This is a genomic window from Paramagnetospirillum kuznetsovii, from assembly GCF_003284725.1.
GTDB classification, from domain to species: Bacteria; Pseudomonadota; Alphaproteobacteria; order Rhodospirillales; family Magnetospirillaceae; genus Phaeospirillum; species Phaeospirillum kuznetsovii.
In genome coordinates this window covers 114,437-171,337 of sequence record NZ_PGTO01000003.1, presented here as the reverse complement: position 1 = coordinate 171,337, position 56,901 = coordinate 114,437, and the positions used below count along the sequence as shown (strand labels likewise).

Here is a 56,901-nt window from a genome sequence, read left to right as displayed (position 1 = left end):
TCGCCACGCCTACCACGCCGGTAACTTCGCCGATGTGATGAAGCATGCCGTGATCACCCTGGTGGTGGATGCCTTGCTGCGAAAGGACAAGCCGTTCTTTGCGCTCGATACCCATGCCGGGTTGGGTGCCTATGACCTGGAATCGGTGGCGGCCGGCAAGACCGGCGAGTATCTGGGCGGCATCGCCAAGGTCTTGGCCGCCCCTGTGGCCCCCGTGCAGTTGGCCCACTATGGGGAGATCATCCGCAGGTTTAATCCCGAGGGCGGCTTGCGTTGGTATCCGGGCTCGCCGGAGATCATTCGGAGCATGATGCGGCCCGATGACCGCATGGCGCTGGTGGAGCTGCATCCGGAGGACGTGGGGGAACTCAGGCGCTGCTTCGCGGGTGACGGGCGCGTAGGGGTTCATCACATGGACGGTTACGTGGCGGCCAAGGGGCTGCTGCCGCCGGTCGAGCGGCGCGGCCTGGTGCTGATCGATCCCCCCTTCGAGGTCAAGGACGAGATGGACCGCTTGCTTGCCTCGTTGCGGCGGATACGCCGTCTGTGGCCGACCGGGGTGGTGATGGTGTGGTATCCCGTCAAAGGGCGCGAGCCATTGCGCCGCTTCCATCAGGCCATCCGGGACGAGGGCGGCCCGAAGGCGCTGGCGGCGGAACTGCTGATCCATCCCGACGACGATCCGTTCCGGCTGAACGGCAGCGGTCTGCTGATCATCAATCCACCCTGGCGGTTGGACGAAGACTTGGCCGCGCTATTGCCCTGGCTGGCCGAGGTGTTGGCGCCGGACCGTGGCGGCTGGAGGCTGGACTGGCTGATCGAGGAAGAGGCGGGAGAGGCCAAGGCGAAGGGATAGGTCACTACTACTCATGGTGCTATCCATTTCCCCACCTGCAATGTGGACTTCCAATAGGGCAAATTGGCGGCGAGCAGAAGGTGAGGAGTCCGCCATGATCGCAATTTGGGACAATCGACTGTCGGTCGGAGATGCGGCAATCGACGCCGAGCACCGTCTCGTCCTCAATCTGCTCAACGAACTCGATGTTGCTTTCGCGGTCAATGCGCCTCCCGTGGTGGTCGAAAAGGCGCTGGAAGCCCTGGTGAGGGCGGTCGATCGTCATTTCGCGCGCGACGCGGACGAACCGGTGGGGCCGGTTGGACGCCATCTGGCCTTCGCGACCAAGGTCGCCCGTCTCCTCGACAACTGGCGACAAGGCGACCACCGCGCCATCGACCGCCGCTCTCTGCTGGATCTGGGGCGGCGATGGATCGATCACATGGGCTATCGCGAATCGCCCGGCGTTCCCGCCCGGTCAAGGGGAATGGACATGGAACAGCGCTTGGCGGGCTGATCAGGCCTTCGGCAAGTCCAAGGTCACCGTCGTTCGCTCCCCCTTGACGCTGAAGACCGTCAGGTTGCCGCCGTGCAATTCGGCCAGTCGTTTGGCCAATGGCAGCCCCAGGCCGGTGCCGGCCTCGCTTCTCGCAATGTCCGAGACATTCTGGCCGAACGGGGTCAGCGCGGTTTCGACCTCGCTTTCGCTCATGCCGATTCCGTTGTCGGAAACCGCCAGATGGAAGGCGTCGGCGGACTCGGTCAGCGTCAGCGTGATCGATCCGCCATCGGGTGTGAACTTGATGGCGTTGGAGAGCAGGTTGAGGATGATCTGACGAATTCGGCGGGGATCGGCAAAAGCCGGTGACTGGGATCGGATGTCGAGGGTCAGCCGCAAATCCTTCTCGTCGGCCTTGGGGTTGACGATGGCGACGCAGTTCCCCGCCAATGCCCCAAGGTCCACTTCCGCGCGCTCCAAATCCGCCTTGCCCACCTCGATCTTCGACAGATCCAGGATATCATTGACGAGGCTTAGCATGTGCAGTCCCGAAGATTGCACATGGCCGAGATAGTCGTGGCAGCAGTCTTGGCAAGAGTGTCCGGGAAAGCCGGTCATCAGGGCATCGGAGAAGCCCAGGATGGCGTTGAGCGGGGTGCGGAATTCGTGGCTCATATTGGCGAGGAAAGCCGACTTGGCCTGATTGGCCGTGTCGGCGGCTTGTCGCGCCCTGGCCAATTGGTCGAAGGATTGCTCCACCAAGGCCAATTGGCGAAGCAGACGGGTCAGCAGCGCGATCACCATGATGTTTACCACGATGCCCGCCATTGCCAGCGCCGCGCTTTGGGTGCGCCAGTCGGCGAGAACGTCGTCGTGATCCCGCGACACCACTGAAATCAGCGGAAAGTCGCTGCCCCGGGTTGACCCGAACAGTCTGACCCGGCCATCCAGCGGCGAAACGATGATGCCGTCGCCATGCTCCTTGTCCCGACCTTCCAGGAAGGCGGGAAGGGTGGCGATGGAATGACCGACGAATTGCTGGTGATCCGGGGATCGCGCCAGGATGGTGCCTTCAAGATCGACCAGCGCCACCGAGCCGAGGCGGCCGGGCGACGCGGTGGCCGTGACCTTGGCCAATTGTCGCAGATCAATGGTGGCGGCGATCACGCCGGCAAAGGATCCGTCCGGCGCTTCCAGCCGACGGCTCAAGGCAACGATCCAGCTACCATCGTTGCGGCTTCGGATCGGGGTGCTGAGATAGGGCTTTTGCGACCTGTCCGTCATATGATGGCTGATATAGGGGCGATCCGACAGGTCCACCGGTCCAAACGGTTCGGAAAGATTTGTCCCATAGAAGGTCTTGCCGTCGGCTCCGATCACTAAAATGGCTCTTGCTCCGGGCACCAGTTCGACCTGGCGCTTGAGAAAGGCGAGAATGGCCCCATTCCCACGCCTTCGCTCCTCGCGTTGGAACGAGATCAACTCGGCGGCGCCGATCAGCACCTTGTCGATGGCACCCAATTGCGCCTCAACCGCCGACGACAGCAGGCGGCTGGTGTTGACGGCGCTTGTCGTGGCGATCCTCAGGGCTTCCGCCCGTTCGGTGCCGATCCAGACAGCGGCACCGACGTCGAGCGCCGCCAGGACGATGACCACCAAAATGATCATGCGTCGCCGAAGGGTGGCGGAATCGGAATTACGGCTCGCCCTGTCCAGGGTCATCGTTCCAGCAGTTCGAGCAATGGCCGCCATTCCAAGGCATAGGACTGGGCCCGGCGATCCTTGGCGTCGAGCACCGTGGACCCCTGGGCGGCAAGGCTGGGATAGATCTGACTGTCGCGCAGCCGTGCCACCACCGGAAAGCCCAGCCCGCCGAAGAAGCCGTCCAGATGGTCGCTGGTGCGGGTTCCCGGCCGCAGGCGATTGCCCACCACCGCGACCACGCGCTTGTTCTTGCGCACGGCCTTGACCTTGGCGAGGCGCTCCAGGAAGTGGGCGGTGGCGTCCTCGTCGAAGGCGCCGGGCAGCACCGGCACCACCACGATGTCGCTGATGCCGATGAGGGATTCCACGTCCTTGTGATGCATGGCGGCGGGGGCGTCGATCACCAGCATGGCCAGACCCTTGGGTGGTGTTCCCACATCCTTGGACCAGTCGAGTCCGGTGATGGGCGGCAGGCTTTCGGGCCTGCGCCGCAGCCAGTTCAGGCTGGACCGCTGGCGATCGCAGTCGCCGATGGCGGTGGCGAGGCCCTTGGCGGCGAAGGCGCCGGCAATATGGGTGGCCAATGTGGTCTTGCCGCAGCCGCCCTTGATATTGCCCACCAGAACCGTCCGCATCCCGCTTCTCCTTACCCGCATGCGGCAGGGATCGTAGCATCTCAAAGGGGCAGTCGCACCCTGACTCTCAAGCCCCCCAGCGGCGAATCCTCCAGCAGCGCGTCGCCGCCATGGGTCCGGATGATGTCGCGGGCGATGGTCAGGCCAAGACCGACGCCGCCGGTGCCCACATTGCGCGACTGCTCCAGGCGGGTGAAGGGCTTGAACACGTCCTCGCGGTTGGCCGCGGGAATGCCGGGGCCGTCGTCGTCGATCAACACCTCGGCGGCGTCGCCACGACAGCCGACCCGGACCCAGACATGGCCGCCATAGCGGATGGCGTTGCCGATCAGATTGCCCAGCGCGCGGGCCATGGCGTCGGGACGCAAGGCCATGACCACATGGCCTTCGCTGTGCAGGTCGATGGTGCTGCCCTGGCGGCGGAACCGCCCCACCACCTCGTCCACCAGATCGGGCAACGAGGTGGGAAGCGGCTTTTCGCTGCCCTCGCCACGGGCGAAAGCCAGATAGCCTTCCACCATGCGCTCCATCTCGGCCACATCTTCTTCCAGGTCGGCGCGGCCTTCCTGGTCGTCCATCATGGCCAATTGCAGCTTCATGCGGGTCAGCGGCGTCCGCAGATCGTGGGAGACGCCCGCCAGCATCTCGGTGCGCTGCTGGATCTGACGTTGGATGCGGCTGCGCATCAGGTTGAAGGCCTGGGCCGCCTGGCGGACCTCGCTGGCGCCCTCGGGCTTGAAATTGGCGACGTCGAGGCCCTTGCCGAACCGGTCGGCGGCAATGGCCAGCTTGCGGACGCTGCGCACCTGGTTGCGCATGAAGACGGTGGCGACGCCGAACAGCAGCATGGCGGTCCCCAGCATCCACAAGATGAAGACGGTGGTGGTCGAGCTGAACAGCCGCTTCTTGGGGGCGTAGACCTCCATCAGCCCTTCGGGCAACTGGATGCGAATCACGACTTCGCGCTCGAAGGTGTCGGCATCCAGGCGATAGGGGCGCTGGACCCGCTCATCCATGGCCTCGGCCATGGCGCGCTCGAGAAACGATGACGGCTTTTGCTGCGGCAGGTTGGGCAGAATGCCGCCGGGGACAAAGCGGATGTCCAGTTCCATCTTGGCCGCCGCGATGGCCAAAATCATCAACTGTTGTTCGGGTTCGGGAAACGCGCGGGTTGCCTCGATCACCGTGCCGATATCGCCTGCGATGCCCTTGGCCAGCCGTTTGGCGACGGTCTCCCAGTGGGCGCCGTAGAACACATAGATCGAGACCATCTGCAGGACCACCAGCGGCATGATGATGATCAGCAGCGAGCGCCCCAGCAAACCCTGGGGCAGCAGCCGCTTCAGCCAGAGGCTCGGTCGGATCATGATTGTTCCCGTCGCGTGTTGGGCGCGGCCATTATCCCCGTCGTCATTCCCGCGAAAGCGGGAATCCATGGCGCGGACGCGACGACGTGACATATCAGGCGCATGGTTCGGTCCCATCATGGACCCCCGCCTGCGCGGGGGTGACGAGAAAAACAGCAAGCAATGGCGGCGACGACTAATCCGGCCGCAGCATATAGCCGGTGCCGCGCACCGTCTGAAGATAGCGCGGCAGCTTGGGATCGTCCTCGATCTTCTTTCGCAGGCGGGTGACCTGGACGTCGATGGTGCGGGGATTGGCCGAATTGCCGGTCCGCGACGCCAGATCGTCGCGGGATACGCCCTGTCCGGCGGCATCGGCCAGGATGGCCAGCAGGTCGCGCTCGGCCTGGGTCAAATGAATCGGTTGGTCGCCCTGGCGCAATTCCGAGCGCGCCATGTCCCAGATGAACGATCCCAGCCCCAGTTCCCGGCTGGGCTTCGGATCATCGCGGGGAGCCCGGCGCAGGATGGAACCCAGCCGCAGCAGCAATTCCCGCGGTTCGAACGGCTTGGACAGATAGTCGTCGGCCCCGGCCTCCAGGCCGGTGATGCGGTCGTCCACCTCGCCCCGCGCCGTCAGCAGCAAGATGGGCACAGGGTTGCCGTCGGCCCGCAGGGACCGCGTCAATTGGGTGCCGTCCTCGCCGGGCATCATGACGTCCAGAACGATCAGGTCGAAGGACAGCCCCGCCATGCGCGAGCGCGCCTCGGCGGCGTCGGCGGCGGTCGCCACCAGATAGCCCGCGTCGGTCAGGTATTTGCGCAGCAGTTCGCGCAGACGCCTGTCATCGTCCACCACCAGGATGTGGGCGTCGTCCACGGCGTTATCTCCTGTGTGGCTGGCGCGACGGGAAGCGGGAGCGGTCTGCCTCCTCCACCAGTCCCAGCAGAACCTTGCGGAAGCCGTCCACCGCCTCGGCGCCCGCATCGCGGTAGGCCCGCGCGATGCGGCCGCGCTGACGCTCGGTCAATTGGCGTTCCAGCTCGATCCCCTTTTCCGTCAGCTCCAGAAGCCTTTGGCGGCGGTCGCGAAGACCGGGGCGCTGGGTGATGAATTTTTCGCGCACCAATTGGCCGAGAACCCGCGACAGGCTCTGCTTGGTGATGCGCAGAATCTCCAGCAGGTCGCTCACCGTGATGCCGGGATGGCGTCCGACGAAATAGATGACGCGGTGGTGGGCGCGGCCGAAACCGTAGTCGGCCAGGATGGCGTCGGGCTCCGCCGTGAAGTCGCGATAGGCGAAGAACAGCAGCTCGATGCCCTGGCGAAGCTCCTCCTCGCGGAGGAAGAGGGGGTTGAAACCGGTTTTTATGTCAGTCATATTGACATATATGACCTAAAAATGTTACGCCGTGCAAGCGTAAATGCTAATTTTCGGTCGCGACAGTTCGCAGCCCGACTTCACGCCACCCTTTTCCTGGACGGACATTCCCATGGCAGTTCTCCCCTTCGACGACCGTGACGGCTATATCTGGTTCGACGGCAAGCTGGTTGACTGGCGCGATGCCGGCATCCACGTCCTGACCCATGGCTTGCATTACGGCTCGTGCGTATTCGAAGGAGAGCGGGTCTATAACGGCAAGGCGTTCAAGTTGCGCGAACATTCGCAGCGGCTGATCGAGTCCGGGCGTATCCTGGGTTTCGAGATTCCCTACACGGCCGAGCAGCTGGACGAGGCCACCATGGCCACCGTCAAGGCCAACAATATCGTCGACGGCTATGTCCGGCCGGTGGCGTGGCGCGGCAGCGAGATGATGGGGGTCGCCGCCCAAAGCAGCCGCATCCGCGTCGCCATCGCAACCTGGACATGGCCCAGCTATTGGAGCCCCGAGGCCCGCATGAAGGGCATCCGCCTCAACATGGCGCAATGGAAGCGGCCCCACCCGGAAACCGCGCCCACCCAGTCCAAGGCGGCGGGGCTGTATATGATCGCGACCATGAACAAGCATAAGGCCGAGAGCGATGGCTATGAGGATTCTCTAATGCTCGATTGGCGCGGCCAAGTCGCCGAGGCCACCGGCGCCAATATCTTTTTCGTCTTCGGCAACGAGTTGCATACACCGACGCCCGACTGCTTCTTGAACGGAATCACCCGTCAAACAGTCATCGATCTGGCGAAGAAGCGCGGCATCAAGCTGGTGGAACGCGCCATTCTTCCCGAGGAAATGGCGAAGGCGACCGAATGCTTCCTGACCGGCACCGCCGCCGAGGTGACGCCGGTGCGCGAAATCGGTACCTTCAGTTTCACCCCCGGCGAGATCACCAAGCAGCTGATCAGCGACTATGACTCCTTGGTAAGGCTCTAATTTGCTGGATTGACGCCCCGGTTGATTTTCATCGCAAGACTGAATGGTCGGTGTTTTCTTTTGCGGCCATTCATAATAGTCTCTGTATGGGGATTGACTGGGGCGCCGCGACCGGACTGGACCGGCCGCATCAGCAAGTGGAGTATTCGTGTCGCACGCATGGCGCAATTTGCGGCTTTCCAGCCGCTTCATGGTCATAGTTGGTCTCGGCGTCGTTGCCCTTATTGCCAGTGTCGTGACGACCATCGCCCGGTTCGAACGGGCCGAGATGGAACGTCAATTGCTGCAATTGTCGGCCAACGAGATGACCTCCCTGCACGCCCTGATCCAGAACGTCATGGCAAAGCGGCCCGAGGATGGCGACAACGTCGGCATCGCCGTATTCAACAACTGGTTCGACAGCCGCAACATCCATTATCCCGGCAAGGTCTGGAGCGCGTGGGGCACCCATGTGGTGGCCCATATGAAGGACGTGGAGCCCGACCGGGCGCCCAAGCTGCCCAAGGATGACATCGACCGCGAGGCCATGGCCGCCAAGGTTCCGGTCAGCCGCTTCATGGATGGCTATTTCCGCTATTCCCTGCCCATCGTGCTGGGCGTGACCGAGGGCGCCAAGAGCGAGGTCTGTTTCGCCTGCCATGGCGGCATGGGCATGCAAGAGGGCGATGTCATCGCCGTTCTGTCCTCATCGCTGTCCACCGAAGAGTCCGAGGCGCGGCTGAACAAGGTTCTGACTTGGCTGACCCTGGGCGGCATCGCCGCGACCATTCTCGCCGTCTTGGGGGTGCGCTGGATTCTCAAGGGCATCATCGCCGATCCCATCGAGGACATGACTGTCCGCATGAACCAGTTGGCCGGTGGCGACACCTCCATCATGGTGCCCGCGCTGGACCGCCAGGACGAGGTCGGCGACATCGCCCGCGCCGTCCAAGTGTTCAAGGACAACACCATCGCCAAGCAGCAGATGGAGGGCGAGGCCCGCGCGGCGGCTGCCGCCCGCGAGGCGCGCATGCGGCGGCTCGAGGATCTGATCGCCAATTTCGACCGCACCGTCACCGCCGTTCTCGATTCCGTGGGGGCGTCGTCGCAGCACATGACGCTGACCGCCCGCAGCATGGTGGAATCCGCCGATCAGGCGCTGGAGAAGGCTAATTCCGCCGCCGGTCAGGCCCGTGACGCCAACGAGAACGTCCGCATGGTGGCCGCCGCCGCCGAGGAACTGACCTCGTCCATCAACGAGATCGCCCAGCAGGTGGGCATGTCCAACGAGGTGGCCGCCTCGGCCACCAAGGAAGCCAATTCCGTCAACAGCCGCGTCCAGGGACTGGCCGGGGCGGCGGAAAAGATCGGCGAGATCATCGAGATGATCACCGGTATCGCCGAGCAGACCAACCTGCTGGCGCTGAATGCCACGGTGGAAGCGGCCCGCGCGGGCGAGGCCGGCAAGGGCTTCGCCGTGGTGGCCTCGGAGGTGAAGAATCTGGCGCGCCAGACCGTCGGCGCCACCGAGCAGATCTCCAATCAGGTCAACACCATCCAGGATGAGACCGGCAAGACCGTGCGCGCCATCCGGGGCATCGGCACCACCATCTCCTCCATGGACGGCATCACCACCACCATCGCCGCCGCCATCGAGGAGCAAGGCGCCGCCACCCAGGAAATCGCCCGCAACATCGACCATGCCGCCTCGGGGACCAATTACGTCTTCGAGAACATCACCGGCGTGTCCCAGACCATCCACGAGACCGACCGGGCGGCCAAGGACGTGCTGGGCGCCGTCGAGGCGCTTCAACAGCAGGCCGCCACCCTGCGCACCGAGGTCGATCGCTTCCTCGGCAGCATTCGGGAGGCTTAGCCCAAAGCGGGCGGGACGCCCGCGCTCCAGGCGGGCCCGCGCTCCGGAAAGTGGGGCGCGGGCGTTCCGCCCGCCTACAGCCCCTCGTCCTCGCCCGTATCCTCGATCACCGAGCCGCCCAGCGCCAGCAGGGCGTCGGCGCCCAGTTCGGGAATGGCCTCCACCGAGCGAAGCTGGCGGTCGATGGCGCGTTTGCGGACCGCCACGTCGTCGATGGTCTTGGAGGCTTCCTGCAGCTTCTTCTGCACCTTGTCCAGCACGTCGCCGTATTTGCCGAACTCGGTCTTGACGGCGCCCAGGATTTCCCAGACCTCGGAAGACCGCTTCTCGATGGCCATGGTCTTGAAGCCCATCTGCACTGCGTTGAGGATGGCGCCAAGGGTGGTCGGCCCCGCCGCCACCACCTTGTAGTCGCGCTGGATCATGTCCATCAGGCCGGGACGTCGCAGCACCTCGGCATACAGGCCCTCGGTGGGCAGGAACAGGATGGCGAAGTCGGTGGTGGTGGGCGGATTGATGTATTTGTCGCGGATGTCGCGGGCGAATTGCTTGACGCGGGTTTCCAGCGCCTTGGCGGCGGCTTCCACCGCTTCTGGGTCTGCGCGCTCCACCGCCATTTGCAGCCGTTCGTAATCCTCGTTGGGGAATTTGGAATCGATGGGCAGCAGCACCTCGGGCTCATGGTCGCCCTTGCCCGGCAGGCGGATGGCGTAATCCACCCGCTCCAGGCTGCCCTTCTTGCAATTGGCCTCCCGCATGTACTGGTCGGGGCGGAAGATCTGGTCGAGCAGATTGCCCAGTTGCACCTCGCCCCAGGTGCCACGGGTCTTCACATTGGTCAGCACCCGCTTCAGGTCGCCGACACCGTTGGCGAGGCTTTGCATCTCGCCCAATCCCTTGTGCACCTGTTCCAGCCGGTCGCTGACCAGCTTGAAGGATTCGCCCAGGCGCTTTTCCAGGGTGCCTTGCAGCTTCTCGTCCACGGTCTGGCGCATCTGTTCCAGCTTGGCGGTGTTCTCGCCGCGCAGCTTTTCCAGATGCTCGGCCACCACGCGGGTCTGTTCCGCCACCGTCTTGGCGACGGTTTCCAATCTTTCCTTCAGGGTGTTGGTCAGCGATTCGCCCTGGGTCTTCAGGCCGCCCGCGACCTCTTCGCGCAGATTGCGGCCCTGGGTGGCCTGATCGGCGCGGAACTCGGCCAGCTTCTGCTCGACAAGGATGCGCAGCTCGGCGTGATTCTTTTCCGACAGGGCCAGGGCGCCGTCTTGGAAGGCGCGGATCAGGGCGTTGATCTCCTCGCGGCCCAGCCTGGCCTGCGACGCGGCTTCATCGCGTCCCCGGGCAGCCTCGTCGCGCAGCGCCCGTTCAAGGCGCTCCAACTGGCCGGACAGATCCTCGCCGCGACGCATCAGCAAGACGGCGACACCCACCAGGGCCAGGGCCGACAGCGCGATGGAGATATAGGAATAGATCATGACACACCCCTAGAGAACAAAGCGAATACACCACACCTTGGCGGGGATTGCAACGGCCGGTATAAATGACGACGGCGGGCCGGGTGGTCCGGTCCGCCGTCAAGGAGGAAAGTGCATGGTCAAGATGCCCTTTCTCCTGGTGCTCAAGTTTCGCATCTGGCGGATTCGCATCCACCTGATGGTCACGAGGGCCTAGGAGTGGTCGGCGTCGGGCTGCAACCCGATGCCGACTTCCTCCGTATGCTAGCCGTATTCACGCTGTTTTTCCAGTCCATACCAGGAACACCAGCCGGGCGGCGCCCCGCTCGCGCTCATCCGCGACTTCGAAGCCCTGGGGCGGCGTGAAGGCTTCGTCCACCGCGACCTCGACCACCGCCAATGCTTGATCGGCCAGCCAGCCCCGGGCGGCGAGGCCTTCCAGGCAGGGGGTGGCGAGACCGGACTGATAGGGCGGGTCGAGAAAGGCCAGCGTGCAGGACCGCGTCGCGGCCGGAGGCTTGGCGGCGTCGGCGCGGGTCACCGTGGTGCGGCCGTCCTCTTTCAGCGCCTTGATATTGGCGTAGATGGCGGCCAGCGATTGGGCGTCCAGTTCGAGAAAGCTGGCATGGGCGGCCCCGCGCGAAAGGGCTTCCAGGCCCAGCGCCCCGGACCCGGCGAAGGCGTCCACCACCACGGCGCCGTCCAGCTCCACCAGATCGCTATGGGCGAGGATGTCGAACAGGGCTTGGCGCACCCGGTCGGCGGTGGGCCGGGCGATGCGACCGGGCGGCGCTTCCAGGCGGCGGCCCTTATGGAGTCCGGCGATGACGCGCATTGGGCTTGGTCTTCGGCCCAGCGGCCAGTTCGGTTCGGGTGCCGTCGGGGGCGTAGTAATAGGGCTTCTTCTTGGCCTCGGCCAAACGCTTGTCCTCGGCCAGTTTCGCCTTGCGGGCCTTGGCGACGACGCGCTGTTCCTTCTCGCGCTCACCCGCCGACTTGGTTTCGGGCTTGGCATGCAGCACCGCCTTGCCCTCGCCCATCTGCTCGCGCAGAACCTTGCCGGGAACCTCCTCGGTGGCGCCCTCGGCCAGGGTGCCCAGTTGGAACGGCCCATAGGCGATGCGGATCAGCCGGGTCACCGGCCAGCCGAGAAACTCCATCACCCGTCGGATTTCGCGGTTCTTGCCTTCGCGCAGGCTGACGGTCAGCCAGGCATTGGCGCCCTGCTGACGATCCAGGGTGGCGGTGATGGAGTCATAGGCGACTCCCTCGACGGTGATGCCCTTGGCCAGCCTTTCGAGCACGTCTTCCTTGACCTCGCCATGGACGCGCACCCGGTAGCGCCGCACCCAGGCGTTGGACGGCAGTTCCAGCTTGCGGGCCAGTTCGCCGTCATTGGTCAGCAGCAGCAAGCCCTCGGAATTGAGATCCAGGCGCCCCACCGACACCACCCGGGGCATATTGTCGGGCAGCGTCTCGAACACGGTGGCACGGCCTTCCGGATCCTTGTGGGTGGTGACCAGACCGGACGGCTTGTGATAGCGCCACAGCCTCGTGCGCTCGGGCTCGCCCAGGGGCTGGCCGTCGACGATGATGATGTCGCCGGGGCCGACGACGCAGGCGGGGCTGTCCAGCTTGGAGCCGTTGACCACGACGCGGCCCTGTTCGATCCAGCGTTCCGCCTCGCGGCGTGAACACAGTCCGGCGCGGGCCAGACGCTTGGCGATGCGCTCGCCCTTTTCCTCGGTATTCATTGGCTGTCCCTCAAACGCTGGGCGTCCGCTCCGCTCACTTGGCTTACTTTCGCTAGGGCCTATCGACGTTCAAGCGGATAGGACGAGACATGGGCCACAGATGAACACAGATACCCGCTGCGCGGGACACAGATAAGGAAAACTCTCACTTCATCGGTGTTTATCTGTGGCTAAAACTTCTACCGGGCCGAAATCAGCTGAATTCCCTGAATGTCGATAGCCTGAAGCTCCGGGGCGCTCCCTGCGGGCTATAGCCCGCCCGGGCCTAATGACAACGCGCCAGTCGCTACGCTCCATCATCTGCAAGCCTCTATGAAGGCGCGGAACAGGGCGGCGTCCGCCGGGCTGACGTTATATTCGGGATGCCACTGCACCCCCAGGCAGAAGCGCTTGCCCGGCATTTCGATCCCCTCGATCACCCCGTCTGGGGCGATGGCATTGACGATACAGCCCGCTCCCACCTCGCGGATCGCCTGATGATGGGACGAGTTCACCGGTATGGCGGCGCATCCCGCAATGGCGGCCAGCTTCGAGCCGGGCGTTAGTGCGACCTCGTGGCCGGGCAGGTGGCGCGGCGCCGTCTGCTCGTGCTCCAGGCCGCCCGCGACCGCGTGTGGGATGTGCTGGATCAAGCTGCCGCCCAGGGCGACATTGACCAGCTGCTCGCCGCCGCAGATGCCCAGCACCGGCATGTCGCGCTCCAGCGCGCCCCGGACCAGCGCCAATTCGAAAGTGGTGCGGCCCGGCTTCAGCACCACCGCCTCGTGGCGCTCGGCGGCGCCGAACAGGGCGGGGTCCACGTCGAAGGCGCCGCCGCTGACGATCAGTCCTTGGATCAGGGCAAGATAGCGGTCGACGCAATCGGCATGATGGGGCAGCAGGATCGGCACGCCGCCGGCTGTCCTTACCGCCTCGCAGTAGTTCTTGCGCAGGGCGTACCACGGCGACTTGGAATAGCCGCCAGCCTCTTCGCTGTCCAGGGTGATGCCGATGAGTGGGTTCATTTGGATATTGTCCCTCAAGCGCCGGGCGCTCACTCCGTTCGCTTGGCTTTCCTCCGCTAAAGCTCCGGGCCGCTCAATGCGGCCGCGCTTCGGCGATGCCTCGCTCGATGCTTCCTATACAGTTCCCCACCGGTCGAAGCCATGGTAAAGCGGAGCCATGAGCCGGTTCATGTCCATGGCGTTCGAACAAGCCGAGGCCGCCGCCCAGCGGGGCGAGGTGCCGGTGGGCGCCGTGCTGGTCAGGGATGGGGTGGTCCTGGCCGCCGACGGCAACCGGGTCGAGCAGTTCTCGGACCCGACACAGCACGCCGAGATGCTGGTCATCCGCGCCGCCTCCCCCATCAACGGGGGCAAGCTGGACGGCTGCGATCTCTACGTCACCCTGGAACCCTGTCCCATGTGCGCCGCCGCCATTTCGCTGGCGCGTATCAGGCGGATCTATTTCGGCGCCTATGATCCCAAGGGCGGGGGGGTCGAACACGGCGCCAAGGTGTTCGATCATCCCACCTGCCACCATCGGCCCGAGGTGTTCGGGGGGCTGGACGAAAGTCGGGCGGCGGAACTGCTGCGAGCGTTTTTCCGGGAAAGGCGCTAGAGTTCTTCCAAGTGCCGTCTTGGGAGGCTTTCCATGATCCGTCTTGCTGTCCTCGCCGCCCTGTTGGGGCTTTCGGTCATGTCGCCCGCCTTGGCGGAGCCAAAGACCCATCGCGTCGCCATCCAGGTTTCCGAGAATGATCCGGCGCGGATGAATCTGGCGCTCAACAACGCCGTCAACATCGTCAAGACCTACCAGGACCGCAAGGAAATGGTCGAGGTGCGCATCATCACCTACGGCCCCGGCGTCACCCTGGTGCGTTCGGACACCTCGCCGCTGGCGACGCGGGTGAAGTCCTTCGTCGAGGGCGTGCCCGAGGTCTCGTTCGACGTCTGCGACAATACGCTGGTCAATTTGCGCAAGACCGAGGGCAAGGAGATTCCCATCCTGGACGGCGTCAAGCATGTGGAGGCGGGCGCCGTCACCCTGATGGACCTGCAGGAACAGGGCTGGAGCTATATCCGTCCCTGACCGGGAACCGCTTCCAGCCATCGTGTCAGATCGTCGGTGATGTGGTGGACGTGGGACAGGTCGGCATCGTCCTGCTTCAGGACGGCTGAATCGGGATGACCATCCTCGCGCACCCACAAGGTGGTCATGCCGATGGCGGCGGCGGGCGCCAGATTGCGGTGGATGTCTTCCACCATCAGCGCCGCGCGCGGGTCCACCGCGTGACGCTCGACCATCATCTTGTAGCATTCCGGCTGCGGCTTGGGCACGAAGGCGGCGGCGCGGATGTCGAAGATGCCCTCGAAATGCCGGGCGATCCCCAGCCGGGCCAGCACGTTCTCGGCATGGCGTTCGGAACCGTTGGTGAAGATCAGCTTGCGGCCTTGAAGCCTGGCCAGCGCGGCGTCCAAGCGCGGCGCCGCGTCCAGCACGGTGCAGTCGATATCGTGCACGAAGGACAGGAAAGCGTCGGGCTCGATCTTGTGCACCAGCATCAGCCCGCGCAGCGTGGTGCCGAATTCGCGGTAATAGCGTTTCTGCAAGGTGAAGGCTTCGTCCAGCGACAGGCCCAGCCGCTCGGCGATGAAGCGGCGCATGCGGATGTCGATTTGCGGGAACAAGCTCGACGACGCCGGATACAGCGTATTGTCGAGGTCGAATACCCAGGTCTCCACGCGGGACAGATCGTCAGCCATGAATGATTGTTAGCCCCGTGCCGGATACGAAGCAAGTCACTCGCTTAGTGTCTCGTTAAGTGATCATGCCTATGGTATGGAGTCAGCGTGTTTCTATAAACGGGAATCCCGAACGGATGGATGCACCCAGCGAAAGACAGCGTGGCAGGACGGGATTTGGCACCCGCAGCACCGCCACTTTGGGTCCGGATGGCCTTGCGGCCTTTCCCGGTCCCGCCGTGCTGCTTGACCGCGACGGGCTGATCGTCGCCAGCAACCACCGCTCAGAAACCCTGGCCGCCGCCATTGCCCTGGGCCGTCTCGGCTGCCTGTCCGAGCTTCTCGCCAAGCCGGGTGTGACCGCGGTGGAAAGCCTGCCCATGACCAGCGGCGGCACCATGATCCTGGATCTGGTGGCACTGCCGACCGACAGCGGTCTCATGCTGGTCCTGGCGCGCGACGTGACCTTGGAACGCAATCTGCGCGCGGCCCTGGTGGAGTCGCGCCAGCGCTACAAGGATCTGGTGGAGATTTCCAGCGATTTCGCCTGGGAAATCGGCGCCGATGGACGCTTCGTCTTCGTCAGCCCCAAGGGCGCCATGGGCTTTGCCGCCGACGAATTGGTGGGGCGCGGGCCGTCCGACTTCGTTGTGCTGGAAGACGGCGTGGTCGGACAGACCCCGTTCGAGACCACGGTTGAAATGGAGGATGTCGAGGTCTGGATGCGCCAGAGCGACGGCTCCCAAGCCTGCCTGCTGGCCTCGGCCACGCCCATTCGCGGCGATGCCGGCGAATGGAAGGGGGCGCGCGGTGTCTGCCGCGACGTAACGCAAGAACGACTGCGCGACGCTGCCCTGTCGCGCGCCAATAGCCGCGAGAGGCTGTTGGGCTATATCGTGCGCACTATCAGGGATGAGGTCGATCCCAGCGACATGCTGAAGACGGCGGCCGAGGCGACGGCGCGCGCCCTGGGCGCCACCGGCTGCCAGATCTTCCGCATTCTGTCGGACGCTTCCGATTTTGAACTGTCGGCCCAATTCGGCGAATGCGGCGACGAGCACCCGGTGCTGGATTCCTTTATCGGATCGGACCATTACGACGGTGATCTGGGGAACTGGCGGGTGCTGGCCACCGTGTGCCGCTATCGCCATTCCATCAATGGCGCCGTGCTGCTGTGGCGGGGGCTCGAGCGTGCCGCCTGGAGTGACGACGACCGCCTGCTGATCGACGATGTCGCCAATCAGGTGGGCTTGGCCTGCGAGCAGATCACCAATCACGAACGGGTGGTCAAGCTGTCGCGGACCGACGGATTGACGGGGCTGTTCAACCGCCGCGCCTTCTTCGACGAGATTTCGCGCCGCTTCGGCCGGTTGGCCCGCGAGGGCAAGCCCGCCACCCTGATCTATGTGGATCTCGACAACTTCAAGGCCGTCAACGACGTCCACGGTCACCAGACCGGCGATCAGGCCCTGCTGGCGGTACGCGAGCTGCTGATCCAGCACACCCGTCCGGTGGATCTGGTGGCGCGCCTGGGCGGCGACGAGTTCGCCATCTGGCTGGAAGGCGCCGGCGAGGAGATCGCCTTGAAACGCTGCAAGGATCTGCTGGTGTCCGGCAAGGAGGAACTTGACCGGTTCTCCGGCAGTCCCGAGAAGCCGCTGCACTTTTCGCTGGGTGTCGCCGTGCACGAGGGCACCAGCCGCGAGTCCATCGAGGAGTTGATCGCGCGGGCCGACAAGGCCATGTACGAGGTCAAGCGCAGCGGTAAGGGCGCCATGAAGCTGGCGCCTGCCGTTGATGAACAAGGGGGCGGCGCGTGACCGGGTTTCTAAAGCGACTGTTCGGTGGCGGCTCCAAGCCGCTGGAGTATGAAAAGGCAAAGGAACTGGCGGCCCATCCCGATCCGGGGGTGCGCGCCGAAATCGCCGAACGTACCGACATCAAGGCCGAGATCCTCTACTTCCTGGCCGAGGATTCCGACCCCGAGGTGCGGCGCAAGGTGGCCGCCAACGCCCATGCGCCCGCCCAGGCCAATCTGCTGTTGGCCGCCGATCAGAACGACGCGGTGCGTCGCGATCTGGCCGCCAAGATTTCGCGCCTCGCCCCCGGGCTGTCGGCTCATGAACAGGACCGGTTGCGCCGGGTGACCTACGAGGCGCTGGAAGTGCTGGCCCGCGACCAAATTCCCAAGGTCCGCCAGATTCTCGCCGAGGCCCTGAAGGACGTGGCCAATGCGCCGCCCGATGTGATCCGTCGGCTGGCCCGCGATGCCGAATTGGTGGTGGCAGGGCCGATCTTGCAGCATTCACCGGTCCTGACCGACGAGGATCTGCTGGAAGTCATCGCCGCCAATCCCATTCCGGGCGCGCTGTCCGCCATTTCCCGCCGCAGCGTGGTCAATGTCCGGGTCTGCGATGCCATCGCCGCCACCGAGGACGTGGATGCCATCGCCGTGCTGCTGGGCAATTCATCGGCCCAGATCCGCGAAGAAACCTTGGACCGGCTGGCCGACCGCGCCGCCGATATCGAGGCTTGGCACAAGCCCTTCACCGAACGGCCGCAGCTTTCGCCCAAGACGGCGCAGAAGCTGGCCCGCTTCATCGCCGCCAATCTGTTGCAGGCCCTGGCGGCGCGCAAGGATCTGGGCGAGGAAGCCGCCGCCGCCGTCGCCGCCGTGGTGGCGCGCCGCATCGACGAAATCGAAACCGCCGCCGAGCCCAAGGGCGTCTCGGACGAAGCCGCGTTGACCGCCAAGGTGCGCGGCATGAAGGCGGCCGGGCAACTGAGCGAAACCACCTTGGACACCGCACTGTCGTCCAACGACACCAATTTCGTCATCGTGGCGCTGTCCGAGCTGTCGGGCCTGTCGCAGCGGGTGATCCGCAAGGTTGTCGAGACCCAAAGCGCCAAGGGAATCGTCGCCGTCAGCTGGAAAGCGGAAATGTCGGCGGCCTTTTCCGTTCAGTTGCAAACCAAGCTGTTGCACCTGCCCGTCAGCAAAGTCCTCGCCGCCAAGGCGGGCGACCATCCCCTGTCCATCGACGAGATGGAATGGCAGTTGGAATTCTTCGGCTCGCAGGGATAGGTGCGGGCAAGATGCCCGCGTTCCGGCGCCATGGGGGCGCTTGCTTCTCGCCCGCTTTCCCTCAAAGCTTCCGCTTCAGCTCATAGATCAGGTCCAGCGCCTGGCGCGCCGAGAGGTCGTCGGGATTGACCTCCTTCAGCGCCTCTTCCACCGCCGATGGCTTGGCGACGGACGCGGGTTTCGCCCTGGGCGCCATGGCGGCGAACAGCGGCAGGTCGTCGGCCAGCTTGGCCATGCCGGACGCCTGATCCGACTTCTCCAAAATGGCCAGCACCTCCTCGGCGCGACCGACCACGGCGGGCGGCAGACCGGCGAGGCGGGCCACATGGATGCCGTAGGACCGGTCGGCGGCTCCCGATCCCACCTCGTGCAGGAAGACGACATCGCCCTGCCACTCCTTCACCTTCATCATGTGGCACGACAGAGAGGCCAGCTTGGAGGAAAGCCGGGTCAGCTCGTGGTAATGGGTGGCGAACAGGGCGCGGCAGCGGTTGACCTCGTGCAGATGCTCCACCACCGCCCAGGCGATGGACAAGCCGTCGAAGGTGGCGGTGCCGCGTCCGATCTCGTCCAGGATCACCAGGGCGCGGGGACCGGACTGGTTCAAGATGGCGGCGGTCTCCACCATCTCCACCATGAAGGTGGAACGGCCACGGGCCAGATCGTCGGCGGCGCCGACGCGGGAGAACAGCCGGTCCACCACGCCGAGACGGGCGGAATCGGCCGGAACGAAAGACCCCATCTGGGCCAGCACCGCGATCAGGGCGTTCTGGCGCAGGAAGGTGCTTTTACCCGCCATGTTGGGGCCGGTCACCAGCCACAGGCGCTGCGCTTCGGACAGGTCGCAGTCATTGGCGACGAAGGCCCCCGAATGGGCGGCGTCCAGTGCCGCTTCCACCACCGGGTGACGGCCGCCCTTGATGTCGAAGGCGTTGCTGTCGTCGATCACGGGGCGCGACCAGCGCTTTTCCACCGCCAGATGGGCCAGGGCCGACGAGACGTCCAGCAGGGCCAGCGCCGCCGCCGCCTGGGCGATCTCGGCGGCCCGCGCCGTGACCTCGCGCACCAGATCCTCGAACAGCTCCAACTCCATGGCCAGGGCCCGCTCGACGGCGCCGGTGATGCGCCCGGCCAGTTCGATCAGCTCCGGCGTGGTGTAGCGCGCCGAGGTGGCCATGGTCTGGCGATGGATGAAGGCGTCGCCCATCTTGTCGGCTTGCTTGGACGGAACCTCGATGTGATAGCCGATGATGTTGTTGTGGCTGATCTTGAGACTGGCGACGCCGGTTTCCTCGCCGTAGCGCAGTTGCAGCCGCGCCAGCACGCCCTTGGTCTCGCTGCGCAACGCCTTGGTCTCATCCAGGGCCGGGTGATAGCCCTCGGCGATGAAATTGCCGTCGCGCGCGTTCAGCGGCAGGTCGGGGGCCAGGGCGCGTTTCAGGCGGTCGGCCAGCACCGAATGCTCGCCCAAGGCCAGGGCGCAGTCGGCCAGACCCGGCGGTGCGTCCAAGGCTGGCTGGCTCAGCAGATTGCGCAGGTCGGGAATCTCGGCCAAGGCGTCGCGGATATTGGCGAGATCGCGGGGGCCGCCGCGTCCCAGCGACAGGCGCGACAGGGCGCGCTCCATGTCGGGGCAGCGCTTGACGGTCTCGCGCAGGGTCTCGCGGATGGCGTCATGCTCGGCGAGAAAGGCCACCATGTCGAGGCGGCGGTCGATCTCGGCCGGAAGGGTCAGGGGCGCCGCCAGTTGGGCGGCCAGCAAGCGGGCGCCCGCTCCGCTGACGGTGCGGTCGATGGTGGCGAGCAGCGAGCCCTTGCGCTCGCCCGTCAGGGTCTCGGCCAGTTCCAGATTGCGCCGCGTCGCGGCGTCGATCTCCATCACCGCCCCCTCGGCGAGGCGCTTGGGCGGTGACAGGCGGGGCAGCTTGCCCTTCTGGGTCAGCTCGATGTAATCCACAAGGGCGCCGCCCGCCGCCAGTTCGGGGCGCGAGAAGCTGCCGAATCCGTCCAGGGCGCCGACGCCGTACAGCGCTTCCAGCCGCCTGCGGGCATTCTCGGAATCGAAGCGTGCCGAGGGCAGCGGCGACAGCACCACTTTCCAATCGGCCCAGACCTCGAACAGCGTTTCGCTGCCCAGCAGCCGGTCGCCCACCAGCAATTCGCCGGGCGACAGCCGGGCCAGGGCCGCCGACAGGGTCTTGGCCGATACCGGCTGCATCCAGAAGTCGCCGGTGGAGACATCGACCCAGGCCAGCCCCAGCCCGCCCTGAGCCTCGGCCACCGCCGCCAGGTAGTTATGGGCCCGCGCATCCAGCAGGGTGTCCTCGGTCAGCGTGCCCGCCGTGATGACGCGCACCACGTCGCGGGCCACCACCGATTTGGAGCCGCGCTTCTTGGCTTCGGCCGGATCTTCCATCTGCTCGCCGATGGCCACCTTGAAGCCGGAGCGCACCAGCTTGGCCAGATAGGCCTCGTAGGCGCGCACCGGCACGCCGCACATGGAGATGTCCTCGCCCAGATGCTTGCCGCGCTTGGTCAGGGTGATGTCCAGGGCGGCCGAGGCCTTGACCGCGTCGTCGAAGAACAGCTCGTAGAAATCGCCCATGCGGTAGAACAGCAGGCAGTCGGGATGCGCCCGCTTGATGGCGAGGTACTGCGCCATCATGGGGGTCGCGTCGCCAAGATCCTGATTTGGGGGGATGGACGGCGTCTCGGCGGTCACGGTCTTCTTCTTCTCAGGGGTGTCGGGCACATTACCATGCGGGCAAGGGTCCGCAAGGGGCGGACTTTTCCCAAAGATCGAGACATGCGATGATGTCGGTCCAGACTATCGGCTCGGACGAGGAAAATGGGCGCATTAGCCAGTCTTCACCGTCATCGCGAAGAAATTCTAAGGCTGGCCGAGACCTTCAAGGCCAGGGACGTCCGCGTCTTCGGCTCGGCATCCCGTGGCGAGGAGCGCGAAGACAGTGACGTGGATTTCCTCGTCGCATGGGAAGAGCAGGCCAGTCTGACCGATTGGGCCGGTTTTCAGCAGGAACTCGAACGCCTGCTTGGCCGCAAGGTGGATGTGGTCAGCGAGGCCTCGCTGCATTGGTATATCCGAGACAAGGTTCTGTCCGAGGCCTGTCCGCTGCCATGAAGGATTCCAGGCTTTATCTTTTGCACATCGCGGAATGCATCGAGCGAATCGAGCGCTACGCGGTCACGGCGCCGGATTTGGTCGGCGATACCATGGCCTTGGACGCGGTGCTCCGGAATTTGCAGACCATGAGCGAGGCAACCCAACGCTTGCCGGACGAGGTCAAGGCTCGTCACCCTCAAATACCGTGGCAGCGTATTGCAGGGTTTCGCAATATTCTGGTCCATGGCTATTTGGGGGGAATCGATGCGTCGATTATCCGAAATGTCATCGCATGCGAGTTGCCGCTTCTAAAAGTCGCCATCGGAACTGAATTGTCCATCTGACGCCTCTAGGCAGACTCCCCGCCATGGAGCACAATCAACGGAGCCGGACGACAGACCGGCCCATGCCTGAGGAGAACATCATGACCGCCCAGACCAAACCCGCCGCCCTTCGCGAGGTGGTGGGAACCTTCGCCGACCGCGCCCATTTCGAGGCCGCCGTCAGCGCCCTGCTGGAATGCGGATTCGATCGCGGACGCCTGTCCGTCCTGGCCTCGCACGACTCGCTGGAAGTGGCGGGCGGCAAGGCGCAGAAGTGGCGCGATGGCCTTGTCGCCCTGGTGGGAGAGATGAAATACGAGGGGCCGCTGGTGGCCGCGGGCCTGATCGCCTTGGCCGCAGGTCCGGTGGGCGCGGTGATCGCGGGCCTGATCGCCGCCGGAGTGGGAGGCGTCGCGGTGAAGGAACTGCTGGACGAAGTGGCCGCCATTCCCGATTCAGGCGACTTCACCCGCGCCCTGGCGGCGGGCAGCGTCATCTTGTGGGTCAGCGTCGAGAATGCCGCCGAGGAGGCCAGGGTCAAGCCGCTGCTGGCCGGGGCAGGCGGCGCCAATATTCACATTTTCGAACGCGCCAAGGGGCATCGGCACTGAATTCTATCGGATTTCCGGGGGTGACGAGGGTGATGTCCCCGCGCTTAAATGACCAAGAGCCCGGCGAGGTATAAAGCCGGGCCGCAAAACGGAAACGGGGAAGACACGACCATGGCAAGCACCTTCAACACTTCCGCCACCAATGGTGACGACGATAAGGGCGTCAGCGCGCTGGAGCGCGATACGCTGCTGATGCACGCCTCGGGGCGGCCGGGCAAGATCGAGATCGTGCCGACCAAGCCGCTGGCCACCCAGCGCGATCTGTCCCTGGCCTATTCGCCGGGTGTCGCCTTTCCCTGTCTGCACATCGCCCGCGATCCGTCGCTGGCCTACGACTACACCGCCAAGGGCAATCTGGTGGCGGTCATTTCCAACGGCACCGCCGTGCTTGGCCTCGGTGATCTGGGCGCCCTGGCGGGCAAGCCGGTGATGGAAGGCAAGTCGGTGCTGTTCAAGCGCTTCGCCGATGTGGATTCCATCGATCTGGAAGTGGATACCAGGGACGTCGAGGAATTCATCGGCGCGGTGCGCTATCTGGGCCCCACCTTCGGCGGCATCAATCTGGAAGACATCAAGGCGCCCGAATGCTTCATCATCGAGCAACGCCTGCGCGAGCTGATGGATATCCCGGTTTTTCACGATGACCAGCACGGCACCGCCATCATCTCGGCCGCCGGTCTGATCAATGCGCTGGAATTGACCGGCCGCGACATGGCCAAGACCAAGGTGGTGGTCAATGGGGCCGGAGCGGCGGGCATCGCCTGCATCGAACTGGCCAAGGCCATGGGCATCCGCCACGAGAACGTTATCCTGTGCGACACCAAGGGCGTCATCTTCCAGGGCCGCACCGAGGGCATGAACCAGTGGAAGTCGGCCCATGCGGTCGCCACCAAGGCGCGTTCGCTGGCCGAGGCGCTGGAAGGCGCCGACGTCTTCATGGGTCTGTCGGTCAAGGGGGCGGTGACGGCGGAAATGATCGCCACCATGGCGGCAAAGCCCATCATCTTCGCCATGGCCAATCCCGACCCGGAAATCACCCCGGAAGAGGTCAAGGCGGTGCGCGCCGACGCCATCGTCGCCACCGGACGCTCGGACTATCCCAACCAGATCAACAACGTGCTGGGCTTCCCCTATATCTTCCGCGGCGCGCTGGACGTGCGGGCCTCGACCATCAACGAGGCCATGAAGATCGCCGCCGCCAAGGCCATCGCCGCCCTGGCCCGCGAGGACGTTCCCGACGAGGTGGACGCCGCCTATTCCGGCCGCCGTCTGCGCTATGGCCCCGACTACATCATCCCGGTGCCGTTCGACCCCCGCCTGATCTCTTCCATTCCCCCCGCCGTGGCCAAGGCGGCCATGGATAGCGGCGTGGCGCGCAAGCCCATCATCGACATGGCGGCCTACAAGCGTGAACTGTCGGCCCGTCTCGATCCGGCTTCCGCCAGCATGGAGGCCATCACCGAGGCGGTGAAGGCCAACCCCAAGCGCATCGTCTTCGCCGAGGGCGAGGAGGAAAAGCAGATCCGGGCCGCCGTCGCCTTCTCCAACGCGGGCCTCGGCCATCCCATCCTGATCGGCCGCGAGGAGCGCATCCGCGCCACCATGAAGAATATCGGCCTACCGGTGGCCGAATCCCTGGAAATCATCAATTCGCGGCTGTCGCCGCGCACCGGCCACTACACCGACATGCTGTACGAGCGCATGCAGCGAAAGGGCGCGCTGTACCGCGACGCCCAGCGGCTGGTCAATCAGGAACGCAATATCTTCGCCGCCCTGATGGTGGAATCGGGCGATGCCGACGCCATGGTCACCGGCCTGACCCGCAACTACTGGCAGGCCTTCGAGGAAATCCAAAAGGTCATCGACCCCACCCCGGGCGAGCTGATGTTCGGCATGACCGTGTTCATCGCCAAGGGCCGGGTGGTCTTCGTGGCCGACACCACCGTGATGGAGACGCCGACCCCGGAGCAACTGGCCGATATCGCGGTGCAGACGGCGCACAAGGCCCGCCAGATGGGCCACGAACCCCGCGTCGCCATGATCAGCTATTCCACCTTCGGCAATCCGTCCAACGATCGCGCCGAGCGGGTGCGCGAAGCGGTGGAAATCCTGGATCATCGCAAGGTGGACTTCATCTATGACGGTGAAATGGGCGCCGATGTGGCCTTGGACCCCGAACTGTTGGGGCACTATCCCTTCTGCCGCCTGAAGGAGCCTGCCAACGTGCTGGTGATGCCCGGCCTCTATTCGGCCACCATCGGCTCCAAGCTGTTGCAGAAGCTGGGCGGCGCCAGCGTCATCGGCCCCATCCTGGTGGGCATGTCCAAGCCGGTGCAGATCACCTCCATGGATGCCTCGGCCGCCGACATCGTCAACATGGCGGTGCTGGCTTGCCATGACGCGCTGAAATAGGGCAGGGCAGGGCATGGCCAAGCGCGTCGCGGTGGCTCTGGGCCGGATCGTCTCGGTCACGGTCCTGCTGTCCAGCCCCACCGGCGTCGTGCTTCTGATCCTGGCCGCCACCGGCCATGTTTCCGCGGGCAGCGTTCTGGCCATCTGGGGGCTGGTGGCCGTCGTCTTGGCCGTCATCGTGCGCGCCCATCTGTCCGATCTCGATGAGCTGGCGGCCTGGATCCGCTCGCTGGCCATGGGGGGCGAGGCCGGACCGCCGCCGGGGCGCGAGAACACCGCCCTGGCCGAGACGGTGGCCTCGGTGGGCGGGCTGCGCCGGGCTTGGCAGCAGAGGTCCGCCGAACTGGCGGAATCGGCGCGACGCAATGAAAGCCTGCTGGACAATCTGCCCGACCCCCTGCTGCTGCTGGACGCGACCCGCAAGGTGGTCCGCGCCAACCGGGCGGCCGCCAAGCTGTTCGGACCCGAGCTCGCCGGGCGCGACATGGCGTCCTTCCTGCGCGATCCCATGGTGCTGGAAGCCACCGAGGCCGTGCTGGCGGGGCAAGACCTTACCCGTGAATGCGAATTCGCCCAAATGGTGCCGCTGGAACGGGTGTTCCTGGCGCGGGTGGAGCAGTTGGAGGGCCACCCATCGGGCGGCGGCACCGCCGTCCTGACACTGCACGATCTGACCACCGTCAAGCGCATGGAGCGCATGCGGGCCGACTTCGTCGCCAATGCCAGCCATGAATTGCGCACGCCGCTGGCGGCCTTGTCCGGCTTCATCGAGACCTTGCAGGGCCCCGCTCGCGACGACGAGGAGGCGCGCGACAAGTTCCTCGGCATCATGGGGGAACAGGCTGGCCGCATGAGCCGGCTGGTGGCCGATCTGCTGTCGCTGTCGCGCATCGAGCTGAACGAGCACACGCCTCCCAGCGAGCAGGTGGATCTCGGCCGGTTGGTCCGCAACGCCGCCGAGGCGCTGCGGCCGCTGGCCCAGGCCAAGGGCATGGAGATCAAGACCGCCATCGCCGGGGATCTGGGCCATGTCATCGCGCAACCGGACGAATTGGCGCAGTTGTTCCAGAACCTGATGGACAACGCCGTCAAATACGGCCGCGACAATACGGCGGTGGAGGTCTGTGCCGCGCCCGCAGACCAACTGCCCAAGTCGGCGGGGCCCAGCCTGCGCGGCGGTCGCGCCATCATGGTTTCGGTCCGCGATCATGGCGAGGGTATCGCCAAGGAGCACATCCCCCGCCTGACCGAGCGCTTCTACCGGGTCGATACCGCCCGGTCGCGCAAGATGGGCGGCACCGGGCTGGGGCTGGCCATCGTCAAGCATATCGTGAACCGCCATCGCGGCCTGCTGACCATCGACAGCGAGGTCGGCCGGGGCACCACCTTCACGGTTTGGCTGCCGGCTTCACCAAACTGAAGAATACCACGGCGGCGACCAGGCCCAGCAGCGCCATGGCGGTGGTCATGGGCCGCGCCGAGCCGTCGAAGGCAAGGCCCGCCAGCCAACCGATTCCGGCGCCACCCGCCATCTGGGTGAAGCCGATCGCCGCCGAGGCGGTTCCCGCCATCTGGGGAAATGGCGCGATGGCGCCAGCAGTGGCATTGGGCAGCACCAAGGCGGCGAAGACGAAGAACACCATCACCGGCAACAGCACCGAGGCGAGGCCTTCCAGGCCGGGCTTGGCGAATCCGGCCCAGGCCAGTCCCGCCATCAACGCGCCTGCCAGGGTGCAGCCGATGACTCCCAGCCCGACCATGCGCTCGATCCCCACCCGGTGGGTGACGCGCGCCGCGATGAATCCCCCGATGATGTAGCCCACCGAGGCCAGCGAGAAGCCGAAGCCGAAATATCTCGGCTCCAGGCCCATGGCGTCGATCAGGATGAAGGCGATGCTGGACAGATAGACGAAGACGCCCGCGAAGATCACCGTCAGGGTCAGGGTATAGCCGATGAAGACGCGGTCGCGCAGCAAAGTGCCGTAATTGCCGATCATGCGGCCGAGATCGAGGGCGGTGGGGTCGGGGTGGCGGTTGGTCTCGTCCAGCAGGCGCCAGACCATGCCCAGCAGGCCGACGCCGAACAGCGCCAGCAGCACGAAGTTGGAACGCCAGCCGAACCAGGAATGAAACCAGCCGCCGATGGTGGGCGCCACCAGCGGCGCCAGGGCCATGGCCGAGGCCATGTAGCTCATCACCTTGGCGGCCTGTTCGCGGGGGAAGATGTCGCGCACCACGGCGCGGCTGACCACCGGGCCGCAGCACGCCCCCAGCGCCTGGACGAAGCGGCCCAGGATCAGCGCCTCGATGGTGGGCGCGAAGACGCAGAAGATGCTGGCCGCCACATAGAGGAAGACGCCGCCCATCAGGGTGCGGCGGCGGCCGAACCGGTCCGACAGCGGGCCATAGCCCAATTGCATGACGGCGAAGCCCGACACGAAGGAAGCCAGGGTCATCTGCACCATGGCGGTGTCGGTCTTGAAGTCGCGGGCCAGATCGGGCCACGACGCCAGATAAAGATCGGTGCAGATGGGGCCGAAGGCCACCAGCAGGGTCAGCAGCACCGCCAGGGTGCGGGTGGGTGTGACGGGATGGGTCATGATTGCGGGTGTCTGGGGGGATGCGGGCGGGACGCCCGCGCTCCCGGTGGGGCATTGCTGTCTGGAGCGCGGGCGTCCCGCCCAAGAAAGATCGGAGCGCGGGCGTCCCGCCCGCAGGTCACGCTTCTTGCCGCGGCTGTCATGGCGAAGTCCCGTAGCAATGCAGTTCCGGCCCATGGCGCTTCAGCCACGCCTTTGGGGCCTTGATGTCGGCGACCATGGTTTCCACCAACCGCCAGAATTCGGGGCCGTGATTCATCTCGACCAGATGGGCGACCTCGTGGGCGACCACGTAGTCCAGTACCCAGTCCGGCGCCATCACCAGACGCCACGAGAAGGACAGGGAGCCGTCGCTGGAGCAACTGCCCCAGCGCGACCGGGTGTCGCGCACCCCAACCCGGCCCACCTTGCGGCCGATGCGCACCGCCAGATCGCGGGCACGATGGGCCACCAGCAGCCGGGCCTCCTCGCGCAGGAATTCCGCGACCCGGCGGGGGACATGCTCCTCGCGGCCCGAGACGTTGATGACGCCGTCCTCGGCCCAGACGCCGCGCCGGGCGGCGGGCTGATGCTGGATGACATGGGGCATGCCCAGCAGCGGTACCGTGGCGCCCGCGATCAAGGCCACCCGTCCCGGCATGGCCCGCAGCCGCGCCAGGATCCAGTCCCGCTGGCTTTTGGCGAAGCGCTCGGCCTCGGCCTCGGGCACCCCCAGGGGCAGCACAACCACCACGCCGCCGCCGGGGGCGAGGCGCAGGCTCATGCGTCCGGCGGTGCCCGACCGGCGTACCGCCAGCGACAGGTCGTGCCCGTCCATGTGGAGAAGAAGCGGCTTGTTCATGGCAGTGGTGTCATAGCGTGGCGGACGTGGAAAGGGCAAGGTCGGCTTGCAATGATCGGGTTCACTCTTGATAGTGTTTCTTCAATCTCGTCACCCCCGCGAAGGCGGGGGTCCATGGTGGGGATGGCTGTGAGCGACGTGCCCATGAAAGATTCCGCCGACGCATGGATTCCCGCATTCGCGGGAATGACGATGGTAAAATGACCTCGCCCGTCCTCGCCCAAGATGCCGATTCACGCCAGCGCCGCGCCGCCGACCCGGCCGCCAGCGTTTGGGTGGCGGCCAGCGCGGGCACCGGCAAGACCAAGGTGCTGACCGACCGGGTGCTGACCCTGCTGCTGGCGGGCACGCCGCCGCATAAGATTCTTTGCCTGACCTTCACCAAGGCCGCCGCCGCCGAGATGTCCAACCGCATCCAGGGACGGCTGGCGCGCTGGGCCACGTCGGCGGACGAAAAGCTGGTCAAGGAACTCTCCGATCTGCTGGGCCGCGCGCCGACGGATGACGAGCCGGTGCGGGCAAGGCGGCTGTTCGCCCAGGTGCTGGACGCCCCCGGCGGCATGCATATGGAGACCATCCACGCCTTTTGCCAGTCGCTGCTGCGCCGCTTTCCGCTGGAAGCGGGCATCGCGCCGCATTTCCAGGTGATGGACGAGCGCGACGCCGCCGAACTGCTGGAAGCCGCCAAGCTGGATGTTCTCGCCCTTGCCCGCGATGGGGCGGACGGGGAACTGGCCCGCGCCCTGGCCCTGGTCACCGGCCGGGTGCACGAGACCGCCTTTCCCGATCTGATGGCCGAACTGGCGAGCGAGCGCGGCCGACTGGAACGGCTGCTGGACCGCCACGGCGGCACCAGGGGCGTGGTCGCGGCCTTCCGCGCCCGGCTGGGTCTGGAGCCGGGAGAGACCGCCGCTCATATCTTGGCGCGGGCCTGCGACGACACGCGCTTCGATGCAATCGGCTTGCGGGCGGCGGCCAGTGCTTTATTGGGCGGGGCTAAGACGGACCAGGAGCGCGGCACCGCCATGGCGTCCTGGCTGGCCGATCCAGCCGGACGGGCCGAGGGCTTCACGCGCTGGCGGCTGGTCTTCCTGACCCAGGCGGGCGAGATCCGCAAGACCCTGTGCACCAAGGCGATTCGCGAGGGCTTCCCCGGTGTCGAGGACGCCCTGGCCTGCGAGGCGGAACGGCTGGTCATGGTGGCCGACCGGCTGAAGGCCGCCGCCGTGGCCGAGGCCACCGAGGCATTGCTGATCCTGGGGGCGGCGCTGCTGGCCTCCTATAAGCGGGCCAAAGCCTTGCGGGCCTTGATGGACTACGACGACCTGATCCTGGCGGCCCGCGATCTGCTGGCGCGGCCCGGCGTGGCGCCCTGGGTGCTGTTCAAGCTGGACGGCGGCATCGACCATGTGCTGATCGATGAGGCCCAGGACACCAATCCCGACCAGTGGGCGGTGGCCGCCGCCCTGACCGAGGAGTTCTTCGCCGGTCGCGGCGCTCGCGAAGTGGTGCGCACCGTCTTCGCGGTGGGCGACGCCAAGCAGTCCATCTACAGCTTCCAGCGCGCCGATCCCCGCGAGTTCGAGCGTATGCGCCAAAGCTTCGCCCGCCATGTCCCCGAATCCGGCGGGCAATGGGACGAGGTGGCGCTGAACCTGTCGTTCCGCTCGACCCAGGCGGTGCTCGATGCCGTCAACGCGGTGTTTGCGCCGGGACAGCCGGGCCGCGACGGCGTCGCCCCCGAAGGCGACGACATCACCCATCTGGCCCATCGCAGGGGCTTTGCCGGACGGGTGGAGGTGTGGCCGCCCTTGCTGCCCCGCGCCGCTGACGAAGCACCCGCCTGGAAGCCGCCGGTGGAGCGCATCCGGGGCGATTCGCCGCGCGCCCGGCTGGCGCGGCTGGTGGCGCGGCGCATCAAGGCGATGATCGAGTCCGAACGGCTGGAGTCCAAGAACCGGCCGGTGCGGGCGGGCGACGTGCTGGTGCTGGTACGCCGTCGCGGCGGCTTCGTCGAGGATCTGGTGCGCGAGTTGAAGGCCTGCAAGGTGGAGGTGGCCGGGTCCGACCGCATGGTGCTGGCCGATCAGATGGCGGTGATGGATCTGGTGGCGCTGGGCAATTTCCTGCTGTTGCCCGACGATGATCTTACCCTGGCGACGGTGCTGAAGGGGCCGCTGGTCGGGCTGTCCGAGGAGCAGTTGTTCGCCCTGGCCCATGGCCGCGGCGAGGCGAGGCTGTGGGAGACGTTGAAGCGCCGCATCCTCGACGATGCCGATTTCGAGATCGCCTATACCGGCCTGGCCGAACTGCTGGGCCAGGCCGACCATTTGTCGCCCCATGCCCTGTACGCCCGGGTGCTGGGGCCGCTGGGCGGGCGCCGCCGCCTGCTGGCCCGACTCGGCATGGAGGCGGAAGACCCCATCGACGAGTTCATGGCCCTGACCCTGGCCTTCGAACGGGCTCATCCGCCATCGCTGCAAGGCTTCCTCCATTGGCTGGAGGCGGGCGATATCGAGATCAAGCGCGACCTGGAACAAGCGGGCCGCGACGCGGTGCGTATCATGACGGTGCACGGCTCCAAGGGCTTGCAGGCCCCCATCGTCATCCTGCCCGACACCATGCAGGTGCCCACCCGCGCCAGCAAATTGTTGTGGCTGGGTGAGGGGGATGAGGAATTGCTATCCTGGCCGCCACGGGCCGAGGACATGGATTGTGTCTGCCGCGACGGCGCCGAGGCGCGCAAGCTTGCCACCCAGCGGGAATACCGCCGTCTGCTCTATGTGGCCATGACGCGGGCGGAGGACCGGTTGGTCGTCTGCGGCTGGCAGGGCCAGAAGGCGCCGCCGGAGGGATGCTGGCACCGGCTGATCAGCGACGCGCTCAAGCCCCTGGCCGCCGAGGTGGAGGACGCCTTCCTGGCGCGGGAGGGCGAGACCGACGGCGCGGGCATCCTGCTGCTGTCCTGTCCGCAGAGCGTCGCGGTGGATGCCGCCAAGGTCGGGGATACGGCGCGGCCGATCGTGCTCTTGCCCGATTGGGCCACCCATGCGGCGGAGGCGGAACCCTCGCCGCCCCGGCCGCTGGCGCCGTCCCGACCCGACGGCGAGGAACCGCCGGTGCGCTCGCCCCTGGCCGAGGCCGATGGCGGCCAGCGCTGGCAGCGCGGCAAGCTGATTCACCGCCTGCTGCAAACGGTGCCCGACCTTCCCGCGCCGGACCGCGCGACGGCCATGATGCGGTTCCTGAACCGTCCCGGCTGGGGGTTGGAGACCAAGGACCAATTGGCCATCGCCAACGAGGTGTCCGATATCGTCGATCATCCCGGTCTGGCCGGGCTGTTCGGCCCCGGCGCCAAGGCGGAGGTGCCGCTGGTGGGACGTATCGGCGACCGGGTGGTGTCGGGCCGGGTGGACCGGCTGGCGGTCACCGCGACCGAGGTGCTGGTGGTGGACTACAAGACCAATCGGCGGCCGCCGGTGTCGGCCGACGAGATTCCCGACCTCTATGTACGGCAGATGGCGGCCTATCGCCTCGCGCTGGCCTGTATCTATCCCCGCCACCGCATCCGCTGCCTGCTGGTGTGGACCGACGGCCCCCGGCTGATGGAGATCGAAGCCGCCCGGTTGGACGACGCCCTGGCGGGACTGGTGGACGACTGACGGCGGGCGGGACGCCCGCGCTCCCAAAAGACGGAGCGCGGGCGTCCCGCCCGCTTTCTATTTCTCCACCGGACGTCCTTCGCCCAGCCAGCGATTCATGCCCTTTTCCACGTTGTAGACGTGGCGATAGCCCAACTGATCGGTCAGGGCCTTGCTGATCACGGCGGTGCGGTTGCCGCTGCGGCAGATCAGCGCCACCTCGTCGCCGGGCTTGGCGACCGAGGCCAGTTTTTCGAGGAAGTCGGGGGCCAGCTTGCCCCGCTCGTCGAAGGCCATGATGCGGTGCGACCCGGCGATGGTTCCGGTCTGGCTCCATTCACCCGGGGTCCGGATATCGACCACCGGCACGCCGCGCCCCATCAAGGCTTGCAACGCCGTGTTGTCCACATTGGTCAGGGCGGACTCGGCCAGGGCGGGAAGGCTGAGCATCATGGCGAACAGGGCCGCCAGCAGGAATCGCATCATTTTCGTCCTCAGAGGGGCCAGGGGCTGCGTTCGCGCACCAGACGGGCGAATTCGTCGCCGGGCAGCGCCTTGGCGAAGTAATAGCCCTGGGCTTCGTCCACCTTGTGGGCCAGCAGGAAATCCAGTTGTTCGCGGGTCTCGACGCCTTCCACATTGACGCGGGTGCCCAGCGAATGGCCCAGATTGACGATGGCCTGGACCACGGCGGCGTTGTCGGGATGCAGGCCGATATCGATCACGAAGGAGCGGTCGATCTTCAGCTTGTCCACCGGGAAGCGCTTCAGATAGTTCAGCGAGGAATAGCCGGTGCCGAAATCGTCGATGGAGATGACGACGCCCATGCCGCGCAGGCCCTGCAAGACTTCGATGGTGGCGTCCACGTTCTGCATGGCGATGCCCTCGGTGATCTCCAATTGCAGCATATCGGCGGCCATGCCGGTTTGTTCAAGGATGTCGCCGACCATGGAGATCAGGCTTTGGGTCTGCTTGAACTGGGCCGGTGACAGATTGACGGCGATCTTCATGGGCTCCAGCCCGTCCTTCAGCCAGTCGCTGCCCTGCATGCAGGCGCGGTGCAAGATCCAGCGGCCCAGCGGCGCGATCAGGTCGGTGCGCTCGATGATGGGGATGAACTCGGCCGGGGGCACCCAGCCGCGAGTCGGATGGTTCCAGCGCAGCAGTGCCTCGCAGCCGATGACGCGGCCCGACGACAGCTCCACCAGCGGCTGGTAGTGCAGCTCCAACTGCTCGGTGCCCAGCGCCAGTCGCATGTCGCGTTCGACGATCTTGCGGGCCTGGACCTCGGCGTCCATTTCCGCGACGTAGAAATGGTAGTTGTTCCGCCCCTCGGCCTTGGAGCGGAACATGGCCAGATCGGCGTTCTTCAGCAGTTGGTCGGCGTCGGTCGCGTCATGGGGATAGACGGTGATGCCGATGGAAGTGCTGGTCAGCACCTCGTGCTCTTCCAGCCCGAATGGCTCGCCGATGGCGGTGATGATGGTTTCCGCCACCCGGGCGGCGCCCTCGGCATTGTCCAGATTGGTCAGGATGACGGCGAATTCGTCGCCGCCCAGCCGGGCCACCGTGTCGGTTTCGCGCAGGCAGCGGCGCAGGCGCTTGGCCACCGCCTTCAGCAACTGATCACCCACATGGTGGCCCAGGGTATCGTTGATGTCCTTGAACTTATCGAGGTCGAGGAACATCAGTCCCAGCATCCAGCCCGACCGCTTGGCCTGGGCCAGGGCCTGGCGCAGGCGCTCCTGGAACAGCACCCGGTTGGGCAGATCGGTCAGCGAATCGTGGTGGGCGAGATGCTGAATGCGGGCGGCGGCCAGCTTGCGCTCGGTGACGTCGCGGCCCACCAGCACCAGTCCCCGCCGACTTCCGTCCAGGTTGAACAGCGGGATCTTCATCATGTCGAACATCCGCGACGACCCGTCGTGGGAGTCCAGCGACTTCTCATAGGCCAGCGGCTTGCCTTCCCGCCATGCCTTCTCGTCGGTTTCGCGGGTGCTGACCAGGAATTCCTGGTGGCCGCGCGACAGCCGCGACAGCTCGTGAGCGGTGCGGCCCACGTAATCCACGCCCGCCAATCCGACCAGATCCAGATAGAACTGATTGGCCACCAGCCAACGTCCCTTGCCGTCCTTGAAGCAGATCAGGTCGGGCATGGCGTTGATCAGGGTGGTCAGCCATTCTTTCTGGGCGTGCAGTTCTTCTTCACTGGCCTTGCGGTCGGTGATGTCGTGGCCGATGGCGACGAACAGCCGCTGGCCGCCCAGCTCCATGGCCGACAGCGACAGCTCCAACGGGAACAGGGCGCGGATCTTGCGCACGCCGAGCACTTCCGTGCGCTGGTCCAAATACGGGGTGAGCAGCAGATTGCGCTTGGCGTCGGCCAGTTGCGGAATCAGGACGGCGATGTTCTTTCCCACGATCTCGTAGGGATCGTATCCGAACATTCGCTCGGCGGCCGGGTTGTACGTGCCGATGGCGCCGTCCTCGCCGAAGGTGATGATGGCGTCGGCGGTGTGATCGACGATGGCGCGGTTGTGCAGTTCCGACAGGCGGTAATTCTCCGCCAGCGCTTCCATGGTGCGGGCCTGCTGGCGCAGCATGGCCTCGCGGGACGCCATGGGGCTGACGTCGAAGACTTGAATCAGACAGTGGCGTTCCGAACCGGCTTCCAGCGGCTTGACGACCACGATCTGGTGCATGGCCTCGGTCCGGCCCGGCAGAGGGGCGTCACGCGTCAGGGGGAACAGCGTCTTGTTCAGCGAGGATGTGAGCATGGCGGACAGGCCGCCGGTCAGGGCCTGCGCGATGGACTGGGCGATGCGGGTTCCGGCCAGATCGGGGAATACGTCCTCTAGCCGTCGCCCCACGGAGGTCGCCGCATCCACTCCCGAGGCCTTGGCCATCCAGGCATTCCACAGGCGGATCTGGCCCGTGGCGTCGAACAGGACGATGCCCGTCTCGGAGGCATCGGTCAGCGCCTGTATGAGGGGATCGGACATCATGATCAGCCTGCGGTACCGTTCATGACGCGGGCGAGATGCGCGGAAATGGCGTCGGAGAACTGACGGGCCGACGCGATATCCATGACAAAGGCCAGGTAGCCGCACAGCCCGGCTTTCGCCACCGAGAAGTCCACTTGCAATACCATCACCAATTCGGTCGCGGCCTGGGTGGTATCGAGAATTCGGGCGCCGCGTCCGCGCACATAGCTGGGCAGCGAGCTTTCGATGGACAGGCCCAGTTGATTGGCCAGGCTGCCGAGGCAGGCGTTGAGGATGATGTTGCCGACCTCCAACAGGGCCTCTTGCTCCAGCTCGGTGAGCGAGTCCATGGGGACGGAATCACCCAGGATGGATCTGACCAAATCCAAGCTGCGGGCTTCGGGGAAAATAAGGAGGATGTTGCCGGAGAAGAGGCTGCTGAACACTTGGCGGATGGCTACCGATACTTGCCTGCCGGTGGATTGGTCCAGGCGGTCCGCCGCCTCGTCGGGGCCGAGGAATTCGATGGACGGCACCGACAGCGAGACTTCGCCCGCCACCATCTGGGACAGTGCCAGCGCGGCCTGCCCGATGGCGATGTTCAGGATTTCGGTCACGGCATCGCGTTCGATGTCGCGCAGGAAATCAGTCATGATGGCTTGGACCCGCCGTCGAGAAACCGGATCAGCTCGTCTTCCTTCAACGGCTTGGCCATGAACCCCGCTCCGATCAGCGCCGCTTGCTCGCGGATTGAATCCTGGATATTGGCGGTCAGCAGGCTGATGGCGGCGGAGGGGCAGCGAAAGCGCAGTTGGCGGGCTGTCTCCAGCCCCCCGATTCCCGGCATATTGACGTCGAGCAGGACGTAATTGGGTCGGTCCAGGGCGATGGCGCTCAGGGCGTCCTCGCCGCTGGCGGCCTCGATGATCACCCAGTCGGGGCGCAGTTTGGCGACGGCCGCCCGGGTCATCATGCGCGCCACCCGGCTGTCGTCCACCAGCAGTATGATCGTTTCGGTCATCGCTCTGCTCCCTGGTGGCTCCTGAAGAACCGCACTCCAGGAAAATCTATGCTTGACGCGTCGTCTTGCCGCAAGGGTAAAGTCCATCTGGGCCAATCGGGAGAGAACGCCGATGATCAGCCATCACGCTGCCCTCATCTACGTCATGGTCATGGTTTCCGCCGCCGACCGCAATATGACTGACGCCGAGTTGCGGATGATCGGCGAGATCGTCAGCTTCCTGCCGGTGTTCCGTGACTATGATCCCGGTCTGCTGACCCGAACCACCGCGTCCTGCGCCGAGATGTTGGACGCCGACGATGGTCTTGATCGCGCCTTGGAGGCCATCAAGGCAGCCCTGCCGCCGCGCCTGCGCGAAACCGCCTATGCCCTGGCCTGCGACGTCGCCGCCGCCGACCGCGAACCGCATCCGGAAGTGCGCCGCCTGCTGGAACTGTTCCGCCATCGCCTCGACATCGACCGGCTGGTGGCCGCCGCCATCGAACGCGGCGCCATCGCCCGCTTCGCCCTGGGCCCCGTCCATGCCTGACGGGCAAGGACTTGCAAAACCGGAACGGCGGAGGTAACGTCCGCCCCACGTCGCGTGCCGGCGTAGCTCAGTTGGTAGAGCAGCGCATTCGTAATGCGCGGGCCGAGGGTTCGAATCCTTTCGCCGGCACCATTTTCTCCTAAGAAAACAAACAGTTAGCGCAGCGCCTTGACGGGCGCTCGCTGCTGTTTTGCAATTCGCAGTGTTTTCGCAGTCCATGCGCGTGTGTTGTTCGCGTTAACTGCAACTATGACTGTGGAGGGCGCAATGGGCCGACCGTCCAAACAAGACTATCGCTATCACGACGACGGAGCCGTGGCGCTGCATCGTCGCCCCAACAGCGCCATGTGGTACGCACGCTGCAAACTCGACGACGGCACCGCGCTCAATCCGTTCAGCACCGGCACCGAGGATGAAGCCGAGGCGGTGAAGGCCGCCAGGAAGAGGATCATGTTCGCCCAGGTGGACAAGGAACGTGGCCTCGACCCCGGCGGCAAGACCTTCGCCTTCATCGCCGAGCAATGGCTGAAGATGATGCGCACGGAGGTCGAGAAGAAGATTTCGACCAAGGCCAAGGTGGATGCCTACGAGGCCATCACGCGCCGCTACCACATCCCCTATTTCAACAAGACCAAGATCACCGAGATCACGCCCAAATCGCTGGCCGCCTATGAGGTGTGGCGGGCCGAGTACTGGACCTCCGGTCCCGGAGCGGTGGCCGAGTTCGAGACCATCATCCGCCAGGACGGCAAGACCTATCTGCGCAGGCCCAAGCGGGTGGCGCGCGGCAAGATGGACGCCGAGGACACGGTGCTGCGGCAAATCTTCAAGTTCGCGGTCAAGGAGGAATACCTGCCGGTAGCCCGCATGCCGACTATCGGCGGCAAGAAGCAGGTCGGCAATGGCACCCAATCCACACGCCGCCCGGCCTTCACCAAGGAACAGGCGGGCAAGTGCAGGACTACGACGCCAACGCCTTCTATCCCATCACCGCCAAGATGGACGAAGCCACCGTGGCGCGGCTGGAAGACGACCGCATGATGTTCAAGGCGTGGCTGGCCCTCATGCTGGGCACCGGCATCCGCCCCGGCAAGGAGCAGCACGACGACCAGAACGGTAAGAACCACCTGTTCCTGACCATCCAGAAGGACACCAAGACGGGTTACCGGCGGGAATGGGAATCAGAGATACCAAGGGGCAAAGTTGCTCACCCCCTGATTGTTGGCTGATTACGGAAAGAGCTCTCTGACCCTGATAAAGGCCATCCCAGTCTCGGCAGCACGGCGAGTTTTGCGGGCCAGCACATGTTCCAGCGGCAGCCCGGGCTGTAGCATTTCGTAAAGATCGAGGCCATCCATGCAGATCACGCGCTTTCCCCGGCCCCACGCAGCCAAACCATCCTCCGAAAATCCAGCGTGGCTGATGAAAAGGCCTCTCGCCCAAGCTGCTTTTTGGTCCAACTTGCCGTGTAAAACGTGAAGGTCGGCGGCGCCTGTCGGCGTACTCTCCCATTTTGCCTCAAGAAGATACGTCTCATCTGGCAGGACGAAACTGCCATCGATTTGTTCGCCGCGAATTCGAAAGGCCTCGCGCGGCCTTAAGGGGATAGCGCCCGGATGGCGAAGGGCACGCACCTATTCAGCCGCTAACAGCATGGAGGAAGACATTGAAGCGATGTGGGGCCGTGTTAAACGGGCGAAGGAACGAAACCCTGAGGACACCGAAGGGATCGCCAAGCTTGTCAAGGAAGCCGAGCGTTTCGAGGAACGGCGGCGGCAGTTCGGGTGAGATGAACCTGAAAAGGTTGGATCGGTATATTGAGAGGGTGGATCGGTGAAGGAACAAAGATGGAAAACGTGTGACGTAAACGTGTGACGTATTTCACCGCAAGTTGGCGCTTAACCCTTTGTTTTTCTTGATTTTAGGTGGATGGCGGAGGAGGAGGGATTCGAACCCTCGATACGGCTCAACACCGTATACACACTTTCCAGGCGTGCGCCTTCAACCACTCGGCCACCCCTCCGCAACACAGGCGGACCCTGATATAAGGGGCCTGCGGAGGGCGAAAACTACACGAGGGAAAATTTCGGTGCAACACTGTTCTCATGGTCAATGGATGGCGGACGGCAAGGAAAGAGTCGGGCATGGCGCTTGATCCCGAATCCCTGGCCGAGGTGTCGCGGCGAACGCTGGCTCATTACGGTCGCCGGGCCGAGGATTTTTGGTTGGGCACCCGCGATCACGATGTGGGCCAGAACATCCAGGCGCTGTTGCGTCACCTGACGGGCCAACCGCCTTTTGCCATCCTGGATTTCGGCTGTGGCCCTGGCCGCGACCTGAAGACCTTCGCTGAATTGGGTCATCGGCCCGTCGGCCTCGACGGCACCGAGGCCTTCGCCGCGATGGCGCGGGCCCATAGCGGCTGCGAGGTTTGGTGCCAGGATTTCCTGGCGCTGGACCTTCCCTGCGCATGCTTCGACGGCATCTTCGCCAATGCCTCGCTGTTCCATGTGCCGGGGCAGGAACTGCCCCGGGTTCTGGCCGAGTTGCGCGCCGCCCTGAAGCCGGGCGGCGTGCTGTTTTGCTCCAATCCGCGCGGCGACAACCGGGAAGGCTGGCAGGGCGAGCGGTTCGGCGCCTATTTCGACCACGAGACTTGGTCGCGCATGGTGATCGCGGCGGGGTTCGAGGCGTTGGAGCACTACTACCGCCCCACCGGCCTGCCGCGCGACCAGCAGCCCTGGCTGGCTACCGTCTGGCGGCGGGCGGACGGGTAGGGGGCGCCTTTAGGCTTGGACTCCGGGCGAGGGTTGCGTATGCTGGCGACGGGCTGGTCACCCAGTCGCATAATCCTTTGGCGGCGCGGGCCTCGCTACGCTGTCGCATAATTTTTTGGTGGGACATGAGTCGCAAATTCGGCATGGTCATGACGGGAGTGGGGGTGCTGCTGGCGGCGTCTCCGGCGCGGGCGCATTTCCAGGAGCTGATTCCCTCGGCCGACATCGTCGCCGAGCAGGGCGAGCGCACCGTGACGCTTGATCTGGTCTTCACCCATCCCATGGAACGCGGCCCGACCATGACCATGGGGCCGCCGGTGCGGTTCGGGGTGCTGGCCCAGGGCAAGACGCGCGATCTCAAGGCGACGCTGAAGCCCAGGATGATCGGCGACAAGACGGCTTATCAGGCCAGCTACAAGGTGGATGCGCCCGGCGACTATGTGTTCTTCGTGGAACCGGCGCCCTACTGGGAAGCGGCCGAGGGCAAATGGATCACCCATTTCGCTAAGGTGGTGGTGGATTTCGGCGCGGGCGAGGGCTGGGACAAGCTGATCGGGCTGCCGGTGGAGATCGAGCCGCTGGTGCGTCCCTACGGGGTGTGGACCGGCAATCTGTTTCGGGGAATCGTGCGCAAGAACGGCAAGCCGGTTCCCTTCGCCAGTGTGGAGGTGGAGTGGATGAATGACGGCTCCGTCAAGGCGCCCGCCGATCCCTTCATCACCCAGGTGATCAAGGCCGACAGCCAGGGGCAATTTGCCTATGCCATGCCGCGTGCGGGCTGGTGGGGCTTCAACGGGCTGGTCGAGGGCGACAAGCCGGTGAAATCGCCTGACGGCAAACCGGCCAAGACCGAGCTGGGCGGACTGATCTGGGTCCGCGCCGTGGATATGAAGTAGGAGAAAGCAGACTTGGCCCATATTCCCGATGGCGTGCTGTCCAATCCGGTGCTGGTGGCGGGAGCCATTGTCAGCACGGTTGGGGTGGCGTTCGGGCTGAAGGGGCTGGACCCGGTGCGGGTGCCTCGGGTGGCGGTTCTGTCGGCGGTTCTGTTCGTCGCCTCGCTGATCCATCTGCCTGCCGGTCTCGCCTCGGTTCACCTGCTGCTGGGCGGCTTGGCGGGTATCGTGCTGGGCTGGTCGGTGTTCCCGGCCATGCTGGTGGCACTGGTGCTGCAGGCGGTGCTGTTCGGCTTCGGCGGGCTGGTGGTGCTGGGGGTCAATACCATGGACATGGCGGTGCCCGCCTTGCTGGCCGGTCTGCTGTTCCGGCTGGCCTGGCGTGACGGCAGCCCGCGCCGCGCCGCCATTCTGGGGGGCTTGGCCGGGGGAGGGGGAGTCCTGCTGACGGCGGTGATGGTGGCCTGCATGCTGGGGCTGTCGGGGCGCGAATTCGAGACCGCCGCCCGTCTGGTGGTGGTGGCCCATGTGCCGGTCATGGCGGTGGAGGCGGTATTCACCGCCGCAGCCGTGTCGCTGCTGGCCCGCGTCAAGCCCGAGATGCTGGCGAGGGCGTCATGATCAAGACGCTCGCCCTGCTGCTGGTGCTGTTGCTGCTGGCCCACCCGGCCCAGGCCCATAAGCTGAAAGTGTTCGCCAGTGCCGAGGGGGCCGCCATCAGCGGTCTGGTCTATTTCTCCGGCGGGGCCAAGGCCATGGGGGTTTCCGGCGTGGTCCAGGGTCCGGACGGCGCCGAGGTCGGCCGTTTCGCCACCGCTGAGGATGGTTCGTTCCGTTTTCCGGTGAACGTGCGCATGGATCACCTCATCATGGTGGATGCGGGAGACGGCCATGTGGCCAGCGCTTTGGTCGCGGCGGACGAGTTTCCCGCCTCGTTGCCGCCCACCTCGTTGCCACAAGTTGCCGCCTCGGCCCGATCCGCCCCCACGGTGGCGAGCGTGGCCGCCGCCGCCGACATGGACGCGGTGGAAGCGGCGGTGGCGCGCCAGATCAGGCCATTGCGCCAGCAGCTGGACGCCTATGAGGAGAAGGTGCGCCTGCACGACCTCCTGGGCGGAATCGGCACCATTTTCGGGCTGTTCGGCATCGTGGCGTGGCTCAATGCGCGGGGGAGGACGTCATGAGCCTTCTCGGCCCCTGCCGGTGCGATGCCATTTTGGATGGCGCCGAGCCCCAAGATGGCCCCTCGCTTATGGAGCGGTTGGACCCGCGCACCCGGGTGATCCTGGCGGTGCTGTTCGCGCTGGTGGTGGTGACGGTGGATGCGCTGGCGGCCCTGGCCCTGGCCCTGGGTGTCGCGGTGCTTGCCGCCGCGCTGGCGCGGCTGCCGCTTGGCTTGACCCTGCGCCGCCTGCTGGCGCTGGAAGGCTTCATGGTCGCGGTTCTGCTCCTGCTGCCCTTCACCGTGGAAGGCCGGGTGGTGGCCGAGCCGCTGGGCTTCGCCGCATCGGCCGAGGGGCTGCGTCAGGCCTGCGTGATCGCCCTGCGCGCCAATGCGGTGGCGGTGGCTTTGCTGGCTCTGCTGGGCAGCATGGACGTGGTCCGCCTGGGACGCGCCTTGTCGCGGCTGGGGGCGCCCCGGCGGTTGGTGCATCTGTTCTTGTTCACCATCCGCTATATCGACGTGCTGGACCGCGAATACCGCCGTCTGCGCCTCGCCATGCGGGCCAGGGCGTTCCGTCCCGCCGCCGGGCTGCATTGCTGGCGGTCGGTCGGCTATCTGTTCGGCATGCTGATGGTGCGTTCGCTGGAGCGGGCCGAGCGCATCGACGCGGCCATGCGGTGCCGGGGCTTCACTGGTCAGTTCCCATCCCTGGAGGACGATGACATCCGACCGCCCGGCGCCCTGGATTGGGGATTGGGCGCGGTGTCCGCCGTCATGCTGGCCCTGGTGGTGGGATTGGGCGTGTGATCCGGCTGGAGGAAATACGCTTCGCCTATGAGGCGTCGCGCCCGGTTCTGGACGGGGTGGACTTTCATCTTGCCGCCGGGGAGCGGGTGGCGCTGAACGGCGCCAATGGGGCGGGCAAGACCACCTTTCTCCATCTCATGGTCGGGCTGGTGACGCCCAGCGCGGGGCGCATCGTCGCCTTTGGACGCCAGCGCGACACCGAGAAGGATTTCGTCGAGGTTCGCGCCCGGGCCGGATTGCTGTTCCAGGATGCCGATGACCAGTTGTTCTGCCCCACCGTCGCCGAGGACGTGGCCTTCGGGCCGCTCAACCAGGGCAAGTCGACGGCCGAGGCCCGCGCCATCGTCCACGAAACCCTGATGGCGCTGGGACTGGAAGGCTTGGAGAACCGGGTCACCCATAAATTGTCGGGGGGGCAGCGTCGGCTGGTGTCGCTGGCCGCCGTGCTGGCCATGCGACCCGAGGCGCTGCTGCTGGACGAGCCCACCAACGCCCTGGACGAGGAAACCCGTCAGCGTCTGCTGGATATTCTGGCGGGATTGCCGCAGGCCATGGTGATCGTGTCGCATGACCGCGAGGTCTGCGCCCGGTTGGCCAATCGCGAAGTCCGGTTGGAGACGGGACGCTTGGTCTAGTTGGCCTTGGTGGCGCTACCGGCCTTCAATTCGGCCAGCTTGGTCCGCATGGCGGCCAGCAGGCCTTCGACCTTGCCGCCATTGGACTGAATCACCGAGGCGTATTCGGCGCGATAGGTGATGACCATGGAGGAACCCTCGACCACCAGATCCACCACCCGCAGCCCGGCGTCGGACTGCTTGAGGCGCCATTGCAGGGCGATGGGTTGCTGGCTCTGACGTTCCACCTTGGAATCAACCAGGACTCGATCTTCATCCCTGCTCACATTGACCACGCTGTGACGCAGATCACCGCCGTAATCCTTGAAGCGGGTGGACCAGGTCAGCACCACGATATCCTCGAAGGATTTGACGAATTCCTGCTGCTGCTCGGGCGTGGCGGTGCGCCAATGACGGGCCAGCACCAGTTTGGCGATTTCCGGCAAGTCCACCTCGGAGGTGAACAAGGCACGGAAGCGGGACGCCCGATCCTGGTCGGACAGCCCCTTGGCGGTCATGGTTTCCATGGCCTGATCGGCCAAGTGCGCAACGAAAATTTTCGGATCCTGCTCTCCCGCGCTGGCCGAGGATGGGCCATGGGCGAGGCAGGTCACCAGTCCGACAAGGGCCGTCAGGAAATATCTACGAAACATCATCGATCACTGCGCCCTTTGAGACAGTTCGTCATTGCGAACCGGCGCAGCGCTGCCCGTCATGCCGGGAGAGGGCACCTTGGTCGGGCCACCACGGCCATTCTTGATTTCCGAGGCGCGGTGTTGGCGATAGAGCGAGCGCAAGGATGCGTAATAATCAAGCGAGCTGCGCTGAACCTCGTCCAGGGTATCGAGCAGGCTTTCGCGCTTGTCGAGGCCGCTCACGCCGATCCGGGCATAGGAAATCCATTCCTTGCGGGCATTGGCCATGGCGATATCGAAGGGGTCGGCGAAGAATTCCGCCACCAGCCCGACGGTATCGCGGGGATTGGACGGCCCGAAGATCGGCAGCATCAGGAACGGGCCTTCGCCGACGCCCCACACCGCCAGGGTCTGGCCGAAATCTTCCTCATGGGCGGGAATGCCGGCCTCGGCCGCCACATCGGCATAGCCCAGCAGGCCGAACGAGGTGTTGAGCATGGCGCGGAACAGGGTCTGGACGGCACGGTCGGGCTCGCCCTGCAGCAGGTCGTTGGCGAAGACCAGCGGGCTGTTCAGGTTGGCCAGCATATTGTGAACGCGGTCGCGGCCGAATTTCGGCATGACATGGCGGTAGGCCTGGGCGGCCGGCTTCATGGCGTAATCGTCGGCGAAGACGTTGAAGGCGAAGACGGCGCGATTCATCGGCTCCAGCGGGTCGTTGACCTGTTGCCACTCGGCGACGGCTTCCTTGTCGTCGGCAGGAGGCGGCGTGGCGCAGCCCGCGAGCAGGGCGAGGGCCATCACGGATCCGGCGAAACGGGTGATGACGGAGCGGCTTGCACGGATCACGGTCATGGGTCTCGCACCTTGTAATGGCCTTTCGAACGGCCAAATTGCGCCTTGCGGGGAGCGTAACGTCCCTACTTTCCGAGGTACCACAGTCCAGGCGGAAAGGCTAGGGGGCAGAGTCTTGATTGTGGCATCCGTGTTCTTGCGTGTGACAAATCTGCACCACGGAGCGAACACCCTATATCCGCGCGCCGAAAACTCGTATAAAGATATGTTTATATGTATTCGAGGGGGTGCCGGTGGAGACAGTGCTGACGGGATTGCGGGCCGCCGCCGAGCCGACACGGCTTCGACTGCTGCACCTGCTTGCCCAGGGCGATCTCACCGTCACCGAGCTGACCCATATCCTGGGCCAAAGCCAGCCGCGCGTGTCGCGCCATCTGAAGCTGATGTGCGACGCCGGTCTGCTGGATCGATTCCCGGAAGGCGCCTGGGTGTTCTACCGGCTTGCCGCCAAGGGGCGGGGCGCCATCCTGGCCCGCCATCTGCTGGATCTGCTGCCGCCCGAGGACCGGACCCTGGCCATGGATCAGCAGCGCCTGGCCGCCATCCGGGCGTCGCGGGCCGACAAGGCGCAGGACTATTTCAGCGACAATGCGTCGCGCTGGGACCAGATCCGCTCGTTGCATGTGGACGATGCCGTGGTGGAAAAGGCCTTGCAGGACGTCTTCGCCGGTCGCCCGGTGCGCGATCTGGTGGATATGGGCACCGGCACCGGCCGGGTGCTGGAAGTGCTGGGCCCCAAGGTGGAACGCGCCGTCGGCATCGATCTATCGCGTGAAATGCTGGCGGTGGCCCGTGCCAATCTGGAACGGGCGGGCCTGCGCAACTGCATGGTGCGCCAGGGCGACATCAGCCATCTGCCGCTGCCCGCCGCCGCCGCCGACGCGGTGACCATTCATCAGGTGCTGCACTACGCCACCGAGCCCGGCCTGCTGGTGGCGGAGGCGGCGCGGGTGCTGGAACCCGGCGGCCGCCTCGCCATCGTGGATTTCGCCCCCCACGACCTGGAAATCCTGCGCGACCAGCACGCCCATCGCCGCCTTGGCTTTTCCGACGCCGAGGTGGAAGACTGGGTGCGCGGTGCCGGACTGACATTGCACGCCGTTTCCCGCCTTCCCGGAAAACCCTTGACCGTGGTGGTGTGGACGGCCGAGAAACCTGCGCCAAGGAGCGATTTGCTTTGAGTTTTCCCCTGTCCGAACTGCCCATCGCCTGCGCCTCCCGCCGACCGGTCAGCGTGTCGTTCGAATTCTTCCCGCCCAAGACCGAGAAGATGCAGCAATCCCTTTGGGAATGCGTCCAGCGGCTGGAGCCCTTGGGCCCCCAATTCGTCTCGGTGACCTATGGGGCCGGTGGCTCCACGCGGGAACGCACCCACGAGACGGTGGTGCGCATCGCCCGCGAGACCAAGCTGAGGCCCGCCGCCCATCTGACCTGCGTCGGCCATTCGCGCGGCGAGGTGGATGATATCGCCCGGCGCTACTGGGACGAGGGCATCCGCCATATCGTGGCCCTGCGCGGCGACATGCCCGACGGCCAGCCCTATGCCGCCCATCCCGACGGCTACGCCTATGCGGTCGATCTGGTCCAGGGGCTGAAGCGCATCGCCGATTTCGAGATTTCCGTGGCCGCCTATCCGGAAAAGCATCCCGACGCGCCTTCCGCCGATTTCGATCTGGATAATCTGAAGCGCAAGATCGATGCCGGGGCGAGCCGGGCCATCAGCCAGTATTTCTTCGATCCGGCGGTTTTCCTGAATTTCATGGAGCGCTGCGCCAAGGCCGGAATCACGGTTCCGGTGTTGCCCGGCATCCTGCCGGTGACCAATTTCGCCCAGGTGCAGAAATTCTCCGCCGCCTGTGGCGCCTCCGTCCCCGATTGGATGGCAAATCTGTTCGAGGGCTTGGACGACGACCCCGAGTCCCGCCGTCTGGTGGCCGCCACCGTCGCGGCCGAACAGTGCCGCATCCTGGCCCAGAACGGGGTGGAGCAGTTCCACTTCTACACCCTGAACCGCGCCGACCTCGCCTATGCCATCTCCCACATCCTGGGGGTCAGGGCGACGGCGAAAAAAGATTGAAAATTGAACCACGAAGGCGCGAAGGCACGAAGACAAGGGGAAGAAGGACTATTTCTTCGTGATCCTTCGCGCCTTCGCGCCTTCGTGGTGAATTCGCCTGGGGCCGGCCTCGGCCGTCATTAAGGACCAAGACCCATGACCAATATCCTCGATCATCTTCACAATCGCGTTCTTCTGTGCGACGGCGGTACCGGCGCGCTGGTCCAGGCCATGAACCTGTCGGTGGACAAGGACTTCATGGGGCTTGAGAACTGCACCGAGATCCTGGTCAAGTCGCGCCCCGATGTGATTCGCGGCATTCACGAACGCTATTTCGAGGCGGGCGCCGACATGGTGGAGGCCGACACCTTCGGCGCCTCGCCCATCACGCTCGCCGAATTCGGCATCGCCGATCAGGCCGACGAGTTGAATCGTCTCGCCATCGAGCTGGCCTGGGAAGCCACCGAGCGCTTCAAGGGCGACGGCAGGGCGCGCTTTGTCCTCGGCGCCATCGGGCCGGGCACCAAGCTGCCGACGCTTGGCCATATCGGCTATGACGAGCTGGAAGCCGCCTATGTGATCCAGGCCGCCGGACAGATCAAGGGCAATGTCTCGGCCTTCCTGGTGGAAACCTGCCAGGATCCGCTCCAGATCAAGGCCGCCGTCAATGGCTGCAAGATCGCATGCGCCAATGCGGGCAAGGACATTCCCATTTTCGTCCAGGTGACGGTGGAGACCACCGGCACCCTATTGGTGGGCGCCGACATCGCCGCCGCCGCCACGGTGGTGCACAGCCTGGACGTGCCGCTGATGGGGCTGAACTGCGCCGCCGGGCCGCAGGAGATGGGCGAGCATTTCAAGTGGCTGGTCGACAACTGGGACGGCTTCGTCTCCATCCAGCCCAATGCCGGACTGCCGGAACTGGTGGACGGCAAGACCCGCTATCCCCTGCTGCCCGACGAACTGGCGGTGTGGCACGAACGCTTCGTCGCCGCCGGGGCCAATCTGCTGGGCGGCTGCTGCGGCACCACCCCGCCGCATATTTCGGCGACCAACGAGATGCTGAAGCGTATCGGCAACGGCTATCGCCCCACGCCGGTCAAGCGCTCGGTCCATTGGGTTCCGGCGGTGGCCTCGCTGTATTCGCAAGTTCCGTTGAAGCAGGAAAACGCCTTCCTGGCCATCGGCGAGCGCTGCAACGCCAACGGCTCCAAGAAGTTCCGCGACCTGCAGGATGCCGAGGACTGGGACGGCATCACCGCCATGGCCCGCGAGCAGGTCAAGGAGGGCAGCCATACCCTCGACGTCTGCACCGCCTTCGTCGGCCGCGACGAGGTGCGCGACATGACCGAGGTGGTCTCGCGTCTGCGCGGCGCCGTGACCACCCCGCTGGTGATCGATTCCACCGAGCTGCCGGTGCTGGAAGCCGGTCTCAAGCTCTATGGCGGCAAGGCCATCCTGAACTCCATCAATTTCGAGAACGGCGAGAAGGATGCCGCCGACCGCCTGACGCTGGCCCGCAAGTTTGGCGCCGCCGTGGTGGCGCTGACCATCGACGAGGACGGCATGGCCAAGGACGTCGAGGCCAAGATGCGCATCGCCCATCGCCTCTATGACTTCGCGGTCAATCAACATGGCTTGCCCGCCAGCGACCTGCTGTTCGACCCGCTGACCTTCACCATCTGCACCGGCAACGAGGACGACCGCAAGCTGGCGGTGGAGACGCTGGACTCCATCAAGCGGATCGCCAGGGAACTGCCCGATTGCGGCATCGTGCTCGGCCTGTCCAATGTGTCCTTCGGCTTGAAGGCGGCGGCGCGCCAGATCCTGAACTCGGTGTTCCTCCATCACGCCATGCAGGCGGGCATGACCGGCGCCATCGTCCATGTCTCCAAGATCCTGGCCCTGCACACCCTGCCGCCCGAAGAGGTCCAGGCCGCCGAGGATCTGATCTTCGATCACGATCCCCAGGCGCTGGCCCGCTTCATCGCCCTGTTCGGCGACCGCAAGGCCGCCGAGGTCAAGGCCGCCTTGCCCGCCAAGACCGAGGACCGCCTGAAGCAGCGCATCATCGACGGCGACCGCACCGGCCTCGACGACGATCTCGCCGCTGCCATGGCCGAGGGCTGGAAGCCGCTGGACATCATCAACAATCTGCTGCTGGACGGCATGAAGGTGGTGGGCGAGCTGTTCGGCTCGGGCAAGATGCAGCTTCCCTTCGTGCTGCAATCGGCCGAGACCATGAAAGCCGCCGTCGCCTGGCTGGAACCCCATATGGAAAAGGCCGACGGGCAGCAGAAGGCCACCCTGGTGCTGGCCACGGTCAAGGGCGACGTCCACGACATCGGCAAGAACCTGGTGGACATCATCCTCACCAACAACGGCTACAAGGTGGTCAATATCGGCATCAAGCAGCCGGTGGCCGAGATCATCAAGGCGGCCAAGGAGCACAAGGCCGACGCTGTCGGCATGTCTGGCCTTTTGGTGAAGTCCACCGTCATCATGCGCGAGAATCTGGAAGAGATGACGGCGGCCGGTCTCGACATTCCCGTGTTGCTGGGCGGCGCCGCGCTGACCCGCAAATATGTGGAGGAAGACTGCCGCGCCGCCTATGGCTCCGGCCGGGTGGCCTATGCGCGCGACGCCTTCGACGGCCTCGACCTCATGGCCAAGGTGGCCGAGGGCAAGTTCGACGCTCATGTGGACGCCCGCGCCGCCGATCCCCACCGCCCCGGCAGTCCGTCGCGCAAGCTGGGGGAGGCGGCACAGCTTAGCCTCCGCCCGGTGGATTGGGACGAGATCAACCTGCGCCGCGCCGAGCTGCACAAGGACGTGCCGGTACCGGTGCCGCCGTTCTGGGGCGCCAAGGTGATCGAGTCCACCTATCTGCAGAACCTGATCCCCTTCCTCAACGAGACCATGCTGTACCAGTTCCATTGGGGCTACCGGAAGCAGGGGCGCTCGCTGGCCGAGTTCAAGGATTGGGCCCACAAGGAGCTGAAGCCCATCGCGCTCGACATGCTCAAGCGCTGCGCCAAGGAGGAAATCCTGCGTCCCCAGGCCGCCTACGGCTACTGGAAGGCGGCAAGCGACGGCGATTCGGTGGTGCTGTTCCATGAGGACGGCAAGACCGAAGCCGCCCGCTTCCCCTTCCCGCGCCAGGCCAAGGAGGGCGGCTTGTGCATCGCCGATTTCTTCCGCCCGGTCTCCGACCCGGTGCGCGACGTCATCGGATTGCAGGTGGTGACCATGGGCAAGCGCGCCACCGAGGTGGCAAGCGACTGGTTCAAGGCCGACAAGTACCAGGACTATCTCTACCTGCACGGTCTGTCGGTGGAGATGGCCGAAGCCATGGCGGAATACGTCCACAAGCGCATCCGCTCGGAACTGGGCTTCGCCGCCGAGGACGCCGCCGATATGGACAAGCTGCTGAAGCAGCAGTATCGCGGCTCGCGCTTCTCGTTCGGCTATCCCGCCTGCCCCAGGATCGAGGACCAGACCGCGCTGTTGTCGCTGCTGGGGGCTGATCGCATCGGCGTCACATTGTCCGACGAATTCCAGTTGGAGCCGGAACAGTCCACCTCGGCCATCGTCACGATCCACCCGCAAGCCAAATACTTCAGCGTCTAGGCAAATCGGGGGGCGGAAATCCGTTGACCCGCCCCCCGCCTTCGCTATAGTCCGCCCACCATTCTTGCGGTGCCCCAGTGGCGGAATGGTAGACGCGGCAGACTCAAAATCTGTTGCCGGCAACGGCGTGCTGGTTCGAGTCCGGCCTGGGGCACCAACAAATTCAAGCAGTTACGGCATGACCTCGACGGCGCTCAGCAGAGCGGCGATGCCGCTTGGCTGATTTTGTCCCCCACCTGTCCCTAGAAATAGCGTGACGGACTGTCAGTTGGGGAAATTCGGGATAGGGGGCCGCCACCCGCCCGGGCAGGATGGGCGGCAACGAATTCGACGCCTATGGAATGGTCCCGGTTGCGCTCAAGGTCACGGGCCAGATGTCCCATGATGTAGTGCTTATGTTCATACTGCTGGAGGAATTTTAGCGCGGTTCCTCGGCCACCCGGACTGCAGTGGTTCAATTTACTTTTCGACGTTATCATGCCGCTGGTCAGTGCGGAAAATTTGGGCAGGGGCGCAAATTGATCTGGGATTGACGCGATATCTTTGGGGGAATTTTCTTTTGGCAACGGCTTCCAACCATGCTCGATATTTGTCTGGGAGGCTGGCGGTCGTGTTGCTTACCTTTTGGCTGCCACTCTCCGCGCAAGGGCAAAGCCGTCTGCCGAGCAGCGCCGAGCCCGGCCGGGAAAAGCCGGTGGTGCAACCTGCCCCTCGTGGCGATTTCGACATCATTATTCCGGCGCCCAAACGCGCCCCCCTGGGCCAGGACGTCGATTCGCTACGCTTCTTGGTGCGTGAAGTGGTCGTCGAAGGCGCCACCGCACTGCCCAAGGAGGATCTGTCCGCGTTGGCCGCCCCGATTATCGGCCGAGAAGTGTCGCTGTCGGACATCATCGGGATCGCCGAGGCCATCGAGGCCCGCTACCGCGCCGAAGGATATCTGCTGACGCGAACGGTGGTTCCGCCCCAGCGGACGCGAAGTGGGATATTCAAGATTCAGGTGGTGGAGGGCTATGTCGGGGCCATCGCCGTCGAGGGACTGGCCGGGGCCGAGGAGGCGCGGGTCAGGGGAATTCTTGCGCCGGTCGTGGCCCAACGCCCCTTGCGCAACGACACCATGGAGCGAGCCCTGCTGCTCGTCAACGACCTCCCGGGCATGAAGGCCGCCGGTCTGCTCAAGCCGTCCAAGGACGAGACCGGCGCCGCCGATCTGGTGCTGACGGCGTCCGTCGCCACCATGGATGTGACGGCCAGCGTCGACAACCGGTCCTCACGCTACGAGGGGCCTTGGTATGCCAATTCCGACATTGGATTGAACTCGGTTGCCGGGTTTGGGGAACGGGTCACGGCAGGCGTCTCGTCCACTCCGGATGGCCGGAAAAAAAAGGCCATGCGCCTGGGCTATGTCCAGCCCATGGGGACCGATGGCGCCATGGCTTCGCTGGCCTTTGACTACAGCATGTCGCGCCCAGGCTATACCTTGGAGGATCAGGATGGGCGGACCTTCAGTTCCAATCTGGGGGGAAGGCTCAGCTATCCGCTCCTGCGGACCAGGGCGAACACCATCACCCTCGACGGCGGCTTGACCGCCCGCATGGCAAACAGCCATCTTGCCGGTGTGCCTGTCAGCTTCGACCGGTGGCGGGTGGTGGATGCCAAGCTGTCATGGCTACATTCGGGCTGGCTGTCGGGGGTTGATTCCGCCGCCATGGGGCTGTCGCGGGGCCTGCCGCAGTTGGGCGGCAGCGCGCGGGGTGATGCCTCCCTATCGCGGCTGGGGGCGGATCCATCCTTCACCAAGGCCACCTTCGATCTCAGCCGCCTGCAAAATCTCGCGCCGTCATGGGATCTGTATTTGGGAACTTCGGGGCAGTACTCCGACGTGACCCTGCTGTCGGGCGAGGAGTTCGCCTTGGGCGGCACCACCTACGGGCACGGCTATGATCCCAGCGCCCTGGTGGGCGATCACGGCTTTGGTGCCACGGCATCTCTGCGCCACGATATTTCGGCGCTTGTTCCGGAAGCGAAATCCCTGATGGTCTATACCTTTTACGATGCTGGTCTCGTCTGGATCCGCAGCACGGGACGCCAGCAGGGACTGTCATCCTGCGGTGCCGGGCTGCGTTCGGGCCTGACCGATAGTCTCGACGCGACGTTGGAAGCCGCCCACCGCCTTCAGGGAGCAGAGAGCACGGTGGGCGGTCATTTCGCCCGTGTCATCCTCGCTCTGTCTGGACGGTTCTGACATGAACGCCTTGCTCGTCTTCGGCCGACGTCCACTGCTTCTGTCCAGCACAATCTTGGCCATGGTTCCGGCGTTGGTCGCGGAGGCGGCGCCGCAGAACGGCAGCGTCGTCAGCGGCCAGGCCACCATCACCCAGAGCGGCAATACCCTCAACATCATCCAGCAGAGCAGCAAGCTGGTCATCAACTGGAACAGCTTTTCCATCGGAGCGGGCGAGATCGTCCGCATCACCCAGCCGAACGCCCAGGCCAGCATCCTCAACCGGGTGATCGGCGGCTCCATGTCCAGCCTGAACGGGCAACTGCTTGCCAACGGCATCGTCTTCATCGTCAATCCCAACGGTATTCAGATCGGCAGTTCCGGCCGTATCAGCGTCGGCAGCTTTGTCGCCACCACCTCGAGCATCGCCAATGCCGACTTCCTGGCGGCGCGCTATGCCTTTTCGGCGCCCACCGCCAATGGGGCGGTCAGCAATGCCGGGGTCATTTCCGCCGCGCCGACCGGCACGGTGATCCTGGCGGCGGTCCAGGTGGAAAATTCCGGTCAGATCAGCGCGCCGCAGGGCGCCGCCGCCCTGGGCGCCGCCAAGACCTTCAACGTCGACGTCAATGGTGACGGACTGCTGCGCTATCAGGTCGGCGAGGCGGCGGTGGGGGCTGTGGCCACCAATAGCGGACTCATCAAAGTTGCTGGCGGCCAAGTGTTGATCGCGGCGCGGTCCATCGACGCGGTGACGCGCGACGTCATCAATGTCGGCGGCCTGGTTGAAGCCAACTCGGTCTCGGCCAAGAATGGCGAGATCGTGTTCGACGGTGGCGCTACCGGCATCGTCTCGGTAACCGGCCAGGTGCAGGCCGTGGGGGCCAATAGCGGCGAGACCGGCGGTACCGTCAAGGTTCTGGGCCAGACGGTCGGCATCATGGATGGTGCGCGCATCGATGCATCCGGTGCGACTGGTGGCGGCACGATCCTGGCGGGAGGCAACTGGCATGGCGAAGGCCCCGAGTCCAATTCCAGCGTGACCTATCTTGCGCCCACCGCGACATTGGTGGCCGACGCCACCGACCGGGGCAATGGCGGTCAAGTGGTGGTCTGGTCCGATGGGACCACTCGCGCCTATGGCTTCGTCAGCGTGAGGGGCGGGGCCGGGGGCGGTGATGGCGGTGCGGTGGAGGTTTCCGGCAAGAGCTATCTGGCCTTCGAGGGCAGCGTGGATCGCACGGCCTCATCGGGGCGCTCCGGCTCCCTGTTGCTCGATCCGCTGGACTTCGACATCACGCACGGCGCGGCGGGCGGATCTCCTGTCAACATGGCGGGAAATCCGCTGACGCCCAATGTGGGCGGACCGGCATCCTCCATCACCGACGGAAAGATCGTCGCCTTGCTCGGTGGTGGCGCCGTTTCGCTATCGACCTCGGCAGGCGGCAATATCACGATGATGAACACCGTCGCCATCAATACGGGAGCAACAAACTCCCTGACGATCAATTCCGGTGGCAACTTCACCGGCCAGAACGGCTCATCCATCACGACCGGCGGCGCGGTCAGCATTTCGGCCGGCAATGCCAGCGTACTCAATTACTCCACCGCCACCACGGCGGGAGGAAACATTAGCCTGTCGGGTGGTGATGTCAGCCTGGGCGGCGGCGGCGCTCCTACCATCAATTCCACCGGCGGCAACATTTCGGTGACCGCAACCCGCACCGTGATCAACAACGGCGCGGTGCTGACCGCCGGGGCGGGTACCGTCACCCTCAACAACCCAGCGGGAGGCGGATCGCCACCCGGAGCGTCCCGACCGCCTCCTCCGCCTCCGCCTCCGCCTCCGGGATCGGTCGCTCCCGGACCGCAAGGCATGGGTGCGCCTCCGCCCGGCGGAGTGGGGGCAGGCGATGTGCTGGGCGGAGCCGGTCCGGGTGGCGGCGCTCCGGGACAAGGGCCCGGGGGGGGCGACGCATTGGCGGGCGAAGCGAGCGAGTCTGCCTTCGGGCCGCCCGGCGAGCCCGGGGCGCAGGGCGCGGAGCAAGGCGGCCGTCCCGGCGGTCCACCCCAGCCCGGCGGTGGCCGCGACGGTCCCCGCAAGGAGCCTGCTGCCAAACCGGCCGTGGCCCAGGTCATTCCCGGCCTGCTGCAACGCGAGGTTCCGGCGGCGCCCGCTGGCAACCAAGACATTCCCGGCGTGAGCCAGCGCTACTCAAGCTTTGGGAATCCGGCGCTGTGGTAGCAATCGGCCGCCTCGTCGCCCTGACCGCTTTGGGATTTGTGTCGGCCGGACTTGCCTGGGCGGACGATTCGGTTCTGCTGGGCAAGGACTTGCTGGGGCAGGATTGCCGTGGCGAGGTTCGCGCCCCCATCTCGGCCGATCCGCGCGTTCCGGCCCCGATCGAAGTCCGTTGCGGGCCAACCTCCCTGGCCGGTGGCCGGGTGAGAGCCGATTGGACCGGAGAGGCGGCGCCGACCAGGGAGGCCGCCGCCAAGGCCGTCGCCGACAGCCCGATCACCGCCGACATGGCGTTCAGATTGTCCTGTCAGCCTGGGGAATGGGTGACATCCGACGACGGCGGCGACGTGCTGGTGGCCCTATGCTCGGCGCGGGAGGGCGGCTGGCCAGCCGTTACCGTGGCCGCCATTCGGGGCCAGTTGCTGATCCAGGCCGAGGGCGTGCCCGCCAATCAGCCGGCGCTTGAAGCCGCCATCGCTCATCTGGCCCCGCCGAGCGCCGCCCAAACCGCCGTCAATCCCCGTCGCGACAAGCCCGCGAGCAAATCTGCCCTGTTCGATCCGGCCCTGGCCGCGGGCTATCGCGATCTGACCGAATTGGCGCGGCTCAACAACGGCATGGGCAATCATGTCGGTGCCGAGCAAGCCTATCGGCGGGCGTTCGACGTGCAGCGCAAGGTCTTCGGCGAGACCGATCCCGGATTGGGCGACACCTTGATGCATCTGGCCCTGGAAGTGAGCAACCAGGGGCGTTTCGTGGAGGCGGGGGAACTGTTCCGCCGTGCCGAGCCGCTGGTGCGCAAGTCAGTGTCTCCCCACGACGTGCCGCGCCTGCTGAGCTATCAGGCATTGGATGCCGCCAATCGCCACAGCTATGCGGAGGCGCGGACCCTGGCGCGGCAAGCCACTCTGGCGCGGCAAGCCATGGTCGTCGCCGATGGTGGCGCGGTCGGGGCCAGGGGCGGGCTGATGGACGGATTCCTGGCGAGGGGCGACCAGGCGCAGAGCCTGCTGCTGGAAGCGGCCATGGCTCTCAAGCTGAATGATCTCGCCACGGCCGAGATCGCCGCCGCCGAGGCGCTTGCCATTACCGACAAGACGGTCGGCCTGCCCGGCGGCTGGCGGGTGCGGGCCTTGGCAGCCTTGGGCGAGGTCTATGGCCGCCAAGGGCGGGCGGCGCAAGGCGAGCCCTTGCTGAAGGAGGCCGTCGCTACCAGCCAACGGCTGTTCAACGACGGCATGCCCACCATCCTGGCCCTGGCCGCTCTTGGCCGCTTTCACGCCGATCAGGGGCGCTACGGCGAGGCCATGGAGGATTTCCGCGCCGAATTCGCCATGCTGTCGCGACGCTCGCCGGAAGGCTTGCGCCTCGGCTTCGAAGCAGTGGCGCCATTTATCCAGACTGCCCTCGAAGTGGCGGAGCACGGCGGCGACCGTCCCGCCCTCCTCGATCAGGTATTTTCTGTCCTGCAAATGGTCCAGGCCGGGCAGCAAGCCGATACGGTGTCCCACGCCGCATTGAAATTTGCCGCCGGAGACGAGCGCATCGCCAAGATGGTCGCCGAGCGCCAGGACAGTCAGCGCCGACGCGACGAAATCCGCTTGTCCCTGGCCACCGAGGCAGCCCGGCCGAGCGAGCAACGGGATCTTGATCGGGAAAGCTGGCTGGCCGAGCAGTACGGTCTGGCTGTTACGCGGATGGCCGAGTTGGATGTGGATCTGCGCACTGCCTTCCCTGACTATGCCAATCTGTCCAATCCCGCTCCTGTTACCGTTGCCCGTCTGCGGACGGCGCTGAAGCCGGGCGAGGCCGTGGTCGCCTTTGCCTTCGGCGACGATTTCGGCTTGGCAGTGGCCGTCACGGCCGACGACATCCGGGCGGCTTTGCTACCCATTACCAAGGCGGAGCTTGCGACCGACGTGGCCGATCTGCGCAAGGGCATCGCGGTGCACGAGGGGCGGGTGGGGCGCTATGACCTGATGCTGGCCCATTCGCTGTATCGCAAGCTGTTCGCGCCGTTGGGGCCGATCCTCGGCACCGCCCGCCATCTGATGGTGATTCCGGCCGGAGCCCTTGCCAGCCTGCCGTCCGCCGCCCTGGTGGTCGGCCCGCCCAGTTCGGTGGAGCCCGCCCAGGCCGACTGGCTGGTCCGCCACGCCGCCATCGCCCAATGGCCGTCGGTGGGCGCTCTGGTCTCCATGCGCCGTCACGCGGGAACCTCCCAAGCGACACGTCCGTTATTGGGCATCGGCAATCCCCGCTTTAGCGGAGGCGGGCAGAGGGGAGCTTCGGCACTGGCTGATCATTGCCGCAGCGACGGGCCGCTGCCCGCCCAAATGCTGGGCCAACTGGCGCCGCTGCCCGATACCGCCACCGAGTTGAACGCGGTCGGACGGGTCTTGAAGGCATCGTCCGGCGATATCCTGCTGGATGGGGCCGCTACCGAAAGCGCTCTTCGCGGCAAGGCGCTCGACCAATACCGCGTGCTGTATTTCGCGACCCATGGCCTGCTGCCGGCCGAATTGAAGTGTCAGTCGGAACCGGGCCTCGCCCTGAGCCCGCCGCCGAGCCCGGCCACCGTCAAGGCCGAGGATGGACTTCTGGAGGCCAGCGAGATCGCCGCCCTGCGCCTGGATGCCGATCTGGTGGTTCTGTCC

Annotated in this window: 50 protein-coding genes and 3 tRNA genes (2 of these 53 only partly in view); 32 read left to right on the top strand and 21 right to left on the bottom strand. The window is 65.5% G+C overall.

The window, feature by feature from the left end:
* Window positions 1-856, top strand: the 3' portion of a protein-coding gene (locus tag CU669_RS05720; protein ID WP_112142861.1) for a 23S rRNA (adenine(2030)-N(6))-methyltransferase RlmJ. It extends 8 nt beyond the left edge of the window; the window shows 856 of its 864 coding nt (coding positions 9-864); the start codon falls outside the window, past its left edge; the stop codon is at window positions 854-856.
* Between the two features lie 94 nt (window positions 857-950).
* Entirely contained in the window at window positions 951-1,352 is a 402-nt protein-coding gene (locus CU669_RS05715) for a hemerythrin domain-containing protein (RefSeq protein WP_112142860.1), read from the top strand.
* Here the strand turns inward: CU669_RS05715 and CU669_RS05710 are convergent, their stop codons facing one another.
* The 5 genes from CU669_RS05710 to CU669_RS05690 all read right to left on the bottom strand — a co-directional run bounded on the left by CU669_RS05710 (window position 1,353) and on the right by CU669_RS05690 (window position 6,401).
* Entirely contained in the window at window positions 1,353-3,056 is a 1,704-nt protein-coding gene (locus tag CU669_RS05710; RefSeq protein WP_161539593.1) for a sensor histidine kinase, read from the bottom strand.
* Window positions 3,053-3,673: a ParA family protein gene (locus CU669_RS05705; protein WP_112142858.1), complete on the bottom strand. Its 621-nt coding sequence runs from the start codon at window positions 3,671-3,673 to the stop codon at window positions 3,053-3,055. Before CU669_RS05705 ends, CU669_RS05710 begins: the two co-directional genes overlap by 4 nt.
* Window positions 3,674-3,714: 41 nt before the next feature.
* A complete protein-coding gene (locus CU669_RS05700) occupies window positions 3,715-5,040 on the bottom strand; it encodes an ATP-binding protein (protein ID WP_112142857.1) in 1,326 nt (441 codons plus the stop codon).
* Between the two features lie 175 nt (window positions 5,041-5,215).
* Window positions 5,216-5,899 carry a response regulator gene (locus tag CU669_RS05695; protein WP_112142856.1) on the bottom strand — a complete coding sequence of 228 codons (684 nt, stop codon included), beginning with the start codon at window positions 5,897-5,899 and terminating at the stop codon, window positions 5,216-5,218.
* 4 nt (window positions 5,900-5,903) lie between these two features.
* Window positions 5,904-6,401 carry a MarR family winged helix-turn-helix transcriptional regulator gene (locus CU669_RS05690; protein ID WP_112142855.1) on the bottom strand — a complete coding sequence of 166 codons (498 nt, stop codon included), beginning with the start codon at window positions 6,399-6,401 and terminating at the stop codon, window positions 5,904-5,906.
* Between the two features lie 112 nt (window positions 6,402-6,513).
* Between CU669_RS05690 and CU669_RS05685 the strand changes: the two genes are divergently transcribed.
* Complete coding sequence (locus tag CU669_RS05685; protein WP_112142854.1) at window positions 6,514-7,386, top strand: branched-chain amino acid aminotransferase; 873 nt, start codon at window positions 6,514-6,516, stop codon at window positions 7,384-7,386.
* 148 nt (window positions 7,387-7,534) lie between these two features.
* Window positions 7,535-9,241: a methyl-accepting chemotaxis protein gene (locus CU669_RS05680; RefSeq protein ID WP_239988560.1), complete on the top strand. Its 1,707-nt coding sequence runs from the start codon at window positions 7,535-7,537 to the stop codon at window positions 9,239-9,241.
* Window positions 9,242-9,315: 74 nt separating this feature from the next.
* Here CU669_RS05680 and rmuC read toward each other — a convergent pair whose 3' ends face one another.
* The 4 genes from rmuC to CU669_RS05660 all read right to left on the bottom strand — a co-directional run bounded on the left by rmuC (window position 9,316) and on the right by CU669_RS05660 (window position 13,453).
* Entirely contained in the window at window positions 9,316-10,716 is a 1,401-nt protein-coding gene (rmuC, locus tag CU669_RS05675; RefSeq protein WP_112142852.1) for a DNA recombination protein RmuC, read from the bottom strand.
* A 253-nt stretch (window positions 10,717-10,969) separates the two neighbouring features.
* The gene (gene rsmD / locus CU669_RS05670) at window positions 10,970-11,530 is read right to left on the bottom strand and encodes a 16S rRNA (guanine(966)-N(2))-methyltransferase RsmD (protein ID WP_112142851.1); all 561 of its coding nucleotides are present in this window, start codon (window positions 11,528-11,530) and stop codon (window positions 10,970-10,972) included.
* Entirely contained in the window at window positions 11,505-12,449 is a 945-nt protein-coding gene (locus CU669_RS05665) for a pseudouridine synthase (protein ID WP_112142850.1), read from the bottom strand. The genes rsmD and CU669_RS05665 overlap by 26 nt, the downstream gene beginning before the upstream one ends.
* A gap of 296 nt (window positions 12,450-12,745) precedes the next feature.
* A complete protein-coding gene (locus CU669_RS05660) occupies window positions 12,746-13,453 on the bottom strand; it encodes a gamma-glutamyl-gamma-aminobutyrate hydrolase family protein (protein WP_112142849.1) in 708 nt (235 codons plus the stop codon).
* Window positions 13,454-13,622: 169 nt separating this feature from the next.
* Here CU669_RS05660 and CU669_RS05655 point away from each other — a divergent pair, with 169 nt between their 5' ends.
* Both CU669_RS05655 and CU669_RS05650 read left to right on the top strand, forming a co-directional pair.
* Window positions 13,623-14,048 carry a nucleoside deaminase gene (locus tag CU669_RS05655; RefSeq protein WP_205119381.1) on the top strand — a complete coding sequence of 142 codons (426 nt, stop codon included), beginning with the start codon at window positions 13,623-13,625 and terminating at the stop codon, window positions 14,046-14,048.
* Between the two features lie 33 nt (window positions 14,049-14,081).
* Window positions 14,082-14,519 carry a DsrE family protein gene (locus CU669_RS05650; protein ID WP_112142847.1) on the top strand — a complete coding sequence of 146 codons (438 nt, stop codon included), beginning with the start codon at window positions 14,082-14,084 and terminating at the stop codon, window positions 14,517-14,519.
* Here the strand turns inward: CU669_RS05650 and CU669_RS05645 are convergent.
* Window positions 14,504-15,193, bottom strand: a complete 690-nt coding sequence (locus tag CU669_RS05645) for a pyrimidine 5'-nucleotidase (protein WP_112142846.1) — start codon at window positions 15,191-15,193, stop codon at window positions 14,504-14,506. The genes CU669_RS05650 and CU669_RS05645 overlap by 16 nt on opposite strands.
* A 116-nt stretch (window positions 15,194-15,309) precedes the next feature.
* Between CU669_RS05645 and CU669_RS05640 the strand changes: the two genes are divergently transcribed.
* A complete protein-coding gene (locus tag CU669_RS05640) occupies window positions 15,310-16,992 on the top strand; it encodes a sensor domain-containing diguanylate cyclase (protein ID WP_112142845.1) in 1,683 nt (560 codons plus the stop codon).
* Window positions 16,989-18,257 carry a DUF2336 domain-containing protein gene (locus CU669_RS05635; RefSeq protein ID WP_112142844.1) on the top strand — a complete coding sequence of 423 codons (1,269 nt, stop codon included), beginning with the start codon at window positions 16,989-16,991 and terminating at the stop codon, window positions 18,255-18,257. Before CU669_RS05640 ends, CU669_RS05635 begins: the two co-directional genes overlap by 4 nt.
* Before the next feature lie 61 nt (window positions 18,258-18,318).
* On the opposite strand, the gene mutS is transcribed toward CU669_RS05635, so the two are convergent.
* Entirely contained in the window at window positions 18,319-20,922 is a 2,604-nt protein-coding gene (mutS, locus tag CU669_RS05630) for a DNA mismatch repair protein MutS (RefSeq protein ID WP_112143039.1), read from the bottom strand.
* Between the two features lie 183 nt (window positions 20,923-21,105).
* On the opposite strand from mutS, the gene CU669_RS05625 reads away from it, so the two are divergent.
* From CU669_RS05625 to CU669_RS05605, 5 genes are all read left to right on the top strand, one after another.
* Complete coding sequence (locus CU669_RS05625; protein ID WP_112142843.1) at window positions 21,106-21,399, top strand: nucleotidyltransferase family protein; 294 nt, start codon at window positions 21,106-21,108, stop codon at window positions 21,397-21,399.
* Window positions 21,396-21,725 carry a HepT-like ribonuclease domain-containing protein gene (locus CU669_RS05620; protein ID WP_112142842.1) on the top strand — a complete coding sequence of 110 codons (330 nt, stop codon included), beginning with the start codon at window positions 21,396-21,398 and terminating at the stop codon, window positions 21,723-21,725. The genes CU669_RS05625 and CU669_RS05620 overlap by 4 nt, the downstream gene beginning before the upstream one ends.
* An 80-nt stretch (window positions 21,726-21,805) precedes the next feature.
* Entirely contained in the window at window positions 21,806-22,315 is a 510-nt protein-coding gene (locus tag CU669_RS05615; protein WP_112143038.1) for a hypothetical protein, read from the top strand.
* A gap of 111 nt (window positions 22,316-22,426) precedes the next feature.
* Window positions 22,427-24,727, top strand: a complete 2,301-nt coding sequence (locus tag CU669_RS05610) for an NADP-dependent malic enzyme (protein WP_112143037.1) — start codon at window positions 22,427-22,429, stop codon at window positions 24,725-24,727.
* Window positions 24,728-24,740: 13 nt separating this feature from the next.
* Window positions 24,741-26,147, top strand: coding sequence for an ATP-binding protein (locus CU669_RS05605; RefSeq protein ID WP_112142841.1), 1,407 nt, complete (start codon window positions 24,741-24,743; stop codon window positions 26,145-26,147).
* On the opposite strand, the gene CU669_RS05600 is transcribed toward CU669_RS05605, so the two are convergent.
* Window positions 26,116-27,327 (bottom strand): multidrug effflux MFS transporter, encoded by a 1,212-nt coding sequence (locus CU669_RS05600; protein ID WP_112142840.1) that lies wholly within the window; start codon window positions 27,325-27,327, stop codon window positions 26,116-26,118. The genes CU669_RS05605 and CU669_RS05600 overlap by 32 nt on opposite strands.
* A 139-nt stretch (window positions 27,328-27,466) precedes the next feature.
* Window positions 27,467-28,168 carry a M48 family metallopeptidase gene (locus CU669_RS05595; RefSeq protein WP_112142839.1) on the bottom strand — a complete coding sequence of 234 codons (702 nt, stop codon included), beginning with the start codon at window positions 28,166-28,168 and terminating at the stop codon, window positions 27,467-27,469.
* A gap of 200 nt (window positions 28,169-28,368) precedes the next feature.
* On the opposite strand from CU669_RS05595, the gene addA reads away from it, so the two are divergent.
* Window positions 28,369-31,830 carry a double-strand break repair helicase AddA gene (gene addA, locus CU669_RS05590; RefSeq protein WP_112142838.1) on the top strand — a complete coding sequence of 1,154 codons (3,462 nt, stop codon included), beginning with the start codon at window positions 28,369-28,371 and terminating at the stop codon, window positions 31,828-31,830.
* Between the two features lie 57 nt (window positions 31,831-31,887).
* On the opposite strand, the gene CU669_RS05585 is transcribed toward addA, so the two are convergent.
* From CU669_RS05585 to CU669_RS05570, 4 genes are read right to left on the bottom strand one after another with little or no spacing between them, the layout of a single operon-like run.
* Window positions 31,888-32,295, bottom strand: coding sequence for a rhodanese-like domain-containing protein (locus CU669_RS05585; RefSeq protein ID WP_112142837.1), 408 nt, complete (start codon window positions 32,293-32,295; stop codon window positions 31,888-31,890).
* Window positions 32,296-32,303: 8 nt separating this feature from the next.
* The gene (locus CU669_RS05580; protein ID WP_112142836.1) at window positions 32,304-34,814 is read right to left on the bottom strand and encodes a sensor domain-containing protein; all 2,511 of its coding nucleotides are present in this window, start codon (window positions 34,812-34,814) and stop codon (window positions 32,304-32,306) included.
* 2 nt (window positions 34,815-34,816) lie between these two features.
* The gene (locus CU669_RS05575; RefSeq protein ID WP_112142835.1) at window positions 34,817-35,446 is read right to left on the bottom strand and encodes a chemotaxis protein CheC; all 630 of its coding nucleotides are present in this window, start codon (window positions 35,444-35,446) and stop codon (window positions 34,817-34,819) included.
* Window positions 35,443-35,814, bottom strand: coding sequence for a response regulator transcription factor (locus CU669_RS05570; RefSeq protein ID WP_112142834.1), 372 nt, complete (start codon window positions 35,812-35,814; stop codon window positions 35,443-35,445). Before CU669_RS05570 ends, CU669_RS05575 begins: the two co-directional genes overlap by 4 nt.
* A gap of 112 nt (window positions 35,815-35,926) precedes the next feature.
* Between CU669_RS05570 and CU669_RS05565 the strand changes: the two genes are divergently transcribed.
* From CU669_RS05565 to CU669_RS05550, 4 genes are all read left to right on the top strand, one after another.
* The gene (locus tag CU669_RS05565) at window positions 35,927-36,343 is read left to right on the top strand and encodes a tellurite resistance TerB family protein (RefSeq protein ID WP_239988559.1); all 417 of its coding nucleotides are present in this window, start codon (window positions 35,927-35,929) and stop codon (window positions 36,341-36,343) included.
* A gap of 56 nt (window positions 36,344-36,399) precedes the next feature.
* Window positions 36,400-36,475 (top strand) — tRNA-Thr (locus CU669_RS05560).
* A 135-nt stretch (window positions 36,476-36,610) separates the two neighbouring features.
* Window positions 36,611-37,384, top strand: coding sequence for a hypothetical protein (locus CU669_RS05555; RefSeq protein WP_112142832.1), 774 nt, complete (start codon window positions 36,611-36,613; stop codon window positions 37,382-37,384).
* The gene (locus CU669_RS05550; protein WP_146747678.1) at window positions 37,297-37,572 is read left to right on the top strand and encodes a hypothetical protein; all 276 of its coding nucleotides are present in this window, start codon (window positions 37,297-37,299) and stop codon (window positions 37,570-37,572) included. The genes CU669_RS05555 and CU669_RS05550 overlap by 88 nt, the downstream gene beginning before the upstream one ends.
* Here CU669_RS05550 and CU669_RS05545 read toward each other — a convergent pair whose 3' ends face one another.
* Entirely contained in the window at window positions 37,573-37,977 is a 405-nt protein-coding gene (locus tag CU669_RS05545) for a restriction endonuclease (RefSeq protein ID WP_112142830.1), read from the bottom strand.
* A gap of 19 nt (window positions 37,978-37,996) precedes the next feature.
* On the opposite strand from CU669_RS05545, the gene CU669_RS21980 reads away from it, so the two are divergent.
* Window positions 37,997-38,131, top strand: coding sequence for a hypothetical protein (locus CU669_RS21980; protein WP_275667803.1), 135 nt, complete (start codon window positions 37,997-37,999; stop codon window positions 38,129-38,131).
* Window positions 38,132-38,273: 142 nt separating this feature from the next.
* Here the strand turns inward: CU669_RS21980 and CU669_RS05540 are convergent.
* A tRNA-Ser gene (locus tag CU669_RS05540) sits at window positions 38,274-38,366 on the bottom strand.
* 121 nt (window positions 38,367-38,487) lie between these two features.
* Here CU669_RS05540 and CU669_RS05535 point away from each other — a divergent pair.
* The 6 genes from CU669_RS05535 to CU669_RS05510 all read left to right on the top strand — a co-directional run bounded on the left by CU669_RS05535 (window position 38,488) and on the right by CU669_RS05510 (window position 42,623).
* Window positions 38,488-39,120 (top strand): class I SAM-dependent methyltransferase, encoded by a 633-nt coding sequence (locus CU669_RS05535; protein WP_112142829.1) that lies wholly within the window; start codon window positions 38,488-38,490, stop codon window positions 39,118-39,120.
* A 125-nt stretch (window positions 39,121-39,245) separates the two neighbouring features.
* Window positions 39,246-40,016, top strand: coding sequence for a DUF4198 domain-containing protein (locus tag CU669_RS05530; RefSeq protein WP_112142828.1), 771 nt, complete (start codon window positions 39,246-39,248; stop codon window positions 40,014-40,016).
* A 12-nt stretch (window positions 40,017-40,028) separates the two neighbouring features.
* Entirely contained in the window at window positions 40,029-40,637 is a 609-nt protein-coding gene (gene cbiM, locus CU669_RS05525; protein ID WP_112142827.1) for a cobalt transporter CbiM, read from the top strand.
* Window positions 40,634-41,200, top strand: coding sequence for a hypothetical protein (locus tag CU669_RS05520; RefSeq protein ID WP_112142826.1), 567 nt, complete (start codon window positions 40,634-40,636; stop codon window positions 41,198-41,200). Before cbiM ends, CU669_RS05520 begins: the two co-directional genes overlap by 4 nt.
* Window positions 41,197-41,988, top strand: coding sequence for a cobalt ECF transporter T component CbiQ (gene cbiQ, locus CU669_RS05515; RefSeq protein WP_112142825.1), 792 nt, complete (start codon window positions 41,197-41,199; stop codon window positions 41,986-41,988). The genes CU669_RS05520 and cbiQ overlap by 4 nt, the downstream gene beginning before the upstream one ends.
* Window positions 41,985-42,623 (top strand): energy-coupling factor ABC transporter ATP-binding protein, encoded by a 639-nt coding sequence (locus CU669_RS05510; RefSeq protein ID WP_112142824.1) that lies wholly within the window; start codon window positions 41,985-41,987, stop codon window positions 42,621-42,623. Before cbiQ ends, CU669_RS05510 begins: the two co-directional genes overlap by 4 nt.
* Here the strand turns inward: CU669_RS05510 and CU669_RS05505 are convergent.
* Both CU669_RS05505 and CU669_RS05500 read right to left on the bottom strand, forming a co-directional pair.
* Window positions 42,620-43,258: an MlaC/ttg2D family ABC transporter substrate-binding protein gene (locus tag CU669_RS05505; protein WP_112142823.1), complete on the bottom strand. Its 639-nt coding sequence runs from the start codon at window positions 43,256-43,258 to the stop codon at window positions 42,620-42,622. The two genes, CU669_RS05510 and CU669_RS05505, sit on opposite strands and share 4 nt — an antisense overlap.
* Before the next feature lie 3 nt (window positions 43,259-43,261).
* On the bottom strand, window positions 43,262-44,092 hold the full coding sequence (locus CU669_RS05500) for an MlaA family lipoprotein (RefSeq protein ID WP_112142822.1): 831 nt from the start codon (window positions 44,090-44,092) through the stop codon (window positions 43,262-43,264).
* A gap of 233 nt (window positions 44,093-44,325) precedes the next feature.
* Here CU669_RS05500 and CU669_RS05495 point away from each other — a divergent pair, with 233 nt between their 5' ends.
* The 7 genes from CU669_RS05495 to CU669_RS05465 all read left to right on the top strand — a co-directional run.
* Window positions 44,326-45,273 (top strand): ArsR/SmtB family transcription factor, encoded by a 948-nt coding sequence (locus CU669_RS05495; RefSeq protein ID WP_112143036.1) that lies wholly within the window; start codon window positions 44,326-44,328, stop codon window positions 45,271-45,273.
* The gene (metF, locus tag CU669_RS05490) at window positions 45,270-46,169 is read left to right on the top strand and encodes a methylenetetrahydrofolate reductase (RefSeq protein ID WP_112142821.1); all 900 of its coding nucleotides are present in this window, start codon (window positions 45,270-45,272) and stop codon (window positions 46,167-46,169) included. Before CU669_RS05495 ends, metF begins: the two co-directional genes overlap by 4 nt.
* Before the next feature lie 135 nt (window positions 46,170-46,304).
* Window positions 46,305-49,778: a methionine synthase gene (metH, locus tag CU669_RS05485; protein WP_112142820.1), complete on the top strand. Its 3,474-nt coding sequence runs from the start codon at window positions 46,305-46,307 to the stop codon at window positions 49,776-49,778.
* 71 nt (window positions 49,779-49,849) lie between these two features.
* A tRNA-Leu gene (locus tag CU669_RS05480) sits at window positions 49,850-49,935 on the top strand.
* A 453-nt stretch (window positions 49,936-50,388) separates the two neighbouring features.
* Window positions 50,389-52,023, top strand: a complete 1,635-nt coding sequence (locus tag CU669_RS05475) for a ShlB/FhaC/HecB family hemolysin secretion/activation protein (protein WP_161539592.1) — start codon at window positions 50,389-50,391, stop codon at window positions 52,021-52,023.
* Between the two features lies 1 nt (window position 52,024).
* On the top strand, window positions 52,025-54,247 hold the full coding sequence (locus CU669_RS21975) for a two-partner secretion domain-containing protein (RefSeq protein ID WP_112142818.1): 2,223 nt from the start codon (window positions 52,025-52,027) through the stop codon (window positions 54,245-54,247).
* Window positions 54,241-56,901, top strand: partial view of a CHAT domain-containing protein gene (locus CU669_RS05465; RefSeq protein ID WP_112142817.1) — the 5' portion only. 303 nt of this gene lie beyond the right edge of the window; the window shows 2,661 of its 2,964 coding nt (coding positions 1-2,661); it begins with the start codon at window positions 54,241-54,243; the stop codon falls past the right edge of the window. Before CU669_RS21975 ends, CU669_RS05465 begins: the two co-directional genes overlap by 7 nt.

Bases quoted from the DNA above. Each gene is read 5' to 3' on its own strand.
- CU669_RS05715 (WP_112142860.1), top strand. From the start codon at position 951: ATGATCGCAATTTGGGACAATCGACTGTCGGTCGGAGATGCGGCAATC.
- CU669_RS05710 (WP_161539593.1), bottom strand. From the start codon at position 3,056: ATGACCCTGGACAGGGCGAGCCGTAATTCCGATTCCGCCACCCTTCGG.
- CU669_RS05705 (WP_112142858.1), bottom strand. From the start codon at position 3,673: ATGCGGACGGTTCTGGTGGGCAATATCAAGGGCGGCTGCGGCAAGACC.
- CU669_RS05700 (WP_112142857.1), bottom strand. From the start codon at position 5,040: ATGATCCGACCGAGCCTCTGGCTGAAGCGGCTGCTGCCCCAGGGTTTG.
- CU669_RS05690 (WP_112142855.1), bottom strand. From the start codon at position 6,401: ATGACTGACATAAAAACCGGTTTCAACCCCCTCTTCCTCCGCGAGGAG.
- CU669_RS05685 (WP_112142854.1), top strand. From the start codon at position 6,514: ATGGCAGTTCTCCCCTTCGACGACCGTGACGGCTATATCTGGTTCGAC.
- rmuC (WP_112142852.1), bottom strand. From the start codon at position 10,716: ATGATCTATTCCTATATCTCCATCGCGCTGTCGGCCCTGGCCCTGGTG.
- rsmD (WP_112142851.1), bottom strand. From the start codon at position 11,530: ATGCGCGTCATCGCCGGACTCCATAAGGGCCGCCGCCTGGAAGCGCCG.
- CU669_RS05665 (WP_112142850.1), bottom strand. From the start codon at position 12,449: ATGAATACCGAGGAAAAGGGCGAGCGCATCGCCAAGCGTCTGGCCCGC.
- CU669_RS05660 (WP_112142849.1), bottom strand. From the start codon at position 13,453: ATGAACCCACTCATCGGCATCACCCTGGACAGCGAAGAGGCTGGCGGC.
- CU669_RS05655 (WP_205119381.1), top strand. From the start codon at position 13,623: ATGTCCATGGCGTTCGAACAAGCCGAGGCCGCCGCCCAGCGGGGCGAG.
- CU669_RS05650 (WP_112142847.1), top strand. From the start codon at position 14,082: ATGATCCGTCTTGCTGTCCTCGCCGCCCTGTTGGGGCTTTCGGTCATG.
- CU669_RS05645 (WP_112142846.1), bottom strand. From the start codon at position 15,193: ATGGCTGACGATCTGTCCCGCGTGGAGACCTGGGTATTCGACCTCGAC.
- CU669_RS05640 (WP_112142845.1), top strand. From the start codon at position 15,310: ATGGATGCACCCAGCGAAAGACAGCGTGGCAGGACGGGATTTGGCACC.
- mutS (WP_112143039.1), bottom strand. From the start codon at position 20,922: ATGATGGCGCAGTACCTCGCCATCAAGCGGGCGCATCCCGACTGCCTG.
- CU669_RS05625 (WP_112142843.1), top strand. From the start codon at position 21,106: ATGGGCGCATTAGCCAGTCTTCACCGTCATCGCGAAGAAATTCTAAGG.
- CU669_RS05620 (WP_112142842.1), top strand. From the start codon at position 21,396: ATGAAGGATTCCAGGCTTTATCTTTTGCACATCGCGGAATGCATCGAG.
- CU669_RS05615 (WP_112143038.1), top strand. From the start codon at position 21,806: ATGACCGCCCAGACCAAACCCGCCGCCCTTCGCGAGGTGGTGGGAACC.
- CU669_RS05610 (WP_112143037.1), top strand. From the start codon at position 22,427: ATGGCAAGCACCTTCAACACTTCCGCCACCAATGGTGACGACGATAAG.
- CU669_RS05605 (WP_112142841.1), top strand. From the start codon at position 24,741: ATGGCCAAGCGCGTCGCGGTGGCTCTGGGCCGGATCGTCTCGGTCACG.
- CU669_RS05600 (WP_112142840.1), bottom strand. From the start codon at position 27,327: ATGACCCATCCCGTCACACCCACCCGCACCCTGGCGGTGCTGCTGACC.
- CU669_RS05595 (WP_112142839.1), bottom strand. From the start codon at position 28,168: ATGAACAAGCCGCTTCTTCTCCACATGGACGGGCACGACCTGTCGCTG.
- addA (WP_112142838.1), top strand. From the start codon at position 28,369: ATGACCTCGCCCGTCCTCGCCCAAGATGCCGATTCACGCCAGCGCCGC.
- CU669_RS05585 (WP_112142837.1), bottom strand. From the start codon at position 32,295: ATGATGCGATTCCTGCTGGCGGCCCTGTTCGCCATGATGCTCAGCCTT.
- CU669_RS05580 (WP_112142836.1), bottom strand. From the start codon at position 34,814: ATGATGTCCGATCCCCTCATACAGGCGCTGACCGATGCCTCCGAGACG.
- CU669_RS05575 (WP_112142835.1), bottom strand. From the start codon at position 35,446: ATGACTGATTTCCTGCGCGACATCGAACGCGATGCCGTGACCGAAATC.
- CU669_RS05570 (WP_112142834.1), bottom strand. From the start codon at position 35,814: ATGACCGAAACGATCATACTGCTGGTGGACGACAGCCGGGTGGCGCGC.
- CU669_RS05565 (WP_239988559.1), top strand. From the start codon at position 35,927: ATGATCAGCCATCACGCTGCCCTCATCTACGTCATGGTCATGGTTTCC.
- CU669_RS05555 (WP_112142832.1), top strand. From the start codon at position 36,611: ATGGGCCGACCGTCCAAACAAGACTATCGCTATCACGACGACGGAGCC.
- CU669_RS21980 (WP_275667803.1), top strand. From the start codon at position 37,997: ATGGAGGAAGACATTGAAGCGATGTGGGGCCGTGTTAAACGGGCGAAG.
- CU669_RS05535 (WP_112142829.1), top strand. From the start codon at position 38,488: ATGGCGCTTGATCCCGAATCCCTGGCCGAGGTGTCGCGGCGAACGCTG.
- CU669_RS05530 (WP_112142828.1), top strand. From the start codon at position 39,246: ATGAGTCGCAAATTCGGCATGGTCATGACGGGAGTGGGGGTGCTGCTG.
- CU669_RS05520 (WP_112142826.1), top strand. From the start codon at position 40,634: ATGATCAAGACGCTCGCCCTGCTGCTGGTGCTGTTGCTGCTGGCCCAC.
- cbiQ (WP_112142825.1), top strand. From the start codon at position 41,197: ATGAGCCTTCTCGGCCCCTGCCGGTGCGATGCCATTTTGGATGGCGCC.
- CU669_RS05505 (WP_112142823.1), bottom strand. From the start codon at position 43,258: ATGATGTTTCGTAGATATTTCCTGACGGCCCTTGTCGGACTGGTGACC.
- CU669_RS05500 (WP_112142822.1), bottom strand. From the start codon at position 44,092: ATGACCGTGATCCGTGCAAGCCGCTCCGTCATCACCCGTTTCGCCGGA.
- metH (WP_112142820.1), top strand. From the start codon at position 46,305: ATGACCAATATCCTCGATCATCTTCACAATCGCGTTCTTCTGTGCGAC.
- CU669_RS21975 (WP_112142818.1), top strand. From the start codon at position 52,025: ATGAACGCCTTGCTCGTCTTCGGCCGACGTCCACTGCTTCTGTCCAGC.